Here is a 42136-nt window from a genome sequence, read left to right on the forward strand (position 1 = left end):
CGAAAGAGATGATGCTGGAGGAAACCGTGCACACCACATGGCTGAACTCGCACTATCTGATGCCGGGTCTGGCCCTGCTGGCGGCGCTGTTTTCCGCCGCCTATTCCTTCCGTTTCGTCAGCCATGTGTTCCTTGGACCGCAGCGCGACGATTACCCCGCGCATCCGCATGATCCGCCTGTCGGGCTGTGGATTGCGCCGGCGTTCCTTGTGGTTCTGGTTGTGCTGATCGGCTTCTATTCCGCCGCTATCGTCGGCCCATTGGTGGCCGTTGTGTCCAGCGCTGTGATCGGGGGCGAGAAACTGCCCTATTACTCGCTGAAACTGTGGCACGGGTTTACTCCGGCGTTGTATATGTCGGTCGTGGCCACGCTGGGCGGTCTGTTCCTGTTGGCGCTGCACAAACGGGGCGAGTATGTGTGGAACGCTCTGCCCCGCCCCGAGGCCAAGGTGATTTTCGAGGCTATCATCAACGCCTTCACGCGCCTCAGCCAGTGGATTACGGATGAACTGCACAATGGGGTCCTGAGCCGCTACGCGATCATCTTTGTCGCCTTTACCGTAGGGCTTGGCTATTACGCCTATTCGACGGGAACCATCGGTGTCGAAACCCGTGTACCGATTCCCGCGCAGATCATTCCCATCATTGGCTGGATCTGTCTGGTCGGCGCGACGCTGGGCATCATGTGGTTCCATCGCAACCGTCTGCTCTCGCTCGTGCTGATCGGCGTTGTTGGCCTGATCGTTTCGGTTGCCTTCAACTATCTGTCGGCACCGGATCTGGCGCTGACCCAGATCTCGGTCGAAGTGGTGACGATGATCCTGCTGCTGCTGTCGCTGAACTTCCTGCCCACCGAGACGCCATGGGACAGTTCCGCCGCGCGGCGCTGGCGGGATGCGGCGATTTCCGTGGTTGCTGGCGTGGGAACCGGGGCGTTGATCTATGCGATCATGCTGCGCGACTTCGCCTTCCCGACGATTTCCGATTTCCATCTGGCAAACTCGTACAAAGGCGGCGGAGGCACCAATGTGGTGAACGTCATTCTGGTCGACTTCCGGGGCTTTGATACCTTTGGTGAGATCATTGTTCTGGGCATTGCCGCGCTGATCATCTTTGCCCTGACCGAGGCGGTTCTGGGCACCAATGTGCGCGGCTACCTGCTGAACCGCAAACCGCACTGGCCGCAATCGGGGGATTCACACCCGCTGATGATGGTGGTTGTCACCCGTGTGATGATGCCCATCGCGCTGATGGTCGGGGCCTATATCTTCTTCCGGGGTCACAACCAGCCCGGGGGCGGCTTCATCGCCGGTCTGATCGTCGCGATTGCGTTTCTGATGCAATACATGGCCAGCGGCTATACCTGGGCGATTGAACGACAAAGGTTCTACTATCACGGCACCATCGGCTGGGGTGTGCTGATCGCCGCCGCCACCGGTCTGGGGGCCTGGTTCAACGAACGCCCCTTCCTGACCAGCGACTTCGGCTACATCAACTGGCCCCCGCTGGAAGAGTTCGAATGGGCCACCGCCATGTTGTTTGACGTGGGCGTGTTCCTGGCCGTTCTGGGGGCCGTGATGCTGGCGCTCGACAGCCTGTCGCGCTTTGCGTGGCGACCGGGCATGGCGCAGGAATTCCCGATGGATATCAACCCGCTGCGGGATGCCCCACAGGACGAAGTAGAAGAGAAGGAGCAGGCCTGATGGAAGCGCTGGTTGCCTCTGCCGTAGGCATTCTGACCGCCGCCGGGATCTTCCTGATCCTGCGCCGACGGACATTCCCGGTCATTCTTGGCCTGTCGCTGATCACCTATGCGGTGAACGTGTTCCTGTTTGCCACCGGACGTTTGGCCCTGAATGCGCCTGCGGTTCTGAACAAATACGAAGACGTCCCCTATACCGACCCGCTGCCCCAGGCCCTGGTGCTGACGGCCATCGTGATCTCGTTCGGGATGACGGCGGTGATCGTGATGATCGCCCTGTCGGCCTATCTGTCCTCGAAAGATGACCATATCGACATGAGCGCAAGCGACAGCGTGGACGCGCCGGAGGAAGACGCATGAACCACTGGATCGTTGCGCCGATCGTCCTTCCCGCGATCCTGGCCCCGTTCATTATCATGGTCCTGCGCTATCATCTGGACCTGCAACGCATCTTCTCGGTCTCGGGCGTCGTTGCCTTGCTGGGCATTGCCCTGACCGTCACCGCCCAGGCAGCGGGAGGGGAGATTCAGGTCTATGAGCTTGGCAACTGGCCCGCGCCGTTCGGCATCGTCATGGTGCTGGACCGGCTTTCGGCGATGATGGTTCTGCTGACCGCTTTGCTGGCGTTGCCCATTGTGCTCTACGCTATCGCCTCGGGCTGGGATGAACGGGGGAAACACTTCCACGCCTTGTTCCATTTCCAGCTTATGGGCGTTTGCGGCGCCTTCCTGACCGGTGACGCCTTCAACCTGTTTGTGTTCTTCGAGGTTCTGCTGATCGCCTCATACGGTCTGATGACCCATGGCGGCGGGTCCGTGCGGCTGAAATCCGGCGTTCAATATGTGGCCTACAACTTGCTGGGCTCGACCCTGTTCCTGTTTGCTCTGGGCACGCTTTACGGTGTGACCGGCACACTAAACATGGCCGATATCGCCCTGCGCGTGGCCGAGATCCCGCCCGAAGACACCGCTCTGCTGCGCGTCGGTGCGGTGCTGCTGCTGCTGGTCTTCTGCATCAAGGCTGCCGTTCTGCCGCTGCATTTCTGGCTTCCAGCCAGCTATGCCAACGCGCCGCTGCCCGTGGCCGCGCTGTTTGCGATCATGACCAAGGTCGGCGCGTACTCGATCATCCGGATGTATACGCTGGCCTTTGGACCCGAGGTCGAGGCGACCCAAGGGCTGGTCGGCGACTGGCTGCAACCCGCCGCACTGGTGACGCTTGCGGTCGGGGCCATTGGCATTCTGGGGTCGCAGCATATCGCGCGGATGGTGGCCTTCTGCGCCATCGCCTCGATGGGGACGCTGCTGATCGCGATCTCGCTGTTCACACCTCAGGCCAGCGCCGCCGCACTGTATTACGTGTTCCATTCGACGCTCGCCACGGCGCTGTTGTTCCTTGTCGCCGATCTGGTGATGGAACGACGGGGCGGAGCGATTATGCCCAAAGCGCCGATGGCGCAAACCGGGCTGATCTCGGCCCTGTTCTTTGTCGGAGCCATCGCCATGGCCGGTATGCCGCCGCTGTCGGGCTTTGTCGGCAAGCTGCTGGTGCTGGATGCCTCGCGCGGGGCGCCGGATGCGAGATGGGTCTGGGCCGTGATCCTGATCGGGTCCTTTGTCACCATCGTCGGACTGGCGCGCGCAGGATCGTTGATCTTCTGGAAGAGCCACGATGCATCGACACCGGAAGATGAGGACACCCCCAAAACCGCGCCCGAGCCGCAACCCGGCTTGGCCTTTACATCCGTCTGCGGTCTGGTCGCCGGCCTGATCCTGCTGACTATATTTGCCGGGCCTGCACTGACCTACACCAGTAAAACCGCTGAACAACTGTTCACGCCCGAGCACTACATCTCGGCCGTGTTGGGAGGGGAAGAATGATCAAGCTGCTGCGCCGCGTATTCCCGCACCCGCACCTGACCTTTCTGCTGACGGTGGTCTGGATGCTGCTGGCCAACAAACCGTCGCTGAACTCGTTGGTCTTCGGGCTGATCCTGGGGATCATCATCCCCTTCATCACTCAACCCTACTGGCCCGACCGCCCCAAGCTGCGCAACTGGCCGATGGTCGTTGAGTACATGCTGGTCGTTCTGTGGGACATCGTGATGGCCAACATCACCGTTGCCCGGATTATTTTGTTCAAGCGCGACTCGGACCGTCAGCCCAACTGGGTCTGCATCCCGCTGGAGCTGCGCACGCCCGAGGCGATCACCGTTCTGGCAGGCACCATCACCATGACCCCCGGCACCGTCAGTTGTGACCTGTCGGCGCAGGGGCATAACCTGCTGGTGCACTGCCTCGACGCCCCCGACCCCGATGCGGTCCGCGACCAGATCAAGCAGCGGTATGAACGCCGACTGAAGGAGATTTTCGAATGATTGACTATGCGATCTGGTTTGCCTTCGCCTGTTTCGGAGCCGCAATAATGATGTGCCTGTGGCGGATCATCACTGCGGACGGCGTTGGCACTCGCGTTCTGGCGCTGGATACGATGGTGATCAACACCATCGCCCTGATGATCCTTTACGGTCTGGATCAGGGCACCGAGATCTTTTTCGAGGCCGCCATGATCATCGCCATGCTGGGCTTTGTTTCAACCGTGGCCTACGCGCGCTTTATGCTGCGCGGCAATATTATCGAGTGAGGGCGGCATGACTTTTCTCGTCGAACTTCTGATTGCAGCCTTCCTGATTATGTCTGGCATCTTCGGCTTTGTGGGCTCTTTCGGGATGATCAAACTGAAGGACCCGATGTCGCGTCTGCACGCACCCACCAAAGCGACCACGCTGGGGGTTGGCGGCGTCCTGCTGGCCTCGATCGCGCATTCTGTCTTGTTGGAAGGCAAACTTTCCCTGCACGAGTTGCTGATCACCCTGTTTCTGTTCCTGACCGCCCCGATCACGGCCCTGTTCATTGCCAAATGGCACATACATCGCCATGAAAAGCCCGAGGATCTGCCGGACGCGGGTGAGGATGAGCTTTGGGCCACCCACGCGGTCGAGCAGGTCGAAGACGTCCCTGACCACAGTACGAACTGATCCTGATGAATAGACCTCCGCTGCCCCTGACCCGTGATCTGGTTCTGATTGGCGGAGGACACACCCACGCGCTGTTGCTGCGCAAATGGGGGATGAACCCGCTGCCCGGTGCACGGGTGACAGTGATCAACCCCGGCCCGACCGCGCCTTATTCCGGGATGCTGCCCGGCTATGTCGCGGGGCACTATGCCCGGTGGGAACTGGATATCGATCTGATAAAGCTGGCCCGATTTGCCGGTGCGCGGGTCATTCTGGGGGCGGCCGATGGCATCGATACCGATCAGCGCTGCGTTCATGTACCGGGGCGTCCGCCGGTGGCGTTCGACGTGGCCTCGGTCAACGTCGGGATTACCTCGGATATGCCCGCCCTGCCCGGCTTTGCCGAACATGCGGTGCCTGCCAAGCCCTTGGGCCCCTTCGCCGCCCGTTGGGCTGCGTATCTGGATGGCAGCGGCCCCGCATCGGTTGCCGTGATCGGCGGAGGTGTCGCGGGGGTCGAGCTGGCCATGGCCATGGCCCGTGCCTTGAAATCCCGCAAGCGCGCGGCGCAGGTGACGCTGATCGACAATGCCTCGGCCCTGACAGCGACCGGACCCAAAGCCGCCGCGACGATCCGCCGGGCAATGGCTGATCTTGGCGTCGAGGTGCTGGAACAGACCGCGATCAAGGAAATCGCCGCCGATCATGTGGCGTTGCAGGATGGCCGCCGGATCGAGGCCGAGTTCGTGACCGGCGCTGCCGGGGCCCGCCCCTATGACTGGATCACCCGCACCGGGCTGGACCTGCAGGACGGGTTCATACGGGTGAACGGCCACCTTCAATCCAGCGATCCGGCCGTTTTCGCCGCCGGGGACTGCGCCCATCTGACGGAAAACCCACGCCCCAAGGCGGGCGTTTATGCGGTGCGTGAGGCCCCGGTTCTGTTTCACAACCTGCGGGCGGCGCTGGGGGCCGGGACAATGCGGCGCTATGTGCCGCAAAAGGATTACCTGAAACTGATCTCTCTGGGCGGCAAATCCGCGTTGGGCGAGCGGCTGGGCACCTCGTTCAGCGGCGCATTGATGTGGCAGTGGAAGAACCACATCGATCAGAGTTTTATGAATAAGTTCCGCGATCTTCCCGCGATGCAAGCCCCGGCACTGCCGCGCGATCATGCGGCAGGCGTGACGGAGACATTGGGCGACAAACCCATGTGCGGCGGCTGCGGGGCCAAAGTGGGGCGCGGTGCCCTGCAACAGGCGCTGGCGGCTTTGCCTGATCCAACCCGGATCGACGTGACGCCCCTGCCCGGAGACGACGCTGCGCTTTTGACAACGGGTGGGGTACGGCAGGTCATGACCTCGGACCATTTGCGCAGCGTGACCAATGACCCGGTTTTGATGACGCGTATCGCGGCGGTGCATGCTTTGGGCGACATTTGGGCCATGGGGGCCGAACCGCAGGCTGCAACGGCGACTCTGATCCTGCCCCGCATGTCCGCAGCACTACAGGAACGCACCCTGAGCGAGATCATGACCACCGCCAACGAGGTCATGCGAGAGGCCGGGGCCGAGATCGTCGGCGGTCACTCTTCGATGGGCGATGAGATGACGATTGGGTTCACCCTGACGGGTTTGTGCCGGGATACGCCGATCACTCTGGCCGGTGGCCGACCAGGGGATGCGCTGATCCTGACCAAGCCTATTGGCAGCGGCGTCGTGATGGCTGCGGAAATGGCCGGGCGCGGAGATGGTGCAAGCGTGGCAAGAGCTTATGAAATCATGACCCAACCGCAGGGTGCTGCGTCGCGTATTCTGGTCGATGCGCATGCCATGACCGACGTCACCGGCTTCGGTCTGGCGGGTCACCTGAAGGGCATGTGCGACGCCTCGGGCGGTGGCGCGGTTCTGGATCTGGAGGCTGTTCCCGCAATGCCCGGGGCCTTGGACCTGAACGACAGCGGCATGCATTCCACCTTGTTCGCGGATAACAGATCAATCGCGCCCGAACTTCCCTCGGACGGCAAGGCGGCGCTGTTGTTCGACCCTCAAACCGCAGGCGGGTTGCTAGCAGCCATTGCGCCCGACGATGCCGACGCGGTGTTGGAAGACCTGCAAAACGCCGGGTATCCGGCGGTGCGCATCGGTTCCCTGACCGAAGCACCGGGCCTGCGGCTTCAATGCTGATCCAGAGCCCGTTCGATCCGGGCGGCTGCCTCATTCAAGCCCGGCTCATCCAAGCGCACGACTTCGATCTGCGCCAGTGTGTCGGTCGCAAAAGACCGTCGGGATTTGGTGTAGGCGGGATCGTAATGCTGCTCCATCAGGGCGCGGGTCAAGGCCGGTTTGTCACCGGCATCGATCAGTTGCAACCACCCATCAACAACCTCGTGCCCACGATGGAGGCGCAGCGGTGACAGCCGGTCGCGCAGACGTTCGGTGTCCGACAGGATGTCGTCATATGAGCGAGCGAGATAGGCGGCGCGAGCTTCAATCGGTGCGCTGATGTGAATGCGCGGCGCGTTGCACATCGCGGTCCAGACGCTGGGCGGCAATATGCGCTCTCCGATTTTGGACGACTCCGCCTCGACCACAACCGGGCGTGCCGGGTCCAGAGCGCATAAGGCGGCAGAGAGAGCGGATTCAAAAGCCTTCTGGCTGGGCTGCCCGCCCGGCCTTTCCCCCAGCAAAGACCCGCGATGATTGGCCAGACCTTCCAGATCGACGACCTGAACGCCTCGTTGGTTCAGATAATGCAACAGGTCGGTTTTGGCGGTCCCGGTATACCCATCCAACGCCACCAGCCGGAACGGTAACGGTTGGTCATACAGGTAGGCATTCACCAAACGGCGATAGGTGCGATACCCGCCCTCAACCACTTCGGCCCGCCACCCGATCTGTTGCAATGTCCAGGTGAATGAGCCCGAGCGCTGACCGCCGCGCCAGCAATAGACCAGTGGACGCCAGTTGCCCTCATGATGGCTGAGCCTGTGTTCGATGTGGTTGGCCGCGTTCCGAAACACCAACGCGGCCCCAAGCTTGCGGGCCAGAAACGGGCTTTGCTGTTTGTAGATCGTTCCCACCCGCGCGCGTTCTTCATTGTCCAAAACAGGCAGGTTGATCGCACCAGGCAGGTGATCTTCGGCAAACTCTGCCGGGCTGCGCACGTCGATCACGGTGTCGAACCCATGCGAATAAAGCTGTGTGAGATCAGAGAATTTCAGAGCCATGGCAACGATCTAGCTGTCCGCGCGACCTATGGAAAGCCTGTCAGCGATCATTCTTCGATTGCCTCGATCAATTCGGGGCCCGACGCGCGGTTGGAATTGACCGTCGGGTCGACCCGGTGAAACTCCAACACATCCTCGGCCCCGGGTTTCATCAGCCGCGCGGCACCTTTGCCTGCCTCACCCAACCACAAGGACCAGTCGTCCGGCTCAAGGATCAAGGGCATCCGGTGGTGAATGGCAGACAGGTTTTGGTTCGCTTGCGTGGTGACGATGGCGCAGGTGGATTGCCGGGCGTCATCAGGGCCCCAATCCTGCCAGACCCCTGCAAACGCGATGTGAGCCCCATCTTTGCGATGAATATACCAGGGCAGACGGGTGCCCTGTTCCGTCTTGGTCCATTCGTAGAAACCGGTGGCTACGATCAGGCACCGTCGCGCGCGGCAGGCATCGCGAAAAGCGGGTTTTTCAGCCAGTGTTTCAGCCCGGGCGTTGATCAACAAGGGCCCTGCGGTTTCGGTCTTGTACCAACGGGGCAGAAATCCCCACCGCAGCGCGTCCAACTGCCGACCGCCCTCACCCAACCGCACGGCGTGGACCTGATTTGTCGGGCAAATGTTGTAGTTCGGGACGGCGGGCAAGGCGTTGGCAGGCCTGGCGGCAAAAAGCTGCGCCATGGCGTCATTGGGAAGAGTTATTGCAAACCGTCCGCACATGGGTAATGAACCCTCGAAAGTGTTTCATTCAGGCACAAGGTCTCATGGGGTGACATGAAAAATCAAACGGCGAAATCCCTGAAAGACAAGGCAATCGAGCTTTTGGAGGCAGGAAAACTGCCACAGGCGTTGAAAAAGGCCGAGCTGGGGATCAAGAAATTCCCGAAGGACTGCGATTATCGCGCCATAGCCGGGTTCGTCCTGACCGAGATGAAGCAATACAAACGCTCGATCCCGCATTTCGTCGAAGCCTCGCGTATGAAGCCGGAAGACCCGCAATTTGTCGAGAACCTTGCAAATGCGTTGATGCAGACCGGCCAGATCGAGCGCGCGCTGACCTATGCGGAACAAAAATCCGAGAAGTTTCCGAACAACAAGGAACTTGCGCGGGTCATCGAAGAGATTTCGCTGAAGGGCAGCAACTGGCGGTCGATCATCGACTATGCGACGCAGAAACTGGCCAATGATCCCGATAATGCTGATCTGCTGATCAAAAGGGCGCGTGCTTTCGCAAGGATCGGCTTTGTGGAGGAAAATACGCGCGATGTCTCACGCGCATTCGAGTTGGACGCCGAGAATCCGGCAGTCGCCTTTGCCAAAGCAGTTACCTTGCACCAAAGCGGCGACAAAGAGAGCTCTGGCACGCTTTATCGTGCGATTGTGGACAAGGACCCGAACCACAAGAACGCGTTGCTGCAATTGTCGACCATTGCCGACAAGGGTAATGCCTCTGCCCTTTTGAACAAGGTTGAAGCGGCGATAGATGCCAGTGATCACGACTTGCAAGAGCTTCAATTCGCAAAGGCCCACCTGACCTCGAAGATTGAAGGGCTGGGTGCGGCGATGCCGCATTTCGCGCAAGCCAACGCGACGCAGCACGGCACCAATCCCTACCATTTTGCGGCGGAAGATAAGAAGTTTAACGCGATTACGAACCTGTTTCCGGTTGGCGGGCCTGCAGTCAGTTCTGATCTGGTCGAGACCCCAGCCCCGATTTTCGTGATCGGGCAGCCCCGCTCTGGCACAACGTTGATGGAAATGATGCTCAGCGCCGCGCCCGGTATCGCAGGTTGTGGCGAACTGACTTTGGCGGCGGATTTGTCTGTCGAGTTCCAATCGGGCGAACAGGCGTTCGACGCGGATGCAGCACGCGAGTTCGCGCAGCAGTTTCGCGAGCTAATGCCGCCGATCCCCGAGGATTCGACAGCCTTTGTCGATAAGATGCCCCATAACTTCCAGCGCGTCGGCTTCGTCCTTGGGGCGTTCCCGAACGCGAAAGTCATCAACATGTTGCGCGATCCTCGGGATGTTGGCCTGTCAAAATGGATTCGGCGTTTCCCGGCGGGCGGTATGAACTATGCCTCGAACCTGGAATCGATTGCGCATACGGCCAACCTGTACCGTCGGTACATGGCGCATTGGGATGCCGCGTTTGCCGGTCGCATCCTGACCGTGCCTTATGAAAAACTGGTTGCCGACCCGGAAACCTACAGCAGAGACATCGCTGCGTTCTGCGAGATTGAATGGCACCCCGCGATGGTGCGCCCCGAGGACAATACGAAACAAGTGCGAACAGCCAGTATCGATCAGGTGCGCAACAAGATCTCGACCAAGTCGATCGGTGGCTGGCGCGCCGTCGCCGAGCATATTCAGCCCATGCTGGACGGGTTCGATCCCGATCTATGGCCTGAGTACGATTTCAGCTGATCCAAACGAAAAAAGCCGCATCGAAATGATGCGGCTTTCTTTGATATACCAGCGCCTTACTTCTGCTTGATACGCCCATCGACATAAGGCGTATACGGCGCGTTTGCGGCCAGATATTCCGCTGTCACATCCGCCAGATCAGGACCAAAATCATAAGCGTTCTTGTCGTCGCCTTCGAACATGCTGTACCCGTCTCCGCCATTGCGCACATAGTTGTTGGTCACGACCAGATAGGTCGCTGCCGGATCGATCGGCACAAAGCCGTCACCCTCGGCAACCATGACTTCAGTGATACGGCCCTCGTTCGGCGCGACCGAAGGATCCCAGGTGAAGGTCATACCGGCAACCTGCGGGAAACGGCCTTTGACTTCTTCCACCTGGCTGACACCGTTTTCCAGCGCGTCAATGACGCCCTGACCGCTGATCTCAAAGGTCGACAGCGTGTTCTGGAACGGCAGAACCGTCAGGACCTCGCCCATGGTCACTTCGCCTTCGTCAATCGAGGCGCGCAGCCCGCCCGAGTTTGCGATGGCGATCCGGGCCCCCTGATCCGCAACCCGCGCCAGCATCGCATCGGCGACAAGGTTGCCCATCTCGCATTCCTGCACCCGGCAAATATCGCGCGACCCTTCGACCGCGGCACCGGTTTCAGCAACCACGCGCTGCTTCATCTCTTCAATCGGTGCGCCCATTTCGGCGACACGCGCTGCGACGTCCGGGTCAGGGGCGACCGAGGCGTCCAGCAGGATCGGCTCACCTTCTGCGGAAATCAGATTGCCGTCATCGTCGAAGGTCAGAACCACTTCGCCCAGATATTTCGAATAGGCATAGGCCTGCACCACCGGCACATCGCCCACCATCGTCGGATAGGCACCCGCAGCACCTTCGTCCGTGTTCGACAGCAGCGTGTGCGAATGGCCGCCAACGACCAGATCCAATCCGGGAACTTGCTCGGCAATCTCCAGATCTTTGGCCAGACCCACATGGTTCAGCGCGATGATGATGTTCACGCCGTCTTCCTGCAGCGCCGCGACGTCGGCTTTCAGGCTTTCGATTTCGTCCTGGAACACCACGTCCTTGCCGGGGCTGGAGGTATCGACCGTATCCGTTGCCAGCGCCGAGATGATGCCGATCTTCTGGCCGCCAACCTCAAGAACCACGTGGTTTTGCACCTTGTCCTTCAACTCGGCCGAATTCGACAGATCCAGATTGCCCGAGATCACCGGGAAGCTGACCGCGTCGATGAAGGCTGCAAGACCTTCGGGGCCATCGTCGAACTCGTGGTTGCCAACGGCCATGACATCATAGCCGATACCTTCCATGAACTCGGCCTCGGCCGCGCCCTTGTAGGTGGTGTAGAACAGCGAGCCCTGGAACGGGTCACCTGCATCCAGAAGCAGCACGTTTTCATCCGCCAGCTCGGCCCGCTTGGCGTCCACGGCTGTTTTCAGCCGGGCCACGCCGCCGAAACACTTGCCCTCGGCCTCGTCCTCGGCGTCGCAGGTGGAATCGTATTTGTTGATCGACTCGATGCGGCTGTGAATATCGTTCGTGTGCAAAATCGTCAGCTTAAAGTCAGCCGCCGCAACACCTGTGGTCAGGGCCAATACGGCGGCCGATGTCAGAAAACGGGTCAACATTTGAATACTCCCTATCTTTGATTGCGCAGATCGTGCGCTGTGGACGGGAAAGAGTCAAAGGGGCAAATCCGACTTGATTCCCCCCGCAGCGCGAGGCATCACCCAAGACATGCTGATCTACAAAATTTTCCGGGCCGATGAATGGGCCGAGTTGCAGGCCAATGGGGCATCGGACGGGGCTCCGATCGATCTGTCCGACGGGTTCGTGCATTTTTCCACCGCTGAACAGGCGGCTGAAACCGCAGCCAAGCATTTCGCCGGTATCGACGGGCTGACCCTGTTGGCCTGCGACGCGGATGCCATGGGCGATGACCTGAAATGGGAGGTGTCGCGTGGCGGGGCCCTGTTCCCACATCTCTATCGCCAGATCCGCATGAGTGATGTGGTCTGGTCGCGCGCGCTGCCCTTTGATGGCCAAACCCACCACTTCCCGAAGGAGATGGCATGACCGCCTATATCGATCCCGAACGCGAGCAATTCGAAACCTTCAAGACGCTGGATCGCGATCACCCCATCGAGATGTTGAATCTGGTCAAGTTTCGCGCCAAGGCCGCCTATCCGGCGGGTCACGAACTGGCCGGGGTCGACCTGACCGGGGCGGATGCCTATGGCAAATACGGGCTTGAGACCGCCCCCATCATTGCCCGGTTGGGCGCGTCGATCCTGTGGCGCGGCGTGTTTCAGGCAACCTTAATCGGACCGACGGATGAAGCGTGGGATGCAGTGTTCATCGCCCGTTATCCCAGCGCCCATGTGTTTTTGGAAATGGTCACCGACCCCGACTATCAAAAAGCTGTTGTGCATCGTCAGGCGGCGGTCGAAACCTCGCGCCTGATCCGCTGCGGTTCGACCGAGGGCGGGGCGTCCTTCGGATGAAACTGACCGAAAAACTCGGGCTGGCCGCCCTGCACCGGATGGATCCGGAAACCGCCCACGGGCTGTCGATCAAGGCACTGAAAGCCGGGCTGGCCCCGGCGCCGGGGCCGATCACCTCGGCCCGGCTGAGCACCGAAGTTGCGGGGCTGCGCCTGCCCAACCCGGTGGGTCTGGCCGCTGGATTTGACAAGAACGGAGAGGTCCTGACCCCTCTGTCCCGCGCGGGCTTTGGGTTTGTCGAGGTCGGGGCCGTGACCCCGCGCCCACAGCCCGGCAATCCCAAGCCCCGCCTGTTCCGCCTGATCGAGGACAAGGCCGCCATCAACCGTTTTGGGTTCAACAATGACGGAATGGAGGTCATGGCCGGACGGTTGGCGAACCGTCCCAAGGATGCGGTGATCGGCCTGAACCTTGGCGCAAACAAAGACAGCGACGACCGGCCCGGAGACTTCGCCAAAGTGCTGGCCCATTGCGCCTCGCATCTGGATTTTGCCACCGTCAACGTCTCATCCCCCAACACCGAAAAGCTGCGCGATCTTCAGGGCAAAGCCGCGCTCGGCGCACTGCTGAGCGGTGTCATCGAGACACGCAATGCCCTGCCCCGCCCCCTGCCCATCTTCCTGAAAATCGCGCCAGACCTGACCGAGGCCGAATTGCAGGACATCGCCGAGGTCGCCGCCGAGACCGGCGTGGATGCGGTAATCGCAACCAACACCACCCTGTCCCGAGACGGTCTGCGCAGTGCGCACAAGGACGAAAAAGGTGGCCTGTCGGGCACGCCCTTGTTCGAGAAATCGACGCGCGTTCTGGCCCGGTTGAGTCACCTCACCGGCGGCAACATCCCTCTGATCGGCGTCGGCGGCGTCAGCACGGCGGAACAAGCCTATGCCAAGATTTGCGCCGGGGCGTCTGCGGTGCAGTTCTATACCGCAATGGTCTATGGCGGTCTGTCACTGGCAGCGGAGATCGCGCAGGGGCTGGATGCCCTGCTGGCGCGCGACGGGTTCGACTCGGTCGCGCAGGCCGTGGGTAGCAAACGAGAGGATTGGCTGTGATCGAATATTGGCACAACCCGCGCTGTTCAAAATCCCGCACGGGTCTCGCCCTGCTGGAAGAGCGCGGTGCGGAGGTTCAGGTTCGGAAATATCTTGAAGATGCCCCCTCGGTCGAGGAATTGCGCGCGGCTCAGGCCCTTCTGGGCGTATCCGCTGTTCAGATGATGCGCACGGGCGAGAAGCGATTCAAGGAATTGGGCCTGTCAAAAGATGCACCAGACGCGGAACTGATCAAAGCCATGGCCGAGAACCCGATCCTGATCGAACGCCCCCTTGCCATCGCGGGCGATAAGGCTGCCATCGGGCGCCCTCCGGAAAACCTGCTGGACCTGCTTTAAGCGACCTGAGCCTCAAGCCGGGGATAGCGCCAGCCCATGGTCACACCGCGCGCAAGGTTCAGGACCATAAGCGCGGCCCACAGCCCGTGGTTGCCGAAGCTGGGCACCAGCAGGAACAGGGCCACGATATAGACCGCCACCGATTGCAGCATCGCATCGCGCATCTCGCGGGTCCAGGTGGCGCCGATATAGATGCCGTCAAACATCCAGCTTGCCACGCCAATGACCGGGGCAATCGCCGCCCAGAACAGGAACGCGCGCCCGGCCTCGCGTACCTCGGGCGAGGTGGACATCAGATCGATCAGCGCAGGTCCGGCGAAATAGAAAACCGCGCCCAGCAGAAAGGCCCCGCCGACACCCCATTGCGACGACAAGACAGAGGCGCGCCGGACCTGAAACCGGTCCCGCGCGCCAACTGCGCCACCGACCAGCGCCTCGGCAGAAAACGCAAACCCGTCCAGCGCAAAGGCGGTGATTTCCAGAAATTGCAGCAACACCTGATTGGCTGCCAGATTGACGTCTCCCAGATCGGCCCCAACAAACAGGAACGTTGTGAAGGAACCGGTCAACAGGACTGAACGGATCATGATATCGCTGTTAACCTGCAGCATCCGCCGTAGACGGGCCGCATCGAAGATACGCGACCAATCGCGCCAGATCCGGTTCTGAAACCCGTCGCGGCACAACCACAGCCCCAGCGCCAGCCCCGTCCACTCGGCGATCAGGGTTGCAATGGCGACGCCTTCAACGCCCCAACCGAGGCCCAGAACAAACCACAGGTCCAGAGCGATATTCAGCCCGTTCATCCAGATTTGCAGCAGGAACACGCCCCGCGTCCGCTCGACCGCGATCAGCCATCCGGTTACCGCGTAAAGCGCGATGGTGGCTGGCGCCCCCCAGATCCGAATTTCAAGATAGGCCCGGGACAGCGCCTCGACCTTGGGGCTGGCCGGAGACAGCAGAAACGCGCCGCTGAAAATCGCAACCTGTGCGACGATAAAGATCATCCCGGCGGCCGCACCCAGCATCAGCCCCCGGATCAACAGGGCGCGCATCTCGGCCAAATCCCCTGCCCCGCGCGCCTGCGCGGCAAGGCCGGTGGTGCCCATGCGCAGAAAGCCGAATATCCAGTAGACCGCAGACAGGATCACAGCACCGATCCCCACGGCCCCAATCGGCGCAGCCTGACCCATCTGCCCGACAACGCCCGTGTCCACCGCACCCAGAATCGGCACCGTCACGTTGGACAGCACAATCGGAACCGCGATCTTCAGCACCCGCCCGTGCGTTATGGGTGCCGGGGCATCGTGCATTCCTTAGCTCTTGTCAGAGCGGCTTTGGGGGATCAGGAAATGCCCTGTGCCCTGCGCGAACAACTTGTCGTGATTGTCCTGCCAGGCCTCGACCCGAACCGAGGCATAACGCCGACCGGATCGGTTGATAAAGGCGCGGGCATAGGCGTCGCGCGGCAGGCCTGAGCGCAGGAAATCCACCGTGAAATCGATCGTCTTGGGAAAGCGTGTCTCTTCCGATTTCAGAATATCCGCAACATCCAGCTCACCGCTTTCGATCCGGGGGAACAGACGTTCCCAGCTTAGGGTGATGAGGGCTGTGACCTCAAGAAACGCCGCCGTCACGCCACCGTGCAGGGCGGGCAATAGCGGGTTTCCGATCAACTTTTCGTCAAAATTCAGAACGCCGGTCAGCTCATCTCCGCGCCGGTCGAAGCTGATATTGAGAAAGCGGATATACGGAACACCTTCGACCAAAGCGGTCAGCGCGGCATCCCGGCGCTGTTTGACAACCTGCATGGGTTCGGGACGTGCACGCGCCATTTACTTGACCTCCACGGTGAAGGCACCCGATGCGGTGGCGACCGGATTGTCCTGATCTTCATCGGTTGCCGTGGCCCGTACAAAGGCCACGTTCCGCGTGATATGATAGCATTTGGCGCGTGTCGTGATGGTCTGGCCCGGCTTTGCGGCGCGCATGTAATCTATCCTCAGATCGATGGTTGCGGTGCTTGTCGGCTTCACCGGATTGCTCATCACAGCTGCGCCGCAGCACGTGTCCAGCATTGTCGATACGGCACCACCATGGATGACACCGGTCCGGGGATCGCCAACCAGCGCCTCGTTGTAAGGCATGGTGATTTCCGCTTCACCATTGTTAATATACGTCAGCTCTAACCCAAGTGCTTGTGCGTGAGGAATGGCCTGGATGAACTGGCGCGCAAATTTTGAGATATCCGCCATACATTTGGCTCCTGTCGTCAAGTTGCCCCTTTATGAGCCGCGGACGATGCAAAGGGCAAGCCCGCCTGTTGCGCTCGTCCTCATGACACCCTACGGTGCTGCCAAGGAGACCAGGAATGTCCGACAACCGTTTGTCATTCAAAGAGATGTGCGCTGAGTACGATGTGACTCCGCGTACCCTGCGTTACTACGAGTATATCGAGTTGTTGCAGCCCGATCGGGAAGGCCGGTCGCGGTTTTACGGCCCCCGCGAATGCGCGCGCATGACGCTGATCATGCGCGGGCGCAAATTCGGCTTTCCGCTGGAAGAGATTCGTCAGTGGCTGCTGATCTATGAAGATCAGGGCAACGAGGCGCAAATGGCTGCCTTTGTCGAAATGGCCGACCGCCAGATGGACGAACTGAACCAGCAACGCCAGCAACTGGACGAGGCGATGGGCGAGCTCAAGCGCCTGCGCGACCAGACAGCAAAATCTCTGAACTGACAGGCTCAATGCCTGCCGGGTGCCGCAAGAGCCCATAAATCTGCCAGTGGTTTTGGCGGCGTCCGCCCCGATTCCCGGTTGACGCAGGGGAAATAAAATTGCCCCTGAGTCTGTTTACGCGTTCGGAAGTTACGTCAACTTGGAAATGACGCAGCGTTTGGATTACGTAAACGTCACTCTCATGTTGTAAAGCGACCAGCAACTGCGCAAGTCATGTCCAGTGACGCCAGTGACGAGAGTATGACGAATGACCGAAGATCTGATGACCATCCGTGAGATGTGCGAGACCTATGATGTCACGCCCCGTACCTTGCGGTTCTACGAGGCGAAGGAACTGCTGTTTCCGATCCGCGAGGGTCAGAAACGCCTGTTCACCAAACGCGACCGCGCGCGGCTGAAGCTGATTCTGCGCGGCAAGCGGTTCGGGTTCAGCCTGGAGGAAATTCGCCAGCTTCTGGATCTGTACCATGTGGGCGATCAGCAACTGACCCAGATGACCCGCACCTACGAGATCGCGTGCGACCGTCTGGCAGACATGGAATCGCGCCGCGAAGAACTGACGCAGGCAATCGACGATCTGAAAGAACAGTTGCGTTGGGGCGAAAAAGTCATCGCCTCGATGAAACAGGAAAAAAAGGCAGCCGAGTAACCTCGGCCTGCCGGCTGGAAATATGAATTAAGGGAGCTTTCCATGCCCGTGTATAACGCGCCTACCAAAGACACGCAGTTCATCCTGCATGACGTTCTGAAAGTCTCGCAGTCGGATATTCCCGGCTATGATGAACTGGAAGCCGAATTTACCGGCGCAGTTCTGGAAGAAGCAGGCAAAGTTGCCGCGAATGTGCTGCATCCGCTGAACACCGTGGGCGACACCGAAGGGTGTCGGCTGGAAAACGGCATCGTTTACACGCCGACCGGGTTCAAGGACGCTTTCGAGCAGGTGAAAGAAGGTGGCTGGACTGGCCTCGACATGCCGGAAGAATATGGCGGCCAGAACATGCCCTATGTCATCGGTACTGCTGTGGGCGAGATGTTCTCGGCCGCGAACCAGGCCTTCACCATGTATCAGGGCCTGACCCACGGCGCGGCCTCGGCCATTCTGGCGCACGGTTCGGACGAGCAGAAGAACAAATACCTGCCCAACATGGTCAGCTGCGAATGGACCGGCACCATGAACCTGACCGAACCGCATTGCGGCACCGATCTGGGCCTGATGCGCACCAAGGCGGAACCGCAGGAAGACGGCAGCTATAAGGTCTCGGGTCAGAAGATCTTTATCTCGGCTGGCGATCACGACATGTCCAACAACATCATCCATCTGGTGCTGGCCAAGATCCCCGGCGGCCCCGAAGGCATCAAAGGCGTGTCGCTGTTCATCGTGCCCAAATTCATCGTGAACGAAGACGGCACCCCGGGCGAGCGCAACGGTGTTTCGGTCGGCAAGATCGAAGAGAAAATGGGCATCCACGGCAACTCGACCTGTGTGATGAACTATGACGAGGCGACCGGCTGGCTGCTGGGCGACCAACACAAAGGCATGCGCGCCATGTTCACCATGATGAACGAAGCGCGTCTGGGTGTGGGCATGCAGGGTCTGGCGCAGGCCGAGGCCGCCTATCAGAACGCCGTCGAATACGCCAAGGACCGCCTACAGGGCCGCGACGTGACCGGCGTGAAAAACCCGGACGGCCCCGCCGATCCGCTGATCGTGCACCCCGACATCCGCCGCAACCTGATGGATCAGAAAAGCTTTACCGAAGGCGCGCGCGCGTTCATCCTGTGGGGCGCGACGATGATCGACAAGGCGCATCGCTCGGGTGACAAGGACGCGGACGGTCTGATTTCGCTGCTGACACCGGTGATCAAGGGCTTCCTGACCGATCAGGGTTACGACATGACGGTTCAGGCGCAGCAGATCTATGGCGGCCACGGCTACATCGAGGAATGGGGCATGTCGCAATACACCCGCGACGCCCGTATCGCCCAGATCTACGAAGGCGCCAACGGCGTTCAGGCGCTGGATCTGGTGGGCCGCAAACTGGCACAGGATGGCGGCAAGCACGTGATGGCCTTCTTCGAAATGGTCAAGGGGTTCTGCAAAGAGAACACGGGCCAGGACGAAGCTTATGACAAGGCGTTCATCGAACCGCTGAAGGCTGCGTCGAAGGATCTGCAGGCCGCTGGCATGTATTTCATGCAGCAGGGCATGAAGAACCCCAACAACGCGCTGTCGGGATCCTATGACTTCATGCATATGTTCGGCCATGTCTGCCTGGGCCTGATGTGGGCGCAGATGGCCAAGGCCGCGCAGGGTGCGCTGGACAATGGTGCGTCGGACAAAGAGTTCTACGAGACCAAGATCAATACCGGTCGCTTCTACATGGCCCGCCGCCTGCCCGCCACGACGCTGCATCTGGCCCGTATCCAGACCGGTGCGGACACTGTGATGGCTCTGGACGCGGCGAGCTTCTGATCTCAGTCTGGGTCCGGGCGCTCATGCCCGGGCCCAGCTATTGAGAGGATACAAGATGCCAAAACGTTTTCGCCTGACCCGCCGTTTTCCGGTCGCCATGACTGAAGACGGGTATCGCAAACTCAAGGGTTTCGCCCGTGAGGCCGGTCTGGATGAAGGTGAGGCGCTGTCCTTTCTGTTCGAGAACTTCAACAGCGTGATTGACGAGGAGAATCTGACCCACCGTCTGCGCATCTTCAACTCTGAGCTGGAAGCGCGAAAACGGTGAGGGCACGCACCAACCAACTGCCTGCTACGGCCTTAGGGCCGGACGCCTCCGGCGGGAGTATTTCTGAAAAGATGAAGACGTGATGCGCCCCTGCCACCGGGCGCACTCGCCATCAGGACAGGGACGACTTCACCTTTTGCGGTCATCGGCTCTCCAGCCTGTACCGCAAGCCGAGTGAAACAGATCCGGTTTGATAAATGGTAAACGTCCTCACTTCATCTTTTTACAAATACTCAATTCCAACCTGACCACATGCGCCTTGGGAGGGGCAATCGCATGACGATCAAACTGCACTGCTTCGGAGAAAGCGGAAACAGCTACAAGGCGGCGCTGGCGTTGGAGATGTCCGGGCTGCAGTGGGAGCCGGTCTTTGTCGACTTCTTCAACGGTGAGACCCGCACGCCAGAGTTCCGCAAGGACGCCAACGAGATGGGCGAAGCCCCGTTTCTTGTCGATGGCGATTTTCGCACCAGCCAGTCCGGCGCCATTCAGGCTTACGTGACCGAAAAATCCGGCAAGTTCGGCGGCAAGGACCGGGACGAGAACTACGAGATCCTTCGCTGGGTGCTGTGGGACAACCACAAGCTCAGCTCGATGGCCGGGTTGACGCGGTTTCTGGTCAATTTCCTGCCGGAAAAACACCGTAACCCGGATGTGATTGCGTTTAATCAGGGGCGATTGAAAGCGGCTTACGAAGTCCTTAATGCCCATTTGGAAGGCCGTGACTGGATTGTTGGTGATGGCGTCACCAACGCGGATCTCAGTTGCTGCGGCTATCTGTATTACCCCGAACCATTCGGCTTTGACCGTGCCGACTGGCCCCATATCGATGCCTGGCTGACCCGTCTCAGCGCACAGCCCGGCTGGAAACACCCCTATGACCTGATGCCCGGCAACCCGTCGGATCGAGCTTAAGGAGAAGTCTCATGACCGAAGCTTACATATATGATGCCCTGCGCACCCCGCGCGGCAAGGGCCGCAAGGATGGCAGCCTGCACGAGGTGACCTCGGTGCGCCTGTCCGCCCTGACCCTGAACGCGATGAAAGAGCGTAACAATCTGGAAGGCCACGCTGTCGAGGACGTGATCTGGGGCAACGTCACGCAGGTGATGGAGCAAGGCGGCTGTCTGGCGCGCTCGGCTGTTCTGGCCTCGGATCTGGATGAATCGATCCCCGGTCTGGCCATCAACCGTTTCTGCGCCTCGGGCATGGAAGCGGTGAACCTGGCGGCGAACCAGGTCAAAGGCGGCGCAGGCGAGGCCTATATCGCCGGCGGTGTCGAGATGATGGGCCGCGTGGCCATGGGCAGCGACGGTGCGGCGATTGCCGTGGACCCCTCGCTGGCGATGGGCACCTATTTCGTGCCGCAGGGCATTTCGGCCGACATCATTGCCACCGAATATGGTTTTACTCGCGATGACGCGGACGCGCTGGCGGTTGAATCGCAGCGCCGTGCCGCAGAGGCCTGGGCGGACAACCGGTTCGAGAAATCGGTCATCACCGTCAAGGATCAGAACGGGCTGACCATTCTGGACCGCGACGAGTACATGCGCCCCGGCACCGACATGCAAAGCCTTGGTTCGCTGAACCCGTCCTTCCAGATGATGGGCGAGCAGATGCCGGGCTTTGACAAGGTAGCGATGCTGAAATACCCGCATCTGGAAAAGATCAACCACGTCCACCACGCGGGCAACAGCTCGGGCATCGTGGATGGGGCCGCTGCTGTGCTGATCGGCAACAAGGAGTTTGGCGAGAAATACGGCCTGAAACCGCGCGCGCGTATCAAGGCGACCGCCAAGATCGGCACCGATCCGACCATCATGCTGACCGGCCCTGTTCCGGTGACAGAGAAGATTCTGGCCGACAATGGCATGAAGATCAGCGATCTGGACCTGTTCGAAGTGAACGAAGCCTTCGCCTCGGTCGTGCTGCGGTTCCAGCAGGCGTTTGACGTCGATCCGGCGCTGGTTAACCCAAATGGCGGCTCGATCGCGATGGGTCACCCGCTGGGCGCAACCGGTGCGATGATCATCGGCACGCTGCTGGACGAGCTTGAGCGTCAGGACAAGGAAATGGGTCTGGCAACGCTTTGCATCGCGTCCGGCATGGGTGCGGCAACCATCATCGAGAGGGTCTGATGCCCAAGCTGGATCTCTCTCAGATCCCATTCAGGGGCGGTTCGGGCTATCCCGGCAAGCTGGCAAAGGCAGGCGATGGCCGCTTTGTCCAGCCTGTGGGGGATGCTGGCGGGCTGACCCAGTACGGGGTCAACATCGTGCGGCTGGAACCGCAGGGGCTGTCCTCGCTGCGCCATTATCACATGGAACAGGACGAGTTCGCCATCGTCCTCAGCGGCACCTGTACCCTGATCGACGATGATGGTGAGCATGAGATGCAGCCCGGTGATTGCGCCGCTTTTCCCGCAGGTGAGGCCAACGGCCACCACCTTGTGAACAAAACCGATGCGCCCGCGACCTTTCTGGTGGTGGGCACACGGACCCCGACCGAGACCGGCTATTACAGCGACCTAGACATGATGGTGAAGTTCGATGCCGACGGCTTTCGCTTTACCCGCAAAGACGGCAGCCCGCTGACGGCTGACCAGATTGGAGATGACAATGACTGAATTCACTCTGACAAAAGACTCTGATGGCGTGGGCGTCATCACCTGGGATGTGCCCGGGAAAACCATGAACGTGATGTCCTTTGACGGGCTGGCGCAACTGAGCAGCTGCATCGATGATGCGCTGGCCGATGACGCGGTCAAGGGCATCGTCATCACCTCGGGCAAGGAAGGGTCGTTTGCCGGTGGCATGGACCTGAACCTGCTGGCGGTGATGAAGGAACAGGCGGGCGACGATCCGGCCAAGGGTCTGTTCGAGGGCACGATGCAGATGCACGCCCTGCTGCGCAAGATCGAGCTTGCGGGCATGGACCCCAAGACCAAGAAGGGCGGCAAGCCGATTGCCACCGTTCTGCCCGGCACCGCCGCGGGCATCGGTATGGAACTGCCGCTGTCCACGCACCGCATCTTTGCCGCCGAAAACCCCAAGGCAAAGTTCGGCCTGCCCGAGATCATGGTCGGCATCTTCCCCGGCGCGGGCGGCACCACGCGGATGGTGCGCAAGGTTGGCGCGATTGCGGCGGCTCCGCTATTGCTGGAAGGCAAGATGCTGGACGTCAAGAAAGCCAAGGGCGCAGGCTACATCGATGAGATCGCCGAAGACCCAATGGCTGCGGCCAAGGAATGGGTGCTGAACGCCAAGGACGGCGATATCGTCAAGCCTTGGGACGCCAAGGGCTACAAGATGCCCGGCGGCGCGCCCTACCATCCTGCGGGCTTCATGAACTTCGTCGGAGCTTCGGCGATGGTGCATGGCAAGACCCAAGGCGCCTTCCCGGCTGCCAAGGCGCTGCTGAGCGCGGTTTACGAAGGCGCTCTGGTCGATTTCGACACCGCGCTGAAGATCGAGGCGCGCTGGTTCACATCCGTGCTGATGAACCCGTCCTCGGGTGCCATGATCCGCTCGCTGTTCCTGAACAAGGAAGCGCTGGAAAAAGGCGCTGTGCGTCCCGCTGGTGTTCCCGATCAGTCGGTCAAGAAGATCGGCGTTCTGGGCGCGGGCATGATGGGTGCGGGCATCGCGCTGGTGTCGGCGCAGGCCGGTATGGAAGTGGTTCTGGTCGACCGTGATCAAGCAGCCGCCGGCAAGGGCAAGGCCTATACCGAGACCTATCTGGACAAGGGCATGAAGCGCGGCAAGGTCACCGCTGAAAAGAAAGAGGCCATGCTGGGCCGCATCACCGCGACCCCGGATCTGGACAACCTGAAAGGCTGTGACCTGATCATCGAAGCTGTCTTCGAAGATATGGGCGTCAAGGCCGAGATGACCAAGAAGGTCGAGGCGATCATCCCCGAGGATTGCATCTTTGCCTCGAACACCTCGACCCTGCCGATCACCGATCTGGCCAAAGCCTCGGCGCGTCCCGATCAGTTTATCGGCATCCACTTCTTCTCGCCCGTCGAGAAGATGTTCCTGGTCGAGATCATCAAGGGCAAGGAAACCGGGGACCGCGCGGTCGCCAAGGCGCTGGACTATGTGCGCCAGATCAAGAAGACGCCCATCGTGGTCAACGATGCGCGGTTCTTCTACTGCAACCGCTGCATCATCCCCTACATCAACGAAGGTGCGCGCATGATCACCGAGGGCGTCAGCCCCGTGCTGATCGACAACGCCGCGCGTCAGTTGGGCTTCCCTGTGGGTCCGGTTCAGCTGACCGATGAGACCTCGATCGATCTGGGTGCCAAGATTGCACGTGCAACCAAGGCGGCGATGGGCGATGCCTATCCCGAAAGCCCCTCGGATGATCTAATCTTCTGGATGGAAGAACAGGGCCGTCTGGGCCGCAAATCGAACGCGGGCTTCTTTGACTATGACGAAAAGGGCAAGCGCGTCGGGTACTGGAACGGTCTGCAGGACAAGTATCCGCTGGCCGAGGATCAGCCCGACCTGATCGAAGTGCAGGAACGTCTGATGTTCGCGCAGGTTCTGGAAGCGGTGCGCGCGCTGGAAGAAGGCGTTCTGGAAGACATCCGCGAAGGCGATGTGGGCGCCATTCTGGCCTGGGGCTTTGCGCCGTGGTCCGGTGGTCCGCTCAGCTGGCTGGACATCATCGGCGCGCCTTACGCCGCCGAGCGTTGCGACCAACTAGCCGCGGCCTATGGCGAGCGTTTTGCCTGCCCGCCGCTGCTGCGTGAGATGGCCGAGAAAGGTCAGACCTTCTATGGCCGCTTCGACCCCGAAGCCAAAGCCGCTTGATCAAGTGATGCAGGCGCGTGGTGTCACGCGCCTGCATCGTTCTTTTCGTGTTTGGTTAGGTCTGCCATTCAGGCCGCAGAAACAGGACAGGCGCATTGGGCCTGCCCGGACGCCCCGGCCTGCGCATGCCGGATGGCGGGCGGATCGGGAAAATCGGTTCCTGCGGGATGGGTGCAGGCAGTGCACCCAACGGGTTTGCAAGGGCTGAGACGTCGCCCCTGATTGCAATCGAATTGACCAAAGCCGTCGCGGTCTGTTCATCCGCCACCCTATAGGGCGCGTGATCCTGTGCTGAACGGGCGCTGAACCGACCAGCCGGGCAAAAGGCCTGCAGCCCGCCCTCGACAAAGATCACCTCATCCGTGTCAAAAAACAAAGTCGTCACCTGGAACGATGACCCCGGCACCTGCGCCGACATCCGGCACGCGCCGTTCAACATCCGGGCCGGAATGACCGAGACACCCGCCGCGTCGGGATCGAGTTTCCCAAGATCCAGCGCCATGCCCTGCTCAGGCATCAACCAGACAGGCCGCCCGTTATAAGTCGCCCGTGCGGGTACAAATATCGGCACGTAATCGGCGCGGGTTTCATCGGCCGGAATGACGACGCAACAGGTCGAAATCCGGCGCACCTCGCGAAACCCGTTATCCAAAGTTCGCACCAGATCGCCCACGGCAACCCGTTCGATCAGCTTCCAGCCACTGGTGGTGGCAACCTTGGTGCCGTGCAACAGACCGCCACGGCGTGCATTTACCGCTTTATTCGGGTCGGCGAAATCAACGTCACCAGATTGATCCGAAAACCCCGAAACACTCACTACTTCAAACACGTGCCTCACCCCCTTGTGGCACAAACTAACGATGCAAAACGGATAGCATGAATTTTGAGGGGTGACTTATTTCTGACATATTTGCGCCCAATTTGGGCCTTTTGAGGCCCCTTTTGCGCACATCTTGCAGACAAATGCAGGATAAATACTTCTTTTGATCCGTTTTCGGAAACGATTACTAGCCCGATCCGTCGAACTGATATCCGAATCTCCGAATATCTTCCGCGCAGGCTTGGGCAACCGCATCCACTGTTTGCGTCGTATAATACCCGCGATAATCGCGATCCCTCTGTGACCGGTTCAGATGCGGCAAATCCACCTCAAACCCGAGATGTTCGATCAGAGGCTGCGCGTCCTGGGCGAAACGCTCAAGGCGAATATATGCGTCACATCTTTCGGCCCCGTTGGCCATGGTCACATAGGCGCGCGCGGGGTGGTGCTGAAAGGATCGCAGCGTGGACGGATGCAGGACAAACGACCCGAAATCCAGATCTTTGGCGCGCCCGACATCCGGGTGATCAAAGCTCTGTACCCGCAGCCAATGATAATAGCTCACCATCCGGTCCCACGGATTTCGCACCATCGTGAAGACGAACATCGAGGTCAAAGCCCCGGCAGGCAGCACCCCGTCGATATCGGACAGCGTCGAATGCTTCCACAAGCGCCCGCGCGCGTTCAGGGATTTGGCGCGGCGTCGCCGTTTCAGCGCCTTTGGCGTGTCACCCAACAGAATGTCATCCTTCTTCGCCCGCTGTTCCAGCGCCAGCGCCAGCGACGTGCCCCCGGTCTTGGGGATATGCACGAACACATAACGGCGTCCGGTCGAGATGATCACGCCACGCCCTGCTCTGCCGTTGCGCGACTGGCGCGCCATCCCAGCACGGCCCCCGCCGTTGCAATCAGTCCGATGCCAAAGACCTGCATCACGCCGATGGACTGCCCCAAAGCGACCCAGGCAAAGAGCGGGCCGAAGATCATCACCGAATATTCAAATACGGCAACAAAGGACGGCTCGCCCACCTGATAGGCTTTGATCAGCATGAAGACCGCGATGGTCGACCCCACGGCTTGCACGACGATCCACGGGATGGCCGGTTGGAAGTCCCAGACCAGCCCTCGGGTCACAAACCCATCCGGCCCCTCGGGCGTATCCACCGGAAAGGCGGTGAAAAAGGCCAACCCGATTGCGCCTGCCAGTCCCAGGGTCATCACCATATTCGCCAGCAGAGCCACCGTGCTTTCGTCCGAGCAATGACTGCGGGTGACAATGGCGCTGAGCGCATAGAAAAACCCGCCCGCCACCGGCAACAGGGTTCGGGCGTCGAAATCGGTTGGGTTGGGTTGCAAAACGCACAGGATGCCGATGAACCCGATCATCACTGCCCCGATACGCCACGGACCGATAGGTTGTTTCAGCCCCAGTGCCGAGATCAGAAGCACAAAGATCGGTGAGGTAAACAGCCCGGCCAGCGCCTGCGCAATCGGCATCAAAGCCAGCGAGGCGAAATAGAACAGCATGGCCGTGGTGATCAGCAGGCTGCGCACCACGACAGGCCCTAACCGTTTGGGGCGCAGCGTGCCAAAGCCCAGCAGCGACAGCCCTGCGATCAAGGGCAACATCAAAGCGGCCCGACTCAGGTGGAATTGCCACAGCCCTATTGTCTCGGCCAGCAGAATCACGACATTGTCCACAACCCCGATGATGGCCATGGAACTGACCATCAGGGCCGCGGCCAAAATCGGTGAGGTCGGTTTAGCTGCCTGCATCTGCCACATGTTCCTGTTCTGCGTCCCGCCATCCAGCACAATTGCCAATCCCGACGCAACAAGTTTGCGCCACGCGATTTGGGCGTGCTAAGCTGCGGCAAAAGAAATACGAGCAGAACCCATCCAGATGACCGCCCTGAAACAGTACCAGCGGATCGAAGCCACCGGTCTGTGGCGCCCCTCGCCCGATGAACAACGGCGCGAGGTTGTCGTCTCGATTGGTGAGGCCACGCTCACCATCTCGGATTTCAATGACCGGGCGTTGACGCATTGGTCACTGGCGGCGCTGGAACGGCAAAATCCGGGCGTCTTCCCGGCGATCTTCAACCCCGATGGCGACCCGGATGAGACGCTGGAGCTGGCCGAAAGCGAAAAGACCATGCTAGAAGCCATCGACCGGCTGCAACGCGCCATCGACAAGGCACGTCCGCATCCCGGGCGTCTGCGGTGGCTCAGCGTTGGGGGCGTTGTTGCCGCTGTTCTGGCGGTCATGCTGTTGTGGCTGCCCGGAGCGCTGCAAAGCCATGTGGTGTCCGTCGTGCCCGAGGTGAAGCGGCAGGAAATCGGCGGCGCGATTCTGAAACGGATCGAGCGTGTGTCGGGGCGTGCCTGTACCTCACGCGATGCGCAGGCGTCATTGGATCGGTTGGCGAAACGGACCGGCGTGCGGCAGATCATCATCCTGCCTGCAGGGGTGCAGGACAGCCTCAGCCTGCCGGGCGGTACCGTGCTACTCAGCCGGTCATTGGTCGAGGATCATGAGGATCCAGCCGTCGCCGCCGGATATGTTATTGCAGAACGGGCGCGGTCCGAACAGCAGGACCCGCTGGATGATTTGCTGGACCGGACGGGCGCGTCCTCGGCGTTTCGATTGCTGACAACCGGAGGGCTGACGCCTCAGATCGTCGACAGCTATACCGAACAGGTCTTGTCCGAACCCCGCCCCTCGGTCACGGATGAGGCGTTGCTGGCGATGTTCGCGCAGGCCGCCCTGCCCTCGACCCCTTATGCCTATGCACGTGACATCACCGGGGAAACCGTGCTGGGCCTGATCGAGGCCGACCCGATGGCCGGGCGCACGTTGGAACAGGTGTTGCCGGACCGCGATTGGGTCCGGCTACAGAATATCTGCGGCGAGTGATCCGCCTTACTTGGTGCCGAACATCCGGTCCCCGGCATCACCGAGACCGGGCATGATATAGCCTTTCGAGTTCAACTCGCGATCCAGCGCGGCGGTGACGATATGCACATCTGGATGCGCCTCTTTCATGCGTTCGACACCTTCGGGTGCGGCCAGCAGGCAGAGAAAGCGAATATCGGTCGCGCCCTGCTCTTTCAGCAGATCAATCGCGGCGGCAGAGCTGTTGCCGGTGGCCAGCATCGGGTCCACGGCGATGACCAGACGGTCTTTCAGCCCCTCGGGGGCCTTGAAGTAGTACTGAACGGGTTTCAGCGTTTCTTCATCGCGATATAGGCCGACAAATCCCACCCGTGCCGAGGGGATCAATTCCAGAACCCCATCCAGCATCCCGTTGCCCGCCCGCAGGATCGAGACCAGCGCCAGCTTCTTGCCGGCCAGAATGGGGGCGTCCATCTCCTCCATCGGGGTTTCGATATGCCGCGTCGTCAGCGGCATTTCCCGCGTGATCTCATAAGCCAACAGCAGCGTGATCTCGCGCAGCAACTGCCGGAACACGGCGGTCGAGGTGCCCTTGTCCCGCATGAGCGTCAGCTTGTGTTGCACCAGCGGGTGGTCGACGACGGTCAGGTGATCGCTCATGAGTTCTCCAGTCTTTTCTTGACCCGCGCGCGGGTGTCTTCGTCACAAAAAGCCGCGTTCAGGGCTGTTTCATTCAGCGCAGCAAAGTCTTCGGCGTCCCAGCCGAAGGCTGCGTGCAGCATCTCATATTCGCGCCGCATGGTGGTATGAAAAAAGGGCGGATCGTCGGTGGAAACGGTTACGTTGACGCCTGCATCGCGCAGCCTTGCAATCGGGTGGTCTGCGAAATCGGGAAACAGGCCAAGGACCACGTTTGATCCCGGACAGACCTCTAGCGTGATACCACGGTCGGTAATTTCGTGCACAAGGTCAGGATCTTCAATCGCGCGCACCCCGTGGCCGACGCGTTCCACACCAAGGTCGCGGATCGCATCGCGGACACTTTCCGGGCCGCCAAACTCGCCCGCATGGGTGGTGAGACGCAAACCCGCCTCGCGGGCGCAGTCGAAGGCCCATTTGAAATCCCCCTGGGTGCCCACGGATTCGTTGCCGCCCATGCCAAACCCGGTGATCCAGTCGCCTGCGGTTTCCGCCGCGCAATGGGCGCTGCGTTTGGCCTGTTCTGGTCCGAAATGACGGACACAGGTGACGACGCCGCGCAGGGTGATGCCAAACTTGCGCTCAGCCTCGTCAGCGGCGTCCTGAATGGCCGTCAGATAGTCACGCCAGGCATGAAGATCCCCGCCGCCGCAGAAATCCGGGCTGAGAAAGGTTTCTGAATAAACAATACCATTTGCGGCGCTTTCTTCAAGTATCGCCAGCGTCAGACGGCGGAAATCCTCGGGCGTTTTGAGAACCTCACAAGCGGCCTCATACACGCTGAGGAAATGGGCGAAATCACGAAAGTCATAGCTGCCGTCAGGTTTGAAAATCCCGCTCAGGTCAACGCGCTTTTCATGGGCGAGTTGGCGGATAAAGGCGGGCGGGGCCGCGCCTTCGTGGTGCAGGTGCAATTCGATTTTGGGCAGATCCGCAACGGTCATAGAAAGCTTCTCCCCGGCCCTTGCGCCGGTACGTTCAGGTGATGGGCAATGCTGGTGGCGACGTCGGCGAATGCGATTTGCCCGATCTGGCCGCTGCCTTTTCCAGCGACCATAACAGGCACCTGTTCGCGCGTGTGGTCGGTTCCGGTCCAGCTGGGATCGTTGCCGTGATCGGCGGTCAGCAGCAGCAGGTCGTCCGGGCGCAGCTTTTGCAGGATCACGCCGATTTCCCGGTCGAACCATTCCAGAGCCCGCGCATAGCCGCTAATGTCGCGGCGGTGACCATAGAGGCTGTCGAATTCGACGAAATTGGCGAAGGTCAGGCTGCCCTCTTCGGCGTGGTCCACCAGATCGGACAGGTGCCTCATCAACTCGGCGTCCGAACCTTTGCGCAGCGTGTCGATCCCTTGCATCGAAAAGATGTCGCCGATCTTGCCTACCGCATGCACCTTGCGCCCGGCATCCTGCACCCAATTGGTCAGCACCGGAGCAGGCGGCAGGATCGCGAAATCCTTCCGGTTAGTGGTGCGGGTGAAACCGTCCTCAGGCGATCCGACAAAGGGCCGTGCAATCACCCGACCCACTTTCATCTGGTGCAAACGCGGCGCGAGCGTCCGGCACATCTCAAGCAGACGGTCGAGGCCAAAGCTGCCTTCATGCGCGGCGATCTGGAACACGCTGTCGGCAGAGGTGTAGCAAATCGGCCAGCCGGTGCGCATATGTTCGGCCCCCAGTTCCGCGATGATCGCGGTACCCGAGGCGTGGCAGTCGCCCAAAATGCCATCGGCGCCCGCCGCCTCGGCTGCGGCGCGGCTCAGATCAGCGGGAAAGGCCGGGGTGGTGTCGGGGAAATAGTGCCAATCCCACGGTACGGGCAGCCCGGCCAGTTCCCAATGGCCCGAGGGCGTGTCCTTGCCCGGCGAACGTTCGCGCGCGCATCCCCAGAGGCCCGAAGGATCAGCATCAAGCCCCGGCGTATCCTCCCCCGACGCCAGACGCGCCGCAGCACCAAGGCCCAACGCGTCCAGATTGGGCAGGTCTAGCGGGCCAGAGCGCCCGTCCTCGGCGCGACCCTCGGCACAGGCCTGCGCGATATGTGCGACCGTGTTGGCCCCAGTGTCCGGCACGTCGCCATTGAAATACTGGCCAGCATCCGGCGCGCCGCCGATGCCGACCGAGTCCATGACGACCAGAAAAGCCCGGCTCATGCGGTGATCCTTTCATGAACCAGCGTCGGGGTCATCGGTGCATCATCGCCGATCGAGATGGCTTGCAGAATCGTATCTGCGGCCTGCCGCGCGGCGTCTTCACGCGCAGCATGCACCACGGCCAAGGGCGCGCCTTTGTCGACTTTGTCGCCCAGCCGGACAATGCCGGACATACCGACCGCCGGGTCGATCACGTCACTTTCGACCTGCCGACCACCGCCCAAGGCAACCACGGCAAGGCCCAATGCCTCGCCATTTATCGCATTGATATACCCACCGCGCGGGGCTTGAACCTCAAGGATCACGCTGGCTTCGGGCAGGAAGCGTGACCAGTTTTCGACGAGCTGCAGTGGCCCGCCGACAGCGGCCATCATGCGGCCAAACCGCTCAGCGGCGCGCCCGTCGCGGATGACGTCGGTGATCTTGCCGCGCCCCTCATCAGCCGTGGCGACCATGCCCGCATCGGCCAGCAATACGCCACCCAACTCGGCCGAAATTTCGGCCAGCGGCGCGTAATGCGCATTTGTCAGAACATTCATCACCTCAGCCACTTCCAGCGCATTGCCCAGCGCCGGGGCCAAGGGTTGATGCATATCAGTGATCACGGCCGAGGTCCGGCACCCTGCCGCATTCGCGGTCTCGGTCAGGGCCTGTGCCAGCTTGCGCGCCTCATCCAGCGTTTTCATGAACGCGCCGCTGCCGACCTTGACGTCGAGCACCAGCGCCTCGGGGCTGGCCGCCAGTTTCTTGGACAGGATTGACGCGGTGATCAGGTCCAGGCTTTCGACCGTCGCCGTGACATCCCGGATCGCATAAAGCCGCTTGTCGGCGGGTGCAATCTGACCTGTGGCACCGACAATCGCGGCCCCGGTCTCCTGCAGAATCTGGGCCAGACGGTCCTGCCCGATCTGCGTGGTGACGCCGGGAATGGCCTCAAGCTTGTCTAGCGTGCCACCTGTATGACCAAGGCCCCGCCCGGAAATCATCGGAACATAGGCCCCGCATTCAGCCAGCGCCGGGGCCAGTATCAGGCTGACGCAATCCCCCACCCCGCCAGTCGAGTGTTTGTCGATGACCGGCCCATCCAAATCCCAACTCAGGACATCGCCGCTGTCGCGCATGGCTAGGGTCAGGTCGGCACGTCCCTGCGCGCCCAGCCCGCCCATGCAGACTGCCATTGCAAAGGCCCCTGCCTGCGCATCGCTGACCCCGCCATCGGCCAGACCTTGTGCAAACCATGACAGGTCTTCGCTGGTCGGCACCTCATGCCGGCGCAGTTTTGCGATGATCGAGCGGGCATCCATTGGCTCAGGCGTCCTGCATATGGGACGCGTCGAACGCGCCCGGCAGAAGATCACCGATGGTGGTTTCCAGTTCCATCCCGCCGGTCGTCGCCAGAGTGACCTTCACGTCGCGCCCACCGAACTCGGCCAGTTTCTGACGGCACCCCCCGCAGGGCGGTACTGGTTGTGGGCTTTGGGCCACGACGTAGACCTCGGCCAGTTCGGTCTCACCTGAGGCAACCATGGCGGCTATCGCCCCTGCTTCGGCACAGGTGCCTTCGGGATAAGCCACGTTTTCGACGTTGCAGCCAACATACAGAGTGCCGGACCCGGACAGGATCGCCGCGCCCACCTTGAAGTTCGAATAAGGCGCATGGGCGTTTTCGCGAACCTTCAGGGCAGCATCTTTGAGCGACATGGCGATTCCCCAATTTTTGATCAGTTGGTCAGAAAAACGTACCCTAATAGCAAGCGCCGGGGAAGTTGAAGCCCCCAGCATGTGTTTTTCGCCTATTCCAGCATTGTGTTGAAGGTTCCCGGTAATGTCACTTCCAGCAATTCGATATCCTCGGACGGGTCCGCCAGCCGCGTGCGCATTCCCGGCGGAATAACAAAGGCATCCCCCTGTTCCAGCCGGTATGGCTCGCGCCCTTCGCCTTCCAACGTAACCTCTCCGGTCATGACGAAGGTAAAGTGAATGTCGGTATCATGGCTGGCCCAAACCGGGTCCCCCTGCCCACGGCGGATGACCTGTACCCCGGCCACGCCTTTGGTGTTTTCGGCAATCGTCGTGTCGCGGCAAACATAGCCCGGCAGCCGGAAGGGTATCCACTCGGCATCCTTGGCCTGATTGTAGACAAAGCGTTGGCCCTGCCATTCCCGGTCCGGACGCAAATGAGGCGTCGGCAACTCCATCTCATGATCAATCTCGGTGACATGCTCGGCCGGAACGCCGATCTCGATCACCTGCACGTTGTCCGAGGCTTCCAACACACGGTGGCGGATTTCCGGGGGCTGGATAAAGCAATCCCCGGCGGTCAGGCGCATCTTGTCACCCTGATCCTCATAGACAACATCGACCCAACCATGGATGCAGAAGATCAGCTGAAAGCCCACCTTGTGGAAATGCACCATATCCGGCACCGGCCCGCCGTCGGGGATGCGGATATGGCTGGCGATGATCGAGCCGCCCAGACGATCCGGCACCAGATCACGGTAATGCATGCCAGCCCGCCCGATGATCCACGGGGCCTGATCTTTAAGGCGACGGACGACAAAGGAATGGACCGTTTCGGGCATGACCAGCGGCGGGTCGCGGTCTTCAATCTCGATTCGGGTTCCGTTTGGCGCGATCAAAACCCTTTCGCCGCCGGCAAATGCATCGGGGTCTTCGGTCAGGATGCGAAGCGTTCCGGCACCTTCAGGCGCATCTTTTTCGATGCGCAGACGCAACCCATGACCTGAAAATACGGCAGTCCGCGGATCGTCTGCGGGATAGATCATGTCCATCCGCATCCCCAGAACCTTGGTGTAAAACGGGATGTCGTCCCTTAGCTCATTCGTTGGTAAGCGGAACTCGGCTATCGTCTGGTTCGAACGCAAAGGGCGCATCGGGCAGTGTCTCGTGCTGTTGGTGTTTACGCCATCCGATCAGAACCGAAGCGAAAATGCCAATCGAAAACAATAGCTCGAGCGTTTCTTCCACAACAAAGAGACGCATCAGCGTCAGTTGGGAAAAGTCCGTATATTTGGGCCGTGCGACCTGATCCACGACTTGCGCCACGACGACAGCCAACACTGCCAAAGCGAAAACGGTAAGGAATGGCGCACGGGCCTTGCGGGCTTTCCAGATTGTTGGGATCCCGTGCCAGACCACACCAAATAGCAGAACCAGACCCAGAACCACCCGCACCCAAGTGGGATCGAGCATGTTGTCAATCGCGTTGAATACAGCCGCAAGCGAGCTGTCTGCGGCGAAGATCTCGGTGTCGATCTCTCGCTCGGCCAGAAGGAAACAGCCCAGCGAAATATACACTCGCGGCAACCCTTTCAAAGTTACCAACGCCGCCACAGCCGCACCGAAAAGCATCACAGCCGATGCAATCTCGACAATCCCGCCTTCATTAACATGCGTAATCGCCCAGGTTGGCCACAGTATCCCAACCACGCAAAACAGCAGCGTCGCCAACATGACACAATGGGTCACCGCAACGCCGGTTGCGGGTGCAAATCGAACGGGCAGAGTCAAACGCTCTGCTTTGGTTTCAGTGCTGAAAGTCATGCCTATCTTGGTTCTGCTGGTTCGGCAGTTTGAGTGAGTGGATTTGGCCGAATGTAAATATTTTACAACGGAAATCAACCAAGCCCGGATTAAGAGACATCAAGCTGTGATAGGTGACGCAACGTAGCCAAGCCGGAAAAACTCGTTTACCACACGGTTAGATACCAGAAGGGAGCCGTATCGCTGATGTCTGACTCACGCAGCCAAAGACAAGCCGCGCTTGACTATCACGCCCATCCAAAACCCGGAAAGCTTGAGATCAAGGCCACAAAGCCAATGGCCAATGGTCGCGATCTGGCCCGCGCCTATTCGCCCGGCGTGGCCGAGGCGAGCCTTGAGATCAAGGCCGATGCGTCGAACGCGGAGCTTTATACCTCGCGCGGGAATCTGGTGGCAGTGGTGTCGAACGGAACGGCTGTTCTGGGGCTGGGCAATATCGGCGCGCTGGCCTCGAAGCCGGTGATGGAGGGTAAGGCGGTCCTGTTCAAGAAATTCGCCGGAATCGACTGTTTCGACATCGAAGTGGATCAGCCCGACCCGGAAAAGCTGGCCGATATCGTCTGCGCGCTTGAACCCACGTTCGGCGCAATCAATCTGGAAGACATCAAGGCCCCGGATTGCTTTGTCGTCGAAAAACTGTGCCGCGAGCGTATGAACATCCCCGTCTTTCACGACGACCAGCATGGCACGGCCATTGTGGTCGGAGCAGCCGCCAAAAACGCGTTGCACGTCGCCGGCAAGTCCTTCGAGGACATCAAGATCGTCTCGACCGGCGGTGGCGCGGCGGGCATCGCGTGTCTGAGCATGTTGGTCAAGCTTGGCGTGAAGCGCGAAAACATCTGGCTGTGCGACATTCACGGGCTGGTCTATGAGGGCCGCGAAGAGGATATGAACCCGCACAAGGATCAGTTCGCGCAGAAATCCGACCTGCGCACGCTGGACGACGTGATCGATGGGGCCGATCTGTTTCTGGGTCTCAGCGGCCCGAACGTTCTGAAGCCCGAAATGGTCAGCCGAATGGCCGATCAGCCGATCATCTTCGCGTTGGCCAACCCGACCCCGGAAATTCTGCCCCAAGCCGCGCGCGAGGTCGCGCCGGATGCGATCATCGCCACAGGGCGCAGCGATTTTCCCAATCAGGTGAACAACGTCCTGTGCTTTCCGTTCATCTTCCGCGGCGCGCTGGACGTTGGCGCGACCGAGATCAATGACGAGATGCAAATCGCCTGCGTCGATGGTATCGCCGAAATGGCCCGCGCCACCACCAGCGCCGAGGCTGCCGCTGCTTATAAGGGCGAGCAGCTGAATTTCGGCCCGGACTATCTGATCCCCAAACCCTTTGATCCGCGTCTGGTGGGCGTTGTGTCCTCGGCTGTGGCGCGCGCAGCGATGGACAGCGGCGTTGCCAAACGTCCGATCAAGGATCTGGATGCCTACAGGGAAAAGCTGAACCAGACCGTCTTCAAATCCGCCCTGCTGATGCGGCCTGTGTTCGAAGCCGCCGCTGCAGCCTCGCGCCGGATCGTGTTTGCCGAAGGCGAGGATGAACGGGTCCTGCGTGCCGCGCAGGCCGTTCTGGAAGAAACCACCGAAACACCGATCCTGATCGGACGGCCCGAGGTGATCGATGCCCGCTGCGACCGGCTGGGCCTGACCATCCGCCCCGGCAAGGACTGTCAGATCGTGAACCCGGAGAACGACCCGCGCTATTACGACTATTGGAGCTCGTACCACAAGATCATGCAACGCCGGGGCGTGACGCCGGATCTGGCCAAGGCCATCATGCGCACCAATACAACCGCCATTGGGGCGATCATGGTGCACCGGGGGGAAGCGGACAGCATGATCTGCGGCACGTTCGGCGAATATCGCTGGCACCTGAACTATGTCGAGCAGGTGCTGAACAAGGGCGACCTGCGTCCGCATGGCGCGCTGTCGCTGATGATTCTGGAAGACGGCCCCCTGTTCATTGCCGACACCCATGTCCGGCAATTGCCAACGCCCGAGGAACTGGCCGAATCCACCATAGGCGCGGCCCGCCATGTGCGGCGTTTCGGGCTGGAGCCCAAAATCGCCTTCTGTTCGCAATCTCAGTTCGGCAATCAGGCCGAAGGCTCGGGCAAACGCCTGCGTGCTGCCATCGAAATACTCGATCAGCGACCAAGAGATTTCATCTACGAAGGCGAGATGAACCTTGATGCCGCGCTGGACCCGGAGCTCAGGGCCCGGATCTTCCCGGCCTCGCGTTTGGAAGGGGCGGCAAATGTGTTGGTCTTTGCCCATGCCGATGCGGCAAGCGGAGTGCGGAACATTCTGAAGATGAAAGCCGACGGGATCGAGGTTGGTCCGATTCTGATGGGTATGGGAAACAAAGCCCATATCGTGACACCGTCGATCACAGCGCGCGGGTTGCTGAACATGGCGGCCATCGCCGGCACCCCAGTCGCACATTACGGCTGATGCGATGCGCGATTATGAAGCCGAACGCCTGCTTTGGCGTTCGGCGAGTCGTCGCCTTTGCACAGAAAAGTTAACAAATTTGCAATTTCCGCAAGGTTATTCAACTAAGCCCAAAAAACCAAACGGGTTTGCAATAATTTGCAGATCATTCCGAACCGAACTGCAAAGATTTTGCGATAAACTGACGCGGCGTCACAAGCGCCGCTTGTTTGATACGCGGCGGATACCTAACAACGTGCTCAGTGCTTTGGGAGGAAGACAAAATGGCATATCAGGACGTTTACGATAGCTGGAAAAACGACCCCGAGGCGTTCTGGATGGACGCTGCAAAAGGGATCGATTGGGACAAACCTCCGAGCAAAGCGCTGTTTGACGATAACGCCCCGCTTTATGAATGGTTCAGTGACGCGCAGGTCAATACCTGCTGGAACGCCGTCGACCGCCACGTCGAAAACGGGCGCGGCGAGCAGACCGCCATTATCTATGACAGCCCGATCACCCATACCAAGCGCGAGATCTCATATGTCGAGCTGCGCAACCGCGTCGCCACCCTGGCCGGGGCGTTGCGGGCCAAGGGCATCGAAAAGGGCGACCGGGTCATCATCTATATGCCGATGATCCCCGAAGCGCTTGAGGCGATGCTGGCCTGCGCCCGACTGGGTGCCGTGCATTCGGTGGTGTTCGGCGGTTTTGCCAGCAACGAACTGGCCGTCCGCATCGATGACGCACAGCCCAAGGCGATCATCGCCGCCTCATGCGGGATGGAGCCGGGCCGCGTGGTGCACTACAAACCCCTGCTGGACGGCGCCATCGACATGGCAAAGCACAAGCCCGAGTTCTGCGTGATTTTCCAGCGTGAACAAGAGGTTGCGCAACTGATTGAAGGACGCGACTTCAATTGGCACGGCTTCCAATACGGCGTTGAACCGGCGGAATGCGTGCCGGTTGCGGGCAATGATCCGGCCTATATCCTCTATACCTCGGGTACCACGGGTGCGCCGAAAGGGGTTGTGCGACCAACCGCCGGGCATCTGGTTGCGCTGAACTGGTCGATGAAGAACATCTACAATGTCGATCCGGGCGATGTGTTCTGGGCGGCCTCGGATGTGGGCTGGGTCGTGGGGCATTCCTACATCTGCTATGCCCCGCTGATCCACGGCAACACCACCATCGTGTTCGAAGGCAAACCTGTCGGCACCCCCGACGCGGGCACCTTCTGGCGGGTGATCTCGGAACACAATGTCCGTAGCTTTTTCACCGCCCCCACCGCCATCCGCGCCGTCAAGCGCGAGGACCCCAAAGGCGAGATGCTGGCCAAATATGACCTGTCCGGCTTGCGCGCGCTGTATCTGGCGGGCGAACGCGCTGACCCCGATACGATCATCTGGGCCCAGGACGCGCTGAAGGTTCCGGTGATCGACCACTGGTGGCAGACCGAAACCGGATGGACCATTGCTGGCAACCCATTGGGGATCGAGGAATTGCCGACCAAACTTGGCTCGCCCGCCAAACCGATGCCCGGCTATGATGTGCAAATCCTGGACGAGGGCGGCCACCCGATGAAACCGGGTGAGTTGGGCGCGATTGCCGTGAAACTCCCCCTCCCCCCCGGCACGTTGCCAACGCTGTGGAATGCCGAGGACCGTTTCCGGAAATCCTATCTGGAACACTTCCCCGGATACTACGAAACCGGCGACGCAGGCATGATCGACGAGGATGGATACCTCTATATCATGGCGCGCACCGACGATGTGATCAACGTGGCTGGCCACCGCCTGTCGACCGGCGGAATGGAGGAGGTACTGGCCGCCCACCCCGACGTCGCGGAATGCGCAGTGATTGGGGTCTCGGATCAGCTGAAAGGCCAGATGCCGGTGGGTTTCCTGTGTCTGAATGCGGGTGCCGCACGCGATCATGGCGACGTGGTTCAGGAGGTCGTCAAGATGGTTCGCGACAAGATCGGGCCGGTCGCGGCCTTCAAGCTGGCGGTCGTGGTGGATCGTTTGCCCAAAACCCGCTCGGGCAAGATCCTGCGCGGCACCATGGTGTCGATTGCCGACGGGCAGGACTACAAGATGCCTGCAACCATTGATGATCCGGCCATTCTGGACGAGATCAAAGCGGCCCTGCAAACCATCGGATACGCTCAGTAAGTCCGGGGCGGCCCGCGCCGTCCCCCCTTGCAACCTGACACAGGCCCCCTACTGTCACGATCAAACAGTGAGGGCCTATGACACAAAGCGATATCTGGCGTCTCAGCGCCACCGAGTTGACACAGCTGACCCGCAGCGGCGACTTGAGCGCCGAAGCCGCAACACAAGCCGCGATTGATCGGATGCATGCGGTCAATCCCAGCCTCAATGCGGTGGTCGAAGACCTGAGCGATCAGGCGCTTGGCCGTGCCCGAGATCTGGATCGGGCGCGCGCAACGGGCGAAGATCCCGGCCCGCTGTTCGGCGTTCCGGTAACGATCAAAGTTAATGTCGATCAAAAGGGCCACGCCACCACAAACGGCGTGGTCGCGTTGAAGGACGTGATCGCGCCGGATGACGCCCCGGTTGTGTCGAACCTGCAAAAGGCTGGGGCCATTGTGATCGGTCGCACGAACACGCCAGAGTTTTCCTTCCGCGCCGATACGGACAACCCGCTATACGGGCGCACCCATAACCCCTGGGGTCAGCATATCTCGCCCGGGGGATCGTCTGGTGGGGCCGGTGCTGCCGTGATGGCGGGTATCGGCGCGCTGGGTCACGGCAATGACATCGGTGGCAGCCTCAGGTTTCCCGCCGCCGCCAATGGCGCAGTTACGGTCAAGCCCGGCCTGGGTCGCGTACCCGCCTGGAACCCCAGCCAAAAGGCCGAGCGCGGATCGCTGGCCCAATCCATGTCGGTGCAAGGGCTGTTGACCCGGTCCGCCGCGGATCTGCACCTGTCGATGCCCAGCCTGATCGCGCCCGACGCGCGAGACCCTTTCCACGTGCCGATGCCTTGGCGCGGGGACGATCTGGAAGGGCCGATCAAAGTTGCCTTTACCAAAAACACTTTTGGCTATGCCCTTCACCCCGAGGTCGAAAAGGCGCTGGACACCGCGCGCGACGCGCTGACGGATGCCGGGTATCTGGTGGAAGAAATCGATCCGCCCGATGTCTTTGAGTGCGGGCGGATTGGCTATCGCTCGTTGATGGGCGAAGTGCTGACGCTGATGAAGTCGGATGTCGAGGCTGCGGGCTCTCAGACCATTCAGTACATCTTCGACGTCTATTTTCAGGAATTCCCGCCTATCGTCGAAACCGAGTTGCTTAGGATGCTGGCCAAACGCAGCCATTATGCGCGCGAATGGTCGCTGTTTCTACAGGATTACCCGCTGGTCCTGTCGCCCTTCCTGCCGCAACCCTTCTTCAAGCCGGACCGCGACACCGAAGGGGCCGAAGGCGTGCATGAGGTTCTGGGCTGCGCCGTTTATTCCTACGCGATGAACTTTCTGGGCCTGCCCGCCGCCTGCGTCCCTGCCCGTCTGGCTCAGTTGCCGAAAGGTCCGCAGCCCATCAATGTCCAGATTGCCGCGCGGCGCTGGCGCGAAGATCTGGCCGTGGACGCTGCCGCCGCCATCGAAGAACGTGTCGGGCAGATGTGTCTGCCACTATGGGACAGGCTTTCAGACGGGTAACCGCCCCAAACAAAATAGACCCCGGGTTATTGGGCCCGGGGTCCAGCTGCTTAAATATGCCCGGATTTCTGATGACGAGCGTAGCACCACCCACCCTCGCCAGCGCGAAATTTACGCAATCATTCGAAAACGCCGTACAGGTGGCCACTCACTCCCACCATAGCGTGATCTCCGAGCACGGTTAGATTAGCCAATCCGTAACGAATGCCGTGTGAACTTCTTCACACAAGAGAAAATAAATCTAAAAAAATCGCAGTTTAGGTGAATTGCTCAGAGATTAAGCGCTCTTCCAGACCATGCCCCGGGTCAAACAGGATGCGATGGGTGATTGCAGGCTCTGACCGAATCTCAACCCAGTCGATATCCGGGAATGAAATGGAATCGGCGTCGGCCATGACGGGGCGTTTGTCTGCGTCCAGAACGTCGAATCGAACGTTGGCAATCTTCGGCAGCAATGCCCCCCGCCAGCGGCGCGGCCGGAATGCGGCAATTGCGGTCAAGGCAAGGACGTCTGCTCCGATTGGCAGAATCGGACCATGGGCCGAGTAGTTATACGCAGTCGAACCGGCAGGCGTGGACAGAAGCGCGCCGTCGCAGACCAGTTCCGCCATCCGCTCGCGCCCATCGACGCTGATTTTCAACCGTGCGGCCTGCGGGCCTGCGCGCAGCAGTGAGACCTCGTTGATCGCCAATGCCTCGTGCAGCTTTCCCGATTGGTCCATGGCCCGCATGGCCAGCGGGTTGATGACCTCTTCCTGCGCATCTGCAAGGCGGGCCATCAGGTCCTCTTCGTGGAAATTGTTCATCAGGAACCCGATTGTTCCGCGATTCATACCGTATACCGGCGCGTCGAGATGCTGCATGTTCTTCAACGTGCGCAACATGAAACCGTCACCGCCCAGGGCAACCACCACCTCGGCGTCGCGCGGGGCGGCATTGCCATATTGTTCAATCAGGCGATCGCGGGCGTCCTGCGCCATCTCGGCCTCACTGGCGAGGAAGGCGATTCTTTTTTTCATTGGGTCTGGTTTCCGGTGCTACACATTTGGTTCCGAAACAAACATACCTTTCCTCAATAGGCCAGACTTGACGCCGCAGCGGGCCAAATCGTCGCTTTATGCCTTTTGCCGATGGTGGGTTTCCGATAGGAAATCCGCAAGTTTTTACCCCAGTCTATGGAGCGCAAATGAACGCCAACCTTCGTGATACGGGCTTTTTCACCCAATCCCTGTCCGACCGCGACCCGGAACTTTTCGGCTCGATCACATCCGAGCTGGGCCGCCAGCGCGACGAGATCGAGT

Annotated in this window: 41 protein-coding genes (1 of these 41 cut by a window edge); 24 read left to right on the forward strand and 17 right to left on the reverse strand. The window is 60.5% G+C overall.

Annotation, left to right across the window (positions count from 1 at the left end):
• The 7 genes in view from ACR0KX_RS10250 to selD are tightly spaced (at most 7 nt apart) and all read left to right on the forward strand, a layout consistent with a single transcriptional unit that may run on beyond the window.
• Window positions 1-1703, forward strand: partial view of a monovalent cation/H+ antiporter subunit A gene (locus ACR0KX_RS10250; protein WP_170622070.1) — the 3' portion only. The gene continues 1168 nt to the left of window position 1, outside the view; 1703 of the gene's 2871 nt are visible here — the last part of the coding sequence; the start codon falls outside the window, past its left edge; it ends in the stop codon at window positions 1701-1703.
• Window positions 1703-2062, forward strand: a complete 360-nt coding sequence (locus ACR0KX_RS10255; protein ID WP_170449386.1) for a Na+/H+ antiporter subunit C — start codon at window positions 1703-1705, stop codon at window positions 2060-2062. The genes ACR0KX_RS10250 and ACR0KX_RS10255 overlap by 1 nt, the downstream gene beginning before the upstream one ends.
• Window positions 2059-3582 (forward strand): monovalent cation/H+ antiporter subunit D, encoded by a 1524-nt coding sequence (locus ACR0KX_RS10260; protein WP_170449384.1) that lies wholly within the window; start codon window positions 2059-2061, stop codon window positions 3580-3582. The genes ACR0KX_RS10255 and ACR0KX_RS10260 overlap by 4 nt, the downstream gene beginning before the upstream one ends.
• Window positions 3582-4079 (forward strand): Na+/H+ antiporter subunit E, encoded by a 498-nt coding sequence (locus tag ACR0KX_RS10265; RefSeq protein WP_170452980.1) that lies wholly within the window; start codon window positions 3582-3584, stop codon window positions 4077-4079. Before ACR0KX_RS10260 ends, ACR0KX_RS10265 begins: the two co-directional genes overlap by 1 nt.
• Entirely contained in the window at window positions 4076-4345 is a 270-nt protein-coding gene (locus ACR0KX_RS10270) for a K+/H+ antiporter subunit F (RefSeq protein WP_170524812.1), read from the forward strand. The genes ACR0KX_RS10265 and ACR0KX_RS10270 overlap by 4 nt, the downstream gene beginning before the upstream one ends.
• Before the next feature lie 7 nt (window positions 4346-4352).
• On the forward strand, window positions 4353-4739 hold the full coding sequence (locus ACR0KX_RS10275; protein ID WP_170524815.1) for a Na+/H+ antiporter subunit G: 387 nt from the start codon (window positions 4353-4355) through the stop codon (window positions 4737-4739).
• A 5-nt stretch (window positions 4740-4744) separates the two neighbouring features.
• Entirely contained in the window at window positions 4745-6904 is a 2160-nt protein-coding gene (selD, locus tag ACR0KX_RS10280) for a selenide, water dikinase SelD (RefSeq protein ID WP_170622071.1), read from the forward strand.
• Here the strand turns inward: selD and mnmH are convergent.
• Together mnmH and ACR0KX_RS10290 are read right to left on the reverse strand one after the other, a co-directional pair.
• Window positions 6895-7947 (reverse strand): tRNA 2-selenouridine(34) synthase MnmH, encoded by a 1053-nt coding sequence (mnmH, locus tag ACR0KX_RS10285; protein ID WP_480708381.1) that lies wholly within the window; start codon window positions 7945-7947, stop codon window positions 6895-6897. The genes selD and mnmH overlap by 10 nt on opposite strands.
• A 47-nt stretch (window positions 7948-7994) precedes the next feature.
• Complete coding sequence (locus ACR0KX_RS10290; RefSeq protein ID WP_170622073.1) at window positions 7995-8660, reverse strand: SOS response-associated peptidase; 666 nt, start codon at window positions 8658-8660, stop codon at window positions 7995-7997.
• Window positions 8661-8714: 54 nt separating this feature from the next.
• On the opposite strand from ACR0KX_RS10290, the gene ACR0KX_RS10295 reads away from it, so the two are divergent.
• Entirely contained in the window at window positions 8715-10367 is a 1653-nt protein-coding gene (locus tag ACR0KX_RS10295) for a tetratricopeptide repeat-containing sulfotransferase family protein (RefSeq protein ID WP_170622074.1), read from the forward strand.
• Between the two features lie 56 nt (window positions 10368-10423).
• On the opposite strand, the gene ACR0KX_RS10300 is transcribed toward ACR0KX_RS10295, so the two are convergent.
• Entirely contained in the window at window positions 10424-12007 is a 1584-nt protein-coding gene (locus ACR0KX_RS10300) for a bifunctional metallophosphatase/5'-nucleotidase (protein ID WP_170622075.1), read from the reverse strand.
• A gap of 109 nt (window positions 12008-12116) precedes the next feature.
• Between ACR0KX_RS10300 and ACR0KX_RS10305 the strand changes: the two genes are divergently transcribed.
• From ACR0KX_RS10305 to arsC, 4 genes are read left to right on the forward strand one after another with little or no spacing between them, the layout of a single operon-like run.
• Entirely contained in the window at window positions 12117-12455 is a 339-nt protein-coding gene (locus tag ACR0KX_RS10305; protein WP_170622076.1) for a DUF952 domain-containing protein, read from the forward strand.
• The gene (locus tag ACR0KX_RS10310) at window positions 12452-12883 is read left to right on the forward strand and encodes a DUF1330 domain-containing protein (protein ID WP_170622077.1); all 432 of its coding nucleotides are present in this window, start codon (window positions 12452-12454) and stop codon (window positions 12881-12883) included. The genes ACR0KX_RS10305 and ACR0KX_RS10310 overlap by 4 nt, the downstream gene beginning before the upstream one ends.
• The gene (locus ACR0KX_RS10315) at window positions 12880-13938 is read left to right on the forward strand and encodes a quinone-dependent dihydroorotate dehydrogenase (RefSeq protein ID WP_170622078.1); all 1059 of its coding nucleotides are present in this window, start codon (window positions 12880-12882) and stop codon (window positions 13936-13938) included. The genes ACR0KX_RS10310 and ACR0KX_RS10315 overlap by 4 nt, the downstream gene beginning before the upstream one ends.
• A complete protein-coding gene (arsC, locus tag ACR0KX_RS10320; RefSeq protein ID WP_170622079.1) occupies window positions 13935-14276 on the forward strand; it encodes an arsenate reductase (glutaredoxin) in 342 nt (113 codons plus the stop codon). Before ACR0KX_RS10315 ends, arsC begins: the two co-directional genes overlap by 4 nt.
• On the opposite strand, the gene ACR0KX_RS10325 is transcribed toward arsC, so the two are convergent.
• The 3 genes from ACR0KX_RS10325 to ACR0KX_RS10335 are packed head-to-tail and all read right to left on the reverse strand — an operon-like array spanning window position 14273 to window position 16531.
• Entirely contained in the window at window positions 14273-15589 is a 1317-nt protein-coding gene (locus ACR0KX_RS10325) for an MATE family efflux transporter (protein WP_170622080.1), read from the reverse strand. The two genes, arsC and ACR0KX_RS10325, sit on opposite strands and share 4 nt — an antisense overlap.
• Window positions 15590-15592: 3 nt before the next feature.
• The gene (locus ACR0KX_RS10330) at window positions 15593-16111 is read right to left on the reverse strand and encodes a PaaI family thioesterase (RefSeq protein WP_170449359.1); all 519 of its coding nucleotides are present in this window, start codon (window positions 16109-16111) and stop codon (window positions 15593-15595) included.
• Entirely contained in the window at window positions 16112-16531 is a 420-nt protein-coding gene (locus ACR0KX_RS10335; RefSeq protein ID WP_170524846.1) for a PaaI family thioesterase, read from the reverse strand.
• Between the two features lie 116 nt (window positions 16532-16647).
• Between ACR0KX_RS10335 and ACR0KX_RS10340 the strand changes: the two genes are divergently transcribed.
• From ACR0KX_RS10340 to ACR0KX_RS10375, 8 genes are all read left to right on the forward strand, one after another.
• Window positions 16648-17016 carry a MerR family transcriptional regulator gene (locus ACR0KX_RS10340; protein ID WP_170449355.1) on the forward strand — a complete coding sequence of 123 codons (369 nt, stop codon included), beginning with the start codon at window positions 16648-16650 and terminating at the stop codon, window positions 17014-17016.
• Window positions 17017-17263: 247 nt separating this feature from the next.
• Window positions 17264-17665, forward strand: a complete 402-nt coding sequence (locus tag ACR0KX_RS10345; RefSeq protein WP_170449353.1) for a MerR family transcriptional regulator — start codon at window positions 17264-17266, stop codon at window positions 17663-17665.
• Window positions 17666-17707: 42 nt separating this feature from the next.
• Complete coding sequence (locus ACR0KX_RS10350; protein ID WP_170622081.1) at window positions 17708-19489, forward strand: acyl-CoA dehydrogenase C-terminal domain-containing protein; 1782 nt, start codon at window positions 17708-17710, stop codon at window positions 19487-19489.
• 55 nt (window positions 19490-19544) lie between these two features.
• Entirely contained in the window at window positions 19545-19757 is a 213-nt protein-coding gene (locus ACR0KX_RS10355; protein ID WP_005981899.1) for a hypothetical protein, read from the forward strand.
• Between the two features lie 276 nt (window positions 19758-20033).
• Window positions 20034-20672, forward strand: coding sequence for a glutathione S-transferase (locus ACR0KX_RS10360; protein ID WP_170449349.1), 639 nt, complete (start codon window positions 20034-20036; stop codon window positions 20670-20672).
• Window positions 20673-20683: 11 nt separating this feature from the next.
• Window positions 20684-21895: an acetyl-CoA C-acetyltransferase gene (locus ACR0KX_RS10365; RefSeq protein WP_170449347.1), complete on the forward strand. Its 1212-nt coding sequence runs from the start codon at window positions 20684-20686 to the stop codon at window positions 21893-21895.
• The gene (locus ACR0KX_RS10370; RefSeq protein ID WP_170449345.1) at window positions 21895-22383 is read left to right on the forward strand and encodes a cupin domain-containing protein; all 489 of its coding nucleotides are present in this window, start codon (window positions 21895-21897) and stop codon (window positions 22381-22383) included. Before ACR0KX_RS10365 ends, ACR0KX_RS10370 begins: the two co-directional genes overlap by 1 nt.
• Window positions 22376-24577: a 3-hydroxyacyl-CoA dehydrogenase NAD-binding domain-containing protein gene (locus ACR0KX_RS10375; RefSeq protein ID WP_170622082.1), complete on the forward strand. Its 2202-nt coding sequence runs from the start codon at window positions 22376-22378 to the stop codon at window positions 24575-24577. Before ACR0KX_RS10370 ends, ACR0KX_RS10375 begins: the two co-directional genes overlap by 8 nt.
• Before the next feature lie 55 nt (window positions 24578-24632).
• On the opposite strand, the gene ACR0KX_RS10380 is transcribed toward ACR0KX_RS10375, so the two are convergent.
• The 3 genes from ACR0KX_RS10380 to ACR0KX_RS10390 form a co-directional block, all read right to left on the reverse strand.
• Complete coding sequence (locus ACR0KX_RS10380; RefSeq protein ID WP_480708382.1) at window positions 24633-25406, reverse strand: Hint domain-containing protein; 774 nt, start codon at window positions 25404-25406, stop codon at window positions 24633-24635.
• Window positions 25407-25584: 178 nt separating this feature from the next.
• Complete coding sequence (locus ACR0KX_RS10385; protein ID WP_480708383.1) at window positions 25585-26280, reverse strand: sulfotransferase family 2 domain-containing protein; 696 nt, start codon at window positions 26278-26280, stop codon at window positions 25585-25587.
• A complete protein-coding gene (locus ACR0KX_RS10390) occupies window positions 26238-27212 on the reverse strand; it encodes a DMT family transporter (protein ID WP_480708400.1) in 975 nt (324 codons plus the stop codon). Before ACR0KX_RS10390 ends, ACR0KX_RS10385 begins: the two co-directional genes overlap by 43 nt.
• 88 nt (window positions 27213-27300) lie before the next feature.
• Here ACR0KX_RS10390 and ACR0KX_RS10395 point away from each other — a divergent pair, with 88 nt between their 5' ends.
• Window positions 27301-28314, forward strand: coding sequence for a hypothetical protein (locus ACR0KX_RS10395; protein WP_170449339.1), 1014 nt, complete (start codon window positions 27301-27303; stop codon window positions 28312-28314).
• A 6-nt stretch (window positions 28315-28320) separates the two neighbouring features.
• Here ACR0KX_RS10395 and upp read toward each other — a convergent pair whose 3' ends face one another.
• The 7 genes from upp to ACR0KX_RS10430 all read right to left on the reverse strand — a co-directional run bounded on the left by upp (window position 28321) and on the right by ACR0KX_RS10430 (window position 34615).
• Window positions 28321-28953, reverse strand: coding sequence for a uracil phosphoribosyltransferase (upp, locus tag ACR0KX_RS10400; RefSeq protein WP_170524854.1), 633 nt, complete (start codon window positions 28951-28953; stop codon window positions 28321-28323).
• Complete coding sequence (locus tag ACR0KX_RS10405) at window positions 28950-29936, reverse strand: adenosine deaminase (RefSeq protein WP_170622084.1); 987 nt, start codon at window positions 29934-29936, stop codon at window positions 28950-28952. Before ACR0KX_RS10405 ends, upp begins: the two co-directional genes overlap by 4 nt.
• Window positions 29933-31144 (reverse strand): phosphopentomutase, encoded by a 1212-nt coding sequence (locus ACR0KX_RS10410; RefSeq protein ID WP_170449333.1) that lies wholly within the window; start codon window positions 31142-31144, stop codon window positions 29933-29935. The genes ACR0KX_RS10405 and ACR0KX_RS10410 overlap by 4 nt, the downstream gene beginning before the upstream one ends.
• Entirely contained in the window at window positions 31141-32448 is a 1308-nt protein-coding gene (locus ACR0KX_RS10415; protein WP_170622085.1) for a thymidine phosphorylase, read from the reverse strand. Before ACR0KX_RS10415 ends, ACR0KX_RS10410 begins: the two co-directional genes overlap by 4 nt.
• 4 nt (window positions 32449-32452) lie before the next feature.
• Window positions 32453-32845: a cytidine deaminase gene (locus ACR0KX_RS10420; protein ID WP_170622086.1), complete on the reverse strand. Its 393-nt coding sequence runs from the start codon at window positions 32843-32845 to the stop codon at window positions 32453-32455.
• 92 nt (window positions 32846-32937) lie between these two features.
• Complete coding sequence (locus ACR0KX_RS10425; protein ID WP_170622087.1) at window positions 32938-34038, reverse strand: cupin domain-containing protein; 1101 nt, start codon at window positions 34036-34038, stop codon at window positions 32938-32940.
• The gene (locus tag ACR0KX_RS10430; RefSeq protein ID WP_170622088.1) at window positions 33983-34615 is read right to left on the reverse strand and encodes a hypothetical protein; all 633 of its coding nucleotides are present in this window, start codon (window positions 34613-34615) and stop codon (window positions 33983-33985) included. Before ACR0KX_RS10430 ends, ACR0KX_RS10425 begins: the two co-directional genes overlap by 56 nt.
• A gap of 279 nt (window positions 34616-34894) precedes the next feature.
• On the opposite strand from ACR0KX_RS10430, the gene ACR0KX_RS10435 reads away from it, so the two are divergent.
• From ACR0KX_RS10435 to ACR0KX_RS10445, 3 genes are all read left to right on the forward strand, one after another.
• Entirely contained in the window at window positions 34895-37168 is a 2274-nt protein-coding gene (locus ACR0KX_RS10435; protein ID WP_170449323.1) for an NADP-dependent malic enzyme, read from the forward strand.
• Window positions 37169-37431: 263 nt separating this feature from the next.
• Complete coding sequence (gene prpE / locus ACR0KX_RS10440; protein WP_170449321.1) at window positions 37432-39321, forward strand: propionate-CoA ligase PrpE; 1890 nt, start codon at window positions 37432-37434, stop codon at window positions 39319-39321.
• Window positions 39322-39398: 77 nt separating this feature from the next.
• Window positions 39399-40835, forward strand: coding sequence for an amidase family protein (locus tag ACR0KX_RS10445; protein WP_170622089.1), 1437 nt, complete (start codon window positions 39399-39401; stop codon window positions 40833-40835).
• Between the two features lie 257 nt (window positions 40836-41092).
• Here ACR0KX_RS10445 and ACR0KX_RS10450 read toward each other — a convergent pair whose 3' ends face one another.
• Window positions 41093-41854 carry an NAD kinase gene (locus ACR0KX_RS10450; protein WP_170622090.1) on the reverse strand — a complete coding sequence of 254 codons (762 nt, stop codon included), beginning with the start codon at window positions 41852-41854 and terminating at the stop codon, window positions 41093-41095.
• Window positions 41855-42136: the final 282 nt, after the last annotated feature.

The sequence above is a fragment of the Ruegeria sp. BG5 genome (genome assembly GCF_056538425.1).

Excerpts from the sequence above, each read along its gene's own strand:
- ACR0KX_RS10270 (WP_170524812.1), top strand. The coding sequence starts at position 4,076 with ATGATTGACTATGCGATCTGGTTTGCCTTCGCCTGTTTCGGAGCCGCA.
- ACR0KX_RS10350 (WP_170622081.1), top strand. The coding sequence starts at position 17,708 with ATGCCCGTGTATAACGCGCCTACCAAAGACACGCAGTTCATCCTGCAT.
- ACR0KX_RS10355 (WP_005981899.1), top strand. The coding sequence starts at position 19,545 with ATGCCAAAACGTTTTCGCCTGACCCGCCGTTTTCCGGTCGCCATGACT.
- ACR0KX_RS10415 (WP_170622085.1), bottom strand. The coding sequence starts at position 32,448 with ATGGATGCCCGCTCGATCATCGCAAAACTGCGCCGGCATGAGGTGCCG.
- ACR0KX_RS10330 (WP_170449359.1), bottom strand. The coding sequence starts at position 16,111 with ATGGCGCGTGCACGTCCCGAACCCATGCAGGTTGTCAAACAGCGCCGG.
- ACR0KX_RS10260 (WP_170449384.1), top strand. The coding sequence starts at position 2,059 with ATGAACCACTGGATCGTTGCGCCGATCGTCCTTCCCGCGATCCTGGCC.
- ACR0KX_RS10425 (WP_170622087.1), bottom strand. The coding sequence starts at position 34,038 with ATGCGCCCTTTGCGTTCGAACCAGACGATAGCCGAGTTCCGCTTACCA.
- ACR0KX_RS10385 (WP_480708383.1), bottom strand. The coding sequence starts at position 26,280 with ATGGCGCGCCAGTCGCGCAACGGCAGAGCAGGGCGTGGCGTGATCATC.
- ACR0KX_RS10300 (WP_170622075.1), bottom strand. The coding sequence starts at position 12,007 with ATGTTGACCCGTTTTCTGACATCGGCCGCCGTATTGGCCCTGACCACA.
- ACR0KX_RS10370 (WP_170449345.1), top strand. The coding sequence starts at position 21,895 with ATGCCCAAGCTGGATCTCTCTCAGATCCCATTCAGGGGCGGTTCGGGC.
- ACR0KX_RS10315 (WP_170622078.1), top strand. The coding sequence starts at position 12,880 with ATGAAACTGACCGAAAAACTCGGGCTGGCCGCCCTGCACCGGATGGAT.
- ACR0KX_RS10395 (WP_170449339.1), top strand. The coding sequence starts at position 27,301 with ATGACCGCCCTGAAACAGTACCAGCGGATCGAAGCCACCGGTCTGTGG.
- ACR0KX_RS10310 (WP_170622077.1), top strand. The coding sequence starts at position 12,452 with ATGACCGCCTATATCGATCCCGAACGCGAGCAATTCGAAACCTTCAAG.
- prpE (WP_170449321.1), top strand. The coding sequence starts at position 37,432 with ATGGCATATCAGGACGTTTACGATAGCTGGAAAAACGACCCCGAGGCG.
- ACR0KX_RS10345 (WP_170449353.1), top strand. The coding sequence starts at position 17,264 with ATGACCGAAGATCTGATGACCATCCGTGAGATGTGCGAGACCTATGAT.
- mnmH (WP_480708381.1), bottom strand. The coding sequence starts at position 7,947 with ATGGCTCTGAAATTCTCTGATCTCACACAGCTTTATTCGCATGGGTTC.
- selD (WP_170622071.1), top strand. The coding sequence starts at position 4,745 with ATGAATAGACCTCCGCTGCCCCTGACCCGTGATCTGGTTCTGATTGGC.
- ACR0KX_RS10375 (WP_170622082.1), top strand. The coding sequence starts at position 22,376 with ATGACTGAATTCACTCTGACAAAAGACTCTGATGGCGTGGGCGTCATC.
- ACR0KX_RS10410 (WP_170449333.1), bottom strand. The coding sequence starts at position 31,144 with ATGAGCCGGGCTTTTCTGGTCGTCATGGACTCGGTCGGCATCGGCGGC.
- ACR0KX_RS10360 (WP_170449349.1), top strand. The coding sequence starts at position 20,034 with ATGACGATCAAACTGCACTGCTTCGGAGAAAGCGGAAACAGCTACAAG.
- upp (WP_170524854.1), bottom strand. The coding sequence starts at position 28,953 with ATGAGCGATCACCTGACCGTCGTCGACCACCCGCTGGTGCAACACAAG.
- ACR0KX_RS10275 (WP_170524815.1), top strand. The coding sequence starts at position 4,353 with ATGACTTTTCTCGTCGAACTTCTGATTGCAGCCTTCCTGATTATGTCT.
- ACR0KX_RS10255 (WP_170449386.1), top strand. The coding sequence starts at position 1,703 with ATGGAAGCGCTGGTTGCCTCTGCCGTAGGCATTCTGACCGCCGCCGGG.
- ACR0KX_RS10295 (WP_170622074.1), top strand. The coding sequence starts at position 8,715 with ATGAAAAATCAAACGGCGAAATCCCTGAAAGACAAGGCAATCGAGCTT.
- ACR0KX_RS10305 (WP_170622076.1), top strand. The coding sequence starts at position 12,117 with ATGCTGATCTACAAAATTTTCCGGGCCGATGAATGGGCCGAGTTGCAG.
- ACR0KX_RS10340 (WP_170449355.1), top strand. The coding sequence starts at position 16,648 with ATGTCCGACAACCGTTTGTCATTCAAAGAGATGTGCGCTGAGTACGAT.
- ACR0KX_RS10365 (WP_170449347.1), top strand. The coding sequence starts at position 20,684 with ATGACCGAAGCTTACATATATGATGCCCTGCGCACCCCGCGCGGCAAG.
- ACR0KX_RS10290 (WP_170622073.1), bottom strand. The coding sequence starts at position 8,660 with ATGTGCGGACGGTTTGCAATAACTCTTCCCAATGACGCCATGGCGCAG.
- ACR0KX_RS10335 (WP_170524846.1), bottom strand. The coding sequence starts at position 16,531 with ATGGCGGATATCTCAAAATTTGCGCGCCAGTTCATCCAGGCCATTCCT.
- ACR0KX_RS10450 (WP_170622090.1), bottom strand. The coding sequence starts at position 41,854 with ATGAAAAAAAGAATCGCCTTCCTCGCCAGTGAGGCCGAGATGGCGCAG.
- ACR0KX_RS10420 (WP_170622086.1), bottom strand. The coding sequence starts at position 32,845 with ATGTCGCTCAAAGATGCTGCCCTGAAGGTTCGCGAAAACGCCCATGCG.
- ACR0KX_RS10325 (WP_170622080.1), bottom strand. The coding sequence starts at position 15,589 with ATGCACGATGCCCCGGCACCCATAACGCACGGGCGGGTGCTGAAGATC.
- ACR0KX_RS10405 (WP_170622084.1), bottom strand. The coding sequence starts at position 29,936 with ATGACCGTTGCGGATCTGCCCAAAATCGAATTGCACCTGCACCACGAA.
- ACR0KX_RS10445 (WP_170622089.1), top strand. The coding sequence starts at position 39,399 with ATGACACAAAGCGATATCTGGCGTCTCAGCGCCACCGAGTTGACACAG.
- ACR0KX_RS10435 (WP_170449323.1), top strand. The coding sequence starts at position 34,895 with ATGTCTGACTCACGCAGCCAAAGACAAGCCGCGCTTGACTATCACGCC.